Annotated in this window: 55 protein-coding genes (2 of these 55 cut by a window edge); 27 read left to right on the forward strand and 28 right to left on the reverse strand. The window is 64.4% G+C overall.

The window, feature by feature from the left end:
- Nucleotides 1-381, forward strand: the 3' end of a protein-coding gene (locus CLU94_RS24215; protein ID WP_180278755.1) for a PDDEXK-like family protein. The gene continues 828 nt to the left of window position 1, outside the view; only the last 381 of its 1209 coding nucleotides appear in the window; its start codon lies beyond the left edge, outside the window; it ends in the stop codon at nucleotides 379-381.
- An 80-nt stretch (nucleotides 382-461) separates the two neighbouring features.
- On the opposite strand, the gene CLU94_RS24220 is transcribed toward CLU94_RS24215, so the two are convergent.
- The 19 genes from CLU94_RS24220 to CLU94_RS24305 all read right to left on the reverse strand — a co-directional run bounded on the left by CLU94_RS24220 (nucleotide 462) and on the right by CLU94_RS24305 (nucleotide 22036).
- Nucleotides 462-650: a hypothetical protein gene (locus CLU94_RS24220; RefSeq protein WP_099667504.1), complete on the reverse strand. Its 189-nt coding sequence runs from the start codon at nucleotides 648-650 to the stop codon at nucleotides 462-464.
- A gap of 146 nt (nucleotides 651-796) precedes the next feature.
- On the reverse strand, nucleotides 797-1105 hold the full coding sequence (locus CLU94_RS28165; RefSeq protein ID WP_143451525.1) for a hypothetical protein: 309 nt from the start codon (nucleotides 1103-1105) through the stop codon (nucleotides 797-799).
- 34 nt (nucleotides 1106-1139) lie between these two features.
- The gene (locus tag CLU94_RS24225) at nucleotides 1140-2063 is read right to left on the reverse strand and encodes a diguanylate cyclase domain-containing protein (RefSeq protein WP_099667505.1); all 924 of its coding nucleotides are present in this window, start codon (nucleotides 2061-2063) and stop codon (nucleotides 1140-1142) included.
- Complete coding sequence (locus tag CLU94_RS24230; RefSeq protein WP_257218976.1) at nucleotides 2060-6529, reverse strand: PAS domain-containing protein; 4470 nt, start codon at nucleotides 6527-6529, stop codon at nucleotides 2060-2062. The genes CLU94_RS24225 and CLU94_RS24230 overlap by 4 nt, the downstream gene beginning before the upstream one ends.
- A 234-nt stretch (nucleotides 6530-6763) precedes the next feature.
- Nucleotides 6764-7126, reverse strand: a complete 363-nt coding sequence (locus tag CLU94_RS24235; RefSeq protein WP_099667507.1) for a YgiW/YdeI family stress tolerance OB fold protein — start codon at nucleotides 7124-7126, stop codon at nucleotides 6764-6766.
- A gap of 27 nt (nucleotides 7127-7153) precedes the next feature.
- A complete protein-coding gene (locus CLU94_RS24240; RefSeq protein ID WP_099667508.1) occupies nucleotides 7154-7726 on the reverse strand; it encodes a prepilin-type N-terminal cleavage/methylation domain-containing protein in 573 nt (190 codons plus the stop codon).
- Between the two features lie 77 nt (nucleotides 7727-7803).
- Entirely contained in the window at nucleotides 7804-8526 is a 723-nt protein-coding gene (locus CLU94_RS24245; protein ID WP_099667509.1) for a hypothetical protein, read from the reverse strand.
- Complete coding sequence (locus CLU94_RS24250; protein ID WP_180278756.1) at nucleotides 8526-9299, reverse strand: ABC transporter permease subunit; 774 nt, start codon at nucleotides 9297-9299, stop codon at nucleotides 8526-8528. Before CLU94_RS24250 ends, CLU94_RS24245 begins: the two co-directional genes overlap by 1 nt.
- Complete coding sequence (locus CLU94_RS24255; protein ID WP_099667511.1) at nucleotides 9299-10015, reverse strand: type II secretion system protein; 717 nt, start codon at nucleotides 10013-10015, stop codon at nucleotides 9299-9301. The genes CLU94_RS24250 and CLU94_RS24255 overlap by 1 nt, the downstream gene beginning before the upstream one ends.
- Complete coding sequence (locus CLU94_RS24260; RefSeq protein WP_099667512.1) at nucleotides 10012-10770, reverse strand: hypothetical protein; 759 nt, start codon at nucleotides 10768-10770, stop codon at nucleotides 10012-10014. Before CLU94_RS24260 ends, CLU94_RS24255 begins: the two co-directional genes overlap by 4 nt.
- Nucleotides 10767-11174 carry a hypothetical protein gene (locus tag CLU94_RS24265; protein WP_099667513.1) on the reverse strand — a complete coding sequence of 136 codons (408 nt, stop codon included), beginning with the start codon at nucleotides 11172-11174 and terminating at the stop codon, nucleotides 10767-10769. The genes CLU94_RS24260 and CLU94_RS24265 overlap by 4 nt, the downstream gene beginning before the upstream one ends.
- Nucleotides 11171-11842, reverse strand: coding sequence for a hypothetical protein (locus CLU94_RS24270; protein WP_257218978.1), 672 nt, complete (start codon nucleotides 11840-11842; stop codon nucleotides 11171-11173). The genes CLU94_RS24265 and CLU94_RS24270 overlap by 4 nt, the downstream gene beginning before the upstream one ends.
- Entirely contained in the window at nucleotides 11839-13395 is a 1557-nt protein-coding gene (locus CLU94_RS24275) for a hypothetical protein (RefSeq protein ID WP_099667514.1), read from the reverse strand. Before CLU94_RS24275 ends, CLU94_RS24270 begins: the two co-directional genes overlap by 4 nt.
- Before the next feature lie 7 nt (nucleotides 13396-13402).
- The gene (locus CLU94_RS24280) at nucleotides 13403-14608 is read right to left on the reverse strand and encodes a type II secretion system F family protein (RefSeq protein ID WP_099667515.1); all 1206 of its coding nucleotides are present in this window, start codon (nucleotides 14606-14608) and stop codon (nucleotides 13403-13405) included.
- Entirely contained in the window at nucleotides 14608-16311 is a 1704-nt protein-coding gene (locus tag CLU94_RS24285) for a GspE/PulE family protein (RefSeq protein ID WP_099667516.1), read from the reverse strand. The genes CLU94_RS24280 and CLU94_RS24285 overlap by 1 nt, the downstream gene beginning before the upstream one ends.
- Nucleotides 16312-16318: 7 nt before the next feature.
- Entirely contained in the window at nucleotides 16319-17734 is a 1416-nt protein-coding gene (locus CLU94_RS24290) for a tetratricopeptide repeat protein (RefSeq protein WP_099667517.1), read from the reverse strand.
- The gene (mshL, locus tag CLU94_RS24295; RefSeq protein ID WP_180278757.1) at nucleotides 17731-19689 is read right to left on the reverse strand and encodes a pilus (MSHA type) biogenesis protein MshL; all 1959 of its coding nucleotides are present in this window, start codon (nucleotides 19687-19689) and stop codon (nucleotides 17731-17733) included. The genes CLU94_RS24290 and mshL (CLU94_RS24295) overlap by 4 nt, the downstream gene beginning before the upstream one ends.
- A 107-nt stretch (nucleotides 19690-19796) precedes the next feature.
- On the reverse strand, nucleotides 19797-21311 hold the full coding sequence (locus CLU94_RS24300) for an ExeA family protein (protein ID WP_257218980.1): 1515 nt from the start codon (nucleotides 21309-21311) through the stop codon (nucleotides 19797-19799).
- Entirely contained in the window at nucleotides 21308-22036 is a 729-nt protein-coding gene (locus CLU94_RS24305) for an ABC transporter ATP-binding protein (RefSeq protein ID WP_099667519.1), read from the reverse strand. The genes CLU94_RS24300 and CLU94_RS24305 overlap by 4 nt, the downstream gene beginning before the upstream one ends.
- Before the next feature lie 208 nt (nucleotides 22037-22244).
- Here CLU94_RS24305 and CLU94_RS24310 point away from each other — a divergent pair, with 208 nt between their 5' ends.
- From CLU94_RS24310 to CLU94_RS24385, 16 genes are all read left to right on the forward strand, one after another.
- Nucleotides 22245-23948 carry a GspE/PulE family protein gene (locus CLU94_RS24310; protein WP_034781098.1) on the forward strand — a complete coding sequence of 568 codons (1704 nt, stop codon included), beginning with the start codon at nucleotides 22245-22247 and terminating at the stop codon, nucleotides 23946-23948.
- 1 nt (nucleotide 23949) lies between these two features.
- Nucleotides 23950-25185: a type II secretion system F family protein gene (locus CLU94_RS24315; protein ID WP_099667520.1), complete on the forward strand. Its 1236-nt coding sequence runs from the start codon at nucleotides 23950-23952 to the stop codon at nucleotides 25183-25185.
- Entirely contained in the window at nucleotides 25185-25691 is a 507-nt protein-coding gene (locus CLU94_RS24320; protein WP_099667521.1) for a type II secretion system protein, read from the forward strand. Before CLU94_RS24315 ends, CLU94_RS24320 begins: the two co-directional genes overlap by 1 nt.
- Nucleotides 25661-26236 (forward strand): pilin, encoded by a 576-nt coding sequence (locus CLU94_RS28870; protein ID WP_305052350.1) that lies wholly within the window; start codon nucleotides 25661-25663, stop codon nucleotides 26234-26236. Before CLU94_RS24320 ends, CLU94_RS28870 begins: the two co-directional genes overlap by 31 nt.
- 105 nt (nucleotides 26237-26341) lie before the next feature.
- A complete protein-coding gene (locus CLU94_RS24330; RefSeq protein ID WP_099668475.1) occupies nucleotides 26342-26935 on the forward strand; it encodes a pilus assembly FimT family protein in 594 nt (197 codons plus the stop codon).
- Entirely contained in the window at nucleotides 26925-27482 is a 558-nt protein-coding gene (locus CLU94_RS24335; RefSeq protein ID WP_099667523.1) for a type IV pilus modification PilV family protein, read from the forward strand. The genes CLU94_RS24330 and CLU94_RS24335 overlap by 11 nt, the downstream gene beginning before the upstream one ends.
- 7 nt (nucleotides 27483-27489) lie before the next feature.
- Nucleotides 27490-28383 (forward strand): prepilin-type N-terminal cleavage/methylation domain-containing protein, encoded by an 894-nt coding sequence (locus tag CLU94_RS24340; protein WP_180278758.1) that lies wholly within the window; start codon nucleotides 27490-27492, stop codon nucleotides 28381-28383.
- Nucleotides 28380-28838 (forward strand): agglutinin biogenesis protein MshP, encoded by a 459-nt coding sequence (locus CLU94_RS24345; protein ID WP_099667525.1) that lies wholly within the window; start codon nucleotides 28380-28382, stop codon nucleotides 28836-28838. Before CLU94_RS24340 ends, CLU94_RS24345 begins: the two co-directional genes overlap by 4 nt.
- A 131-nt stretch (nucleotides 28839-28969) precedes the next feature.
- Complete coding sequence (locus CLU94_RS24350) at nucleotides 28970-29929, forward strand: agglutinin biogenesis protein MshI (RefSeq protein WP_077405827.1); 960 nt, start codon at nucleotides 28970-28972, stop codon at nucleotides 29927-29929.
- Entirely contained in the window at nucleotides 29926-30606 is a 681-nt protein-coding gene (locus CLU94_RS24355; RefSeq protein WP_099667526.1) for an MSHA biogenesis protein MshA, read from the forward strand. The genes CLU94_RS24350 and CLU94_RS24355 overlap by 4 nt, the downstream gene beginning before the upstream one ends.
- Nucleotides 30606-31283: a type II secretion system protein GspM gene (gene gspM, locus CLU94_RS24360; protein WP_099667527.1), complete on the forward strand. Its 678-nt coding sequence runs from the start codon at nucleotides 30606-30608 to the stop codon at nucleotides 31281-31283. The genes CLU94_RS24355 and gspM overlap by 1 nt, the downstream gene beginning before the upstream one ends.
- Nucleotides 31268-31669: an MSHA biogenesis protein MshK gene (locus tag CLU94_RS24365; protein ID WP_257218982.1), complete on the forward strand. Its 402-nt coding sequence runs from the start codon at nucleotides 31268-31270 to the stop codon at nucleotides 31667-31669. Before gspM ends, CLU94_RS24365 begins: the two co-directional genes overlap by 16 nt.
- 38 nt (nucleotides 31670-31707) lie before the next feature.
- The gene (mshL, locus tag CLU94_RS24370; RefSeq protein ID WP_099668476.1) at nucleotides 31708-33495 is read left to right on the forward strand and encodes a pilus (MSHA type) biogenesis protein MshL; all 1788 of its coding nucleotides are present in this window, start codon (nucleotides 31708-31710) and stop codon (nucleotides 33493-33495) included.
- Nucleotides 33496-34401, forward strand: a complete 906-nt coding sequence (locus tag CLU94_RS24375) for an ExeA family protein (RefSeq protein ID WP_099667528.1) — start codon at nucleotides 33496-33498, stop codon at nucleotides 34399-34401. It abuts the gene before it with no gap.
- 17 nt (nucleotides 34402-34418) lie between these two features.
- Nucleotides 34419-35480, forward strand: coding sequence for a tetratricopeptide repeat protein (locus tag CLU94_RS24380; protein ID WP_257218983.1), 1062 nt, complete (start codon nucleotides 34419-34421; stop codon nucleotides 35478-35480).
- A gap of 25 nt (nucleotides 35481-35505) precedes the next feature.
- Nucleotides 35506-36402 carry an alpha/beta hydrolase gene (locus tag CLU94_RS24385; protein WP_099667529.1) on the forward strand — a complete coding sequence of 299 codons (897 nt, stop codon included), beginning with the start codon at nucleotides 35506-35508 and terminating at the stop codon, nucleotides 36400-36402.
- A gap of 7 nt (nucleotides 36403-36409) precedes the next feature.
- On the opposite strand, the gene CLU94_RS24390 is transcribed toward CLU94_RS24385, so the two are convergent.
- Nucleotides 36410-37444 (reverse strand): serine hydrolase domain-containing protein, encoded by a 1035-nt coding sequence (locus tag CLU94_RS24390; protein WP_099667530.1) that lies wholly within the window; start codon nucleotides 37442-37444, stop codon nucleotides 36410-36412.
- A 29-nt stretch (nucleotides 37445-37473) separates the two neighbouring features.
- Nucleotides 37474-38325, reverse strand: coding sequence for a helix-turn-helix transcriptional regulator (locus CLU94_RS24395; RefSeq protein ID WP_099667531.1), 852 nt, complete (start codon nucleotides 38323-38325; stop codon nucleotides 37474-37476).
- A gap of 238 nt (nucleotides 38326-38563) precedes the next feature.
- Here CLU94_RS24395 and CLU94_RS24400 point away from each other — a divergent pair, with 238 nt between their 5' ends.
- On the forward strand, nucleotides 38564-39235 hold the full coding sequence (locus tag CLU94_RS24400; RefSeq protein WP_099667532.1) for a DUF2625 family protein: 672 nt from the start codon (nucleotides 38564-38566) through the stop codon (nucleotides 39233-39235).
- A 229-nt stretch (nucleotides 39236-39464) separates the two neighbouring features.
- Nucleotides 39465-39923 (forward strand): nuclear transport factor 2 family protein, encoded by a 459-nt coding sequence (locus CLU94_RS24405; protein ID WP_099667533.1) that lies wholly within the window; start codon nucleotides 39465-39467, stop codon nucleotides 39921-39923.
- A gap of 38 nt (nucleotides 39924-39961) precedes the next feature.
- On the opposite strand, the gene CLU94_RS24410 is transcribed toward CLU94_RS24405, so the two are convergent.
- The 3 genes from CLU94_RS24410 to CLU94_RS24420 all read right to left on the reverse strand — a co-directional run bounded on the left by CLU94_RS24410 (nucleotide 39962) and on the right by CLU94_RS24420 (nucleotide 42807).
- Entirely contained in the window at nucleotides 39962-41065 is a 1104-nt protein-coding gene (locus tag CLU94_RS24410; RefSeq protein ID WP_099667534.1) for an HD-GYP domain-containing protein, read from the reverse strand.
- 46 nt (nucleotides 41066-41111) lie between these two features.
- Nucleotides 41112-42290, reverse strand: coding sequence for a pyridoxal phosphate-dependent aminotransferase (locus CLU94_RS24415; RefSeq protein WP_099667535.1), 1179 nt, complete (start codon nucleotides 42288-42290; stop codon nucleotides 41112-41114).
- Nucleotides 42291-42372: 82 nt separating this feature from the next.
- On the reverse strand, nucleotides 42373-42807 hold the full coding sequence (locus tag CLU94_RS24420; protein ID WP_070281998.1) for a putative toxin-antitoxin system toxin component, PIN family: 435 nt from the start codon (nucleotides 42805-42807) through the stop codon (nucleotides 42373-42375).
- A gap of 30 nt (nucleotides 42808-42837) precedes the next feature.
- On the opposite strand from CLU94_RS24420, the gene yaaA reads away from it, so the two are divergent.
- Nucleotides 42838-43608 (forward strand): peroxide stress protein YaaA, encoded by a 771-nt coding sequence (gene yaaA, locus CLU94_RS24425; RefSeq protein WP_099667536.1) that lies wholly within the window; start codon nucleotides 42838-42840, stop codon nucleotides 43606-43608.
- A 35-nt stretch (nucleotides 43609-43643) separates the two neighbouring features.
- On the opposite strand, the gene CLU94_RS24430 is transcribed toward yaaA, so the two are convergent.
- Entirely contained in the window at nucleotides 43644-44447 is an 804-nt protein-coding gene (locus CLU94_RS24430) for an outer membrane protein assembly factor BamD (RefSeq protein ID WP_077405789.1), read from the reverse strand.
- Between the two features lie 89 nt (nucleotides 44448-44536).
- On the opposite strand from CLU94_RS24430, the gene CLU94_RS24435 reads away from it, so the two are divergent.
- Together CLU94_RS24435 and pgeF are read left to right on the forward strand one after the other, a co-directional pair.
- Nucleotides 44537-45562: an RluA family pseudouridine synthase gene (locus CLU94_RS24435; protein ID WP_099667537.1), complete on the forward strand. Its 1026-nt coding sequence runs from the start codon at nucleotides 44537-44539 to the stop codon at nucleotides 45560-45562.
- Nucleotides 45562-46347 carry a peptidoglycan editing factor PgeF gene (gene pgeF, locus CLU94_RS24440; protein ID WP_099667538.1) on the forward strand — a complete coding sequence of 262 codons (786 nt, stop codon included), beginning with the start codon at nucleotides 45562-45564 and terminating at the stop codon, nucleotides 46345-46347. Before CLU94_RS24435 ends, pgeF begins: the two co-directional genes overlap by 1 nt.
- 16 nt (nucleotides 46348-46363) lie before the next feature.
- On the opposite strand, the gene CLU94_RS24445 is transcribed toward pgeF, so the two are convergent.
- Nucleotides 46364-46597 (reverse strand): hypothetical protein, encoded by a 234-nt coding sequence (locus tag CLU94_RS24445; RefSeq protein ID WP_306558479.1) that lies wholly within the window; start codon nucleotides 46595-46597, stop codon nucleotides 46364-46366.
- Nucleotides 46598-46679: 82 nt separating this feature from the next.
- Between CLU94_RS24445 and phaC the strand changes: the two genes are divergently transcribed.
- Nucleotides 46680-48425: a class I poly(R)-hydroxyalkanoic acid synthase gene (gene phaC, locus CLU94_RS24450; RefSeq protein ID WP_180278759.1), complete on the forward strand. Its 1746-nt coding sequence runs from the start codon at nucleotides 46680-46682 to the stop codon at nucleotides 48423-48425.
- Between the two features lie 225 nt (nucleotides 48426-48650).
- Nucleotides 48651-49214: a polyhydroxyalkanoate synthesis repressor PhaR gene (phaR, locus tag CLU94_RS24455; protein WP_010399000.1), complete on the forward strand. Its 564-nt coding sequence runs from the start codon at nucleotides 48651-48653 to the stop codon at nucleotides 49212-49214.
- Nucleotides 49215-49305: 91 nt separating this feature from the next.
- On the opposite strand, the gene CLU94_RS24460 is transcribed toward phaR, so the two are convergent.
- Nucleotides 49306-50901 (reverse strand): hypothetical protein, encoded by a 1596-nt coding sequence (locus CLU94_RS24460; RefSeq protein WP_099667540.1) that lies wholly within the window; start codon nucleotides 50899-50901, stop codon nucleotides 49306-49308.
- Between the two features lie 308 nt (nucleotides 50902-51209).
- Here CLU94_RS24460 and rimO point away from each other — a divergent pair, with 308 nt between their 5' ends.
- Nucleotides 51210-52565: a 30S ribosomal protein S12 methylthiotransferase RimO gene (gene rimO / locus CLU94_RS24465; RefSeq protein ID WP_170846336.1), complete on the forward strand. Its 1356-nt coding sequence runs from the start codon at nucleotides 51210-51212 to the stop codon at nucleotides 52563-52565.
- Nucleotides 52566-52774: 209 nt separating this feature from the next.
- Nucleotides 52775-53941: a cystathionine beta-lyase gene (locus CLU94_RS24470; RefSeq protein WP_099667541.1), complete on the forward strand. Its 1167-nt coding sequence runs from the start codon at nucleotides 52775-52777 to the stop codon at nucleotides 53939-53941.
- Between the two features lie 39 nt (nucleotides 53942-53980).
- On the opposite strand, the gene CLU94_RS24475 is transcribed toward CLU94_RS24470, so the two are convergent.
- Nucleotides 53981-54343 (reverse strand): DUF4870 family protein, encoded by a 363-nt coding sequence (locus CLU94_RS24475; RefSeq protein WP_099667542.1) that lies wholly within the window; start codon nucleotides 54341-54343, stop codon nucleotides 53981-53983.
- 86 nt (nucleotides 54344-54429) lie between these two features.
- Between CLU94_RS24475 and CLU94_RS24480 the strand changes: the two genes are divergently transcribed.
- On the forward strand, nucleotides 54430-55908 hold the 5' portion of the coding sequence (locus tag CLU94_RS24480) for a serine hydrolase domain-containing protein (RefSeq protein WP_180278760.1). The gene runs 411 nt beyond the window's last position; 1479 of the gene's 1890 nt are visible here — the first part of the coding sequence; its start codon is at nucleotides 54430-54432; the stop codon falls past the right edge of the window.

Raw genomic sequence — 55908 nt, forward strand, 5'->3', positions numbered from 1 at the left:
AAATCAACGATTGAGAATTTCTATCGATCAGGTGCGCGCAATAATAAATATTATGGCTTGTATTTTTCGCCGCCTGATTTCCCGTTGGTTTCGATAGGGATTGAAATTGAAGCGAGCCTCTATTCAGTCGTGATTTGCGATGCTGCGCAGCATCCAGTAGGGTATAGACAGGCAAAAAAAATTCTCGCTGATGCAGATATTCATGGCGGACATACTGTCAATGCTCCATTCTGGCGCTGGTGTCCTGGACAGTATAATCTCCAGGACCCGGACGAAATGACGTTGGCAATGTTATGTGATGAAAAAAAACGGCGCGAGTTCGCTCGCACTTGTGCGGAAGATGTGATCGAGCTTTGGCGCTTGTTCGTGAATATTAAGTAAAGCTCAGACCTCGCGCAACGCCACTGTGACCGGCGACAGCGCTTCATTTGGGATGCCGACGTCGTAGCCCCACCCCGTAATCACAGATCCACCGTTCCTTCGTGGAACACGATATTGAATTGCAGTTGTGGATGTTCATGGCGAGGCTGCGCCAGTATCGGTTCGATCAGCCACCAGCAGGCCAAGTGCGTCATGTTCAGTAGCAAGGTGCAGCAGACGGTGCTGGAAAAACCGTTGAAGGCCTCAAAGGCTGTATTGATGGCGCCCAAGCCGGTTGCCGTTGGGTAATCAGGATGGAGCCTGCGTCCGTTTCCCGCTGGCGGACCGTTACCGAGCAACGCATCGATACGTTTGCCGGCACCTCGGACGACCACGAGTGGATCGACGCTGAGCGCTACGTACGCAAGTCGTCATTTCAATGCGATGCTATCCCTGACCGACTAGCTGAACCGACCTGCGGCGCATCGTGTAGCGGCCGGCAGGCAGTCGTGCGCTTCTGCGCGTGCGCCAGGTGTACGCTGGTGGCGCGCCGGCGTTTTCCGGCGAAGGAGGCGATGATGTCCAACAAGGCAAACAGTGGAAATAGCGGCGCCGGCAAGGGCGCCACGGGCAGCGGCAAGGCCGCCGCCGGGGGCGGCAGCGCTACGGGCAGGGGGCCTGGCCCGGGAAATGCGGGTGGCTGGCCCAGCACGACGGGACGGCCATCGGGGACCAATCGTTCCAATGCCGCGCCGGCAAGGAGCCGCTAGCCTGCCCGCTCACTCCTCTTCCGACGCGCAATACCTGTCCCGCCCCGTATGCTTGGCGCGGTACAGCAGGGCGTCGGCGGCGCGGATCAGGGTGCTGGGGTCCATGCCTTCCGTGGGCATGACGCTGGCCATGCCCAGGCTGACGGTGACGTGCGGGCCGACGCTCGATTTGGCGTGCGGAATGTCCAGCGCGCGCACTTCGTCGAGGATGCGCTGGGCCACCACTTCGGCGCCGTCGCGCGTTTCCTGCGGTAGCAGGATGATGAATTCCTCGCCGCCATAGCGCGCCAGCAGGTCGGGCGGGCGCACGGCGCAGCGGCGCAGGGCGGCGCTCACCTGCTGCAGGCACAGGTCGCCCGCCTGATGGCCATACGTATCGTTGTAATCCTTGAAATGGTCGATATCGGCCATGATGATGGCCATCGGCACGCCGTCGCGCGCGCAGCGCCGCCATTCGCTGTCCATCGTGTCGTTGAAGCTGCGCCGGTTGGCCACGCCCGTGAGCGAATCCGTCAGCGACAGTTCGCGCATGGCGTCGGCCTGCCGCTTGATGGTCAGCTGGCTGCGCACGCGGGCGCGCACGACGGCCGCGTTGAACGGTTTCGTGATGAAATCGACGGCGCCCGCTTCCAGCGCCCGCGTCTCGTCCTCGGGCTGGTTCAGGGCCGTGACGAAGATGACGGGGATGGCGCTCAGCAGGGCCGATTCGCGCAGCGCGCTGCACACGGCGTAGCCATCCATGCCGGGCATGACGGCGTCGAGCAGGATCAGGTCCGGCAGTTGATTATGCGCAATTTCCAGCGCCTTCACACCGCTGAGGGCGAACAGCACGTCGTGCTCCTCGCGCAGCAGCTGGTGCAGGATCTGGATGTTTTCCATGGCGTCATCGACGATGAGGATGCGCCCGTTCATGGCAAGGTTGGTCCAGCTCACTTGTTTTCCTCTCGTTTCAGCTGATCGAGCACGAGTTTTTCCGCCTCGGCAAAATTCAGCGTTTCAATCGCATGTGCCATCGCCAGGGCCGCTTCCCGGTCTGACTGTTGCAGGGCGGGGTGCAGCGCGTGAAATTGCGCCAGCGCTTTCAGGTTGTTGTTGCGGATCAAGACCAGCAATTCGGCCAGGCCGGCGTGCAGGTCGACGGGCGCGCTGCCGGGCGCGGCTGCCGCCGGCTGGCTGCGCCGCAGGGGCGAAGGCAGGGTGCGCGCCGCTTCGATGACTTCGGCCATCGCCTGTTCCAGGCGGCCCAGCATGGCGGACGTGGCGTGCGATTGCCCCGTTTTCAGCGTTTTCTCCGTCTCGGCGGCCAGGCTGGCGATCTGCGTGGCGCCCAGGTTGGCCGCCACGCCGCACACGCGGTGCAACAGCTGCGCCGCCTGCTGCACCTGGCCGGCGGCCAGCAGGCGCCGCGTTTCCTCGACGGCGTCGCCTTGCGAATTCTCAAAGCGCTTGAGCAGGGCCAGGAAGGCGCCATAGTCGCCGCCGAATCGGTGCAGGGCCGCCGCCAGGTCGATGCCGGGCACCGTGGCCGGCAAGTCCAGCGTCCGCGCGACGGCATCGGCTGCCTGCACGGCGCCGTCGCCACCCAAGGGCGCCGGCACCAGACGGGTCAGCGTCTGTATCATCTCGTCGACGTCGATGGGCTTGGCCACATGCGCATTCATGCCGCTGGCGATGGCGCGCAGGCGGTCTTCGTCCATGGCATTGGCCGTCATGGCGATGATGGGCAAGTCCGGCAAGCCCAGGGCGCGGATGGCCAGGGTGGCGTCGTAGCCGTTCATGACGGGCATCTGCAAATCCATCAGCAGCACGTCCCAGGCGTCCGGCGTGCTGGTGAGCAAGTCGACGGCCAGCCGGCCGTTGGCGGCCACGGTCACGCGCGCGCCCGAATGCAGCAGGATGTATTGCGCCACTTCCTGGTTGATTTCATTGTCTTCCACCAGCAGCACGCGCATGCCTGTGAGCAAACCCGACAAGGGCGTGGACACGGGCAGCGCCGAAGGCGTGCTGCGGCCTTCGCGCACGGCCGTCACGGCCGCCAGCAGGCGCGCCGGGGTGGCCGGCTTTGAAACGATGCCTGCCAGCATCAGGCTGTCGGCCAGGCGTTCGAGGTTTTCGCTATCCTGGTCGGCCACCAGCATGATCACGGGCGGCAGCACCAGGCGTTCGTCGGCGCGCGCCTCGGTGAGCATGGAAATGCCATCCATGCCGGGCATGGCTGCGTCGAGCAGCACCAGGTCCGCCGGCGGCCCGCCGCTGCTGTGGGCGCGCAGCAGGGCCAGGCCGGCCGCGCCGCTGTCGGCGCTGCGGCTGTGCCAGCCCTGCGCCGCGCACCAGTCTTCCAGCATGGCGCGCACGCTGGCATTGTCGTCGATGATCAGCAGCGACTGGACCCTGGGCGCGCTCTTGCCGGGCGGCTCGGGCGGCGGCGCCACCTTGTCGAAGCGGCAGCGGAAGCGGAAGTCGGAGCCCTTGCCCAGCGTGCTTTTCACGCTGAGGGTGCCGCCCATCAATTCCACCATGCGCCGGCAGATGGCCAGCCCCAGTCCCGTGCCCCCATATTTGCGGCTGGTGCCGCTGTCGCCCTGGGAAAACGCGTCGAAGATGCGTTCCTGCTCGGCCGCGCCGATGCCGATGCCCGTGTCGCGCACGGAAAACTCGAGGGTGGCGCTGTCCGCATCCTCGGCCACCTTGTCGATCGACAGCACCACTTCGCCATGCGAGGTGAACTTGACGGCGTTGCCCATCAGGTTGATGAGGATTTGCTCCACGCGCAGGGCGTCGCCGATCAGCTCGTCCGGCACGCCGGGGGCGAGCACGAATACGGGTTCCACGCCGCGCGCCCAGGCGCTGCTGGCCAGCAACACGCCCACGCTGCCCAACATGCGTTCGAGCTGGAAGCGGCGCTGTTCCAGCACCATCTGTCCCGCCTCGATCTTGGAAAAATCGAGCACGTCATTGACGATATTGAGCAGCGACTGCGTCGCCATCTGGATCTTGCCGACATAGCTGCGCTCGCGCCGTTCCAGTGGCGACTCTTCCAGCAGGCGCGCCAGGCCGATGATGGCGTTCATCGGCGTGCGGATTTCATGGCTCATGTTGGCGACGAATTCGCTTTTCGCGACGCTGGCGGCCTCGGCCTTGTCGCGCGCGCGCACCATCTGCTCGTTGAGTTCATGCAGGCGCAATTCCGTGCGCTTGAGTTCGGAAACGTCCGAGGCCAGCACGAAGAAGCCGCGCACGCCGCCGCCGTCGTCGAAATCGGGGATGTAGTTGGTCCACGTGTGGCACACCTGGCCGCCGGGATCGAGCAGGTCGCGCTCGAAGCTTTGCGGCCGGCCCGCCAGCACGCCCTCGACGTGGGGCGCATACACGTCGAACAGTTCCTGCCCCAGCAATTCGCTCATGTGGATGCCGGCCAGCTCGGCGCTGCTGCGGCCAAACCATTCGTTATAGAATTTATTTGCAAATCGGCAACGTAAATCGGCGCCCCAGTACGACACCATGCCGGGCAGGTTGTCGGTGACGGTGCGGATGAAGCGTTCGTTCTGTTCCAGGCGCCACGTGGTGGCGTGCAGCACCTCGGTGGCGCGCTTGCGTTCCGTGATGTCGATCGATACCCCCAGCACATGGCTGGCGCGCCCCGCATCGTCGCGCAAGACCACCTTGCGCGTGGTGAAGTGGCGCGTGGTGCCGTCGGCCGTATTGATCGCTTCCTGTTCGATTTCCACCATCTGCCCCGTGGCCAGCAGCTTGCGGTCGGCGCTGACGAAGGCGGACGCCTGCTGCGGCGGGAAGAAATCGTGGTCCGTCTTGCCCAGCAATTGCTCGCGCGAGCGTCCCAGGGTCAGTTCCGCGTGGCGGTTGACCATTTCAAAGCTCAGCTTGTCCGCGCGCTTGACGAAGACCATGGCCGGGATGTTTTCGATGATGGTGCCAAACAAGTGTTTCGAGCGGCGAAATTCCGCTTCGCTGCGCTTGCGCTCGCTAATGTCCAGCCACAGGCCCGATACGCCCAGCAACTGCTGTTCCGGGCCGAAGATCGGGTGGTACGAGACGATCCAGTGGCTCAGCTGCTCGCGCTGCTGGCCGCTATGGCCCTTCAATTCGATGTCGACGATGGGCTGTCCCGTCCCGAGCACCTGGCGCACGCAGCGTTCCACCTCCGCCCGCACGGCGTCGTCGAACAGCATGGCGCCCACGGGACGGCCCAGGTGCTGCGCCACGCTGGCCCCGTTGATGGCGGCCAGGTAGTGGTTGATCATGACAATGCGCAAGTCCAGGTCCACGAACAGCATGCCGATCGGCGCCGTCGCGTACACGGTTTCCAGCAGGCGCGTGGATTTCCCCAGGGCCAGCGTGCGTTCGGCCACCAGGCTTTCGAGTTGCGTGCGGTGACGCCGCAGGTCGCGTTCCAGTGCGCCCAGGGCGCTGGCCATGTCGGCCGATTCGCGGTCCGCATGCCGGTTCGAGAGCAGGGGTTTGCCTTGCGCCAGCGCATGGATCTGCTGCGTCAGTTCCTGCAGGGTGCTGGCCAGGCGGCCGCCCACGCGCCAGGCCAGGGCGAAGCCGGCGCCCAGCAGCAGCGCCAGGATGAGGGAACCCGTGACTACCGAGCGCAGCAGGGCTTGCGCCACCGTGCTGGTGCGCATGGTGACGGCCACCGTCCAGGCGGCGTCCGGGGCGCGGCGAAAGCCCGTATACACGTCGATGCCTTCCAGGGTGGCATGGCGCAGCACGCCTTCGCGCGCCTGGCGTATCTGTTCCAGCAGGGGCGCCGCGCTGCGCTGGCCCACATAGCGCTGCGGCGCCAGCGTGCGCGCCACGTTGATGCCGTCGGCATTGATGATGGCCGCGCCCAGGTAGGCTGGCAGGTGCAGCTCGCGCAGCAGCACGGCCAGGTAGTCGGGCGGGTACAGGGCCGTCAGCACGTAGGCGCTTCCTTGCGTGCGCGGCAAGGGCAGGTTCAGGGCCAGCTGCGGCAGGCTGTCGGGCGCCTTGGTCAGGCTGGTCAGCCGCGGCTTGCCGGAGTCGCGCGTGCGCTCCATGCTGGCGGCCCATTTTTGCGGCAGGGGAGGCGGCGCCTGGCTGGCGGGCAGCGTCGTATTGATCAGCTGGCGGCCCTTGGCGTCGGAGACGATGAAGGCGCTGACGGCCAGGCCAGGCTGCAGCAGGCCGGCGGCCAGGGCCCGCAGGGCGCCGATGTCGTCCGCTTGCAGGGCGGGCGAGCCGGCCAGGATGCGCGCGGCCATCTGGGCGCCGTTCAAGTCGCGTTCGACGGCGGCTGCCACCGCGCGCGCCGCCTGCGCCGTTTCGCTGACGACATGGTCGCGTTCGCGCGTGTAACTTTGCGCCACGAGCAGGAGAAACACGAGCGCCGTCGGAATGACCCAGGCGAGCACCAGCCATGAAATTCTTGAGCGTATCGAAGGCAAATCTTGCACCCGGAAAGCTCCCAGAATGGATGAGTCGACAGGCAGGCTCACGCTGGCGCTGGCTGACCTTGAATAAAAAGATGCTAGACGAAATTGATTCTTCTGACAAGCCTAGTTTCTGGAGTGGAAAAAAGGTTGCGCAAGGCATACAGAGGAGGGGGAACGCCCATCCCGCCATGGCGGCGGGATGGCAAGGCGGGTTTATGGCACCACGGTCAGCACGTCGACATCGATTTCCGGGCTTTCCATGAAATCCTTCTCCACTTCGCCGCGGATTTCCACTTGGGTCTTGGCGTCGATCTTGCGGTTCATGAAGACCTTGTCGTCGATGTCCACGCGGATTTCCGCCGTGCCGTCGGAGAACGTGTATTTCTCCTTGCCCACTTTGCGCAGCAAATGGCCGCGCAGCACGACGGCCTGGTCGTCGACGGGGTTTTTCAGGATGGCGGCCACGCTGCTGGGCGCGGCCGGGCCGGCCGTCGGGCCCACGTATTGGGCGTGCGCGCTGCCGGCCAGCAAGGCGCAGGCGGCCAGGGAGACGATGAGTTTGCGGTGCAGTGGCATGGTATTCCTTTGATAGTGACTGACGGCTCAGAAGAAGACGGCGGTGCGGGGGATGATAGCACCGGCATTGCCATAGGGCATGTTCGCCCGGACGCTGCCCGTGCTGGCCACGCCATCGTCGAGTTTGCTGTCGATCTGTTCCGCGTAGCTTTCGGGCAAGTTGTCGAAACGGATGCCGTTGCCGGCGCGGCCGCCCACTTCGTCGTTGTACAGGTAGACGGCGCCGCCCTGGGCGCTGGTCATGAATTGCGAGGTGCCGTTGAACGAGCCGGTGATGAAGCCGCCCAGCGCCAGGTGCTGCGGCGCCAGGGTGAATTCGCGCGGCTGGCCGTCGCCGATCTGGCCGTCGCCATTGCCGTTGCCGGCCGAATTGGGCACGTGCAGGGTGCCCTGCAGGTCGTCGCCGGGCAGGGCGCGGAACTTGTCCTGGTAGGCGTTGACGGCGGCCGTCAGCGCATTCGATTGCTGGATGATGTTTTTCACCTTGGCGCTGTCGATCAAGCCTTGTCCCTTGAGCACGCCACCGAGCAGCAAGCCGATGATGACCAGGACGATGGCGATTTCTACGAGCGTAAAGCCGTGCTGGCGGCGTGGGGGCATGGGATTTCCTTGGAAAAAAAGTGCGACAGCTTGGGTTGGCAGTTTACTGCATTTGGTGCCGGGCGCGCAGGGCAGGGTCATGGCGTGGCCTTTGCTTTCTTCTTGGCAAGTTCGTCGAGCCGGCGCGCGAGGAAGGCCAGTTCGTGCGGATCGCTGATCTGGCCGCTGGCGAGCAGGCCGCCGATCACCAGGCGGGCGCTGTCGAGCTGGTCCATGTCTTCCAGGATGAACGCTTCCATCTCGCGCACCCAGGATGGCACTTGCGGACCCGTCGCCAGCCGCCGCAGTTCACGCGCATACGACAGGGCCAGCGGCAGGTCGCGCAGCTGGTGCTTCGCCACCAGCGCCGCCTGCGCCATGGCGGGCCAGCGGCGCTGCGGGTCGGCCGCGAAGCTGGCGGCGACAAAGGCCAGCATGCGCCGCACGCGCTGCGGGTCTGCCACGCCCGCGTACACTTCGCTGGCGGCCACCAGCGCATACTGGCTGCGCGGATCGAGCGTTTGCGCCGTCTCCAGCCAGCCGGCCAGGCGGTCATAGTCGAGCTGGCGCCACGGCAGGCTGACGCCGGCCTGGTCTTCGAACGACTGCAGGTACAGCAGCATGGCTTTCGACATGGCCAGCGGCTCGCCCAAGCTGGCCAGGCGCGCCACGCCCGCCGGCGGCGCGGCGGGCAGGGGCCGCGCCCGCGCCGGCGCTTGCTGCTGCGCCAGGCGCCAGCCCAGCTGCAGCAACAGGCATGCCGCCAGCAGCCAGCACAGGGGGCGCGGCACGCTGCTCCAGGGGCGCTGGGCGGCGGCCATCAGATGTTCCTGCGGTAAAAGTCGCACAGCGCGCAGCTGGCCAGCAAGGCCACGTAGATGCCGGTTTGCGCCGCCACATTGGCCAGGGCTGGCCAGTCGCCGGTGGCGTACAGCAGCCATTCCGTGCGCGCAAAGGCGTCCAGGCGGGGCAGCAGCAGGGCCAGCACGTCGATGGCGCCGGCCGTGGCCCGCTGCGCCAGCGAGTCGCCCGCCTGCGGGCCGTGCGCCAGCAGTTGCAGGCTGCCCAGCATGCGCGCCAGCACATAGAAACCGCTGGTCGCGGCCAGCGCCGGCAGGGCCTGCTGCAGGCTGGCCGCGCACAGCAGGCTGAAGGCGGCGACGATCCACAATTCCCCCAGCAGCGACAGCGCCCACAGCGCGCTTTGCGCGGGCGCGGCGAACAAGGCCATCAGCAGGCCGAACAGCACGGCGGGCACGGCCGCCAGGGCCCCGTAGCCCAGCAGCTTGCCCAGCAGGTAGGCGGCGCGCGGCATGGGCAGCGCCAGCAGCAGTTCCAGGCCCCGGTCGGCCGCTTCGCGCGCCATGCTGGTGATGATGAAGGTGGCCAGCAGGAAGACGCCGGCCAGGCGCAAGGCGGCCGCCAGCAGCGCCGCCTGCACGGCGCCGCTTTCCGTCAGCGCCAGTTGCTGCAGGAAGCCGGCCAGGGCGGCGGCGCCGCAGGCGGCCAGCAGGAACAGCCACGGCAGGCGGCTGCGCAGCGCTTCGAGCAAGGTGTAGCGGGCGATGGTGGCGGCGGGCGAGAGCATGGGCATCAGCGGGGCAGCCTTTGCGCGGCCACCATGCGGTTGAACAGGATGTTCGGCGACAGCCAGGCGACGATATCGTCGAACTCGCCGCCGGGCTGCTGCGGGCCGCTGGCGGCGCGGCTGATGACGGTGGTGGCGTTCGAGGCATTGTTGCGCTCGTCGACATTGTTGCCGAAAGGCACGGCCTGGCGCTGGCCCTGCACGCCCGTGGCGCCGAAACCGTTCTTGCCGTGCGACATGATCATGGCGGGGATGTCGTTCAAGGCCGTCGCCTGCAGCAGCACGCCGCCATTGCGCGTGACGATGCTGATGTCGCGCGGCGTCGACAGGCTGAAAAGTTGGCCGCTGTCGCTGAAGGCCGGCGTCACGCTGTAGCGGAACAGATTGTTCCAGCTGTCGCCCTGGCGCAGCCCCAGGGTGGCCCAGGGCAGGAAACCGGCGCGCTTTTCGCCCGTGCAGCGGGTGCCGCGCCGGTCTTCCAGGCCGCTCATGGCGGAGATGGCGGGACAGGGCAGGTAGCCGTAGCGCAGCGCGTAGCCCGTCAGCGCTTCCTTCGCTTCATTCAGCGCCTGTTGCGTCTCGGCCACCTTGCGCTGTTCCAGCTGCACCGTCAAGGGCGTGACCAGGCCGCCTATCATCAAGCCCACGATGACGAGCACGATGGCGATCTCGATCAGGGAAAAGCCGCCCTGGCGGCGCGAAGGATGCGGGCGGGGGTTCATGGCAGGTTGCGCGCGGCGCGCATGCGTTGGTACAGGGTGGGCAAGGTAATCCAGGTGAGCATGTCGTCGAAGGCGCCGCCGGGCAGCGCGGCATTGTCGGTGGCGGGGCGGGCGATGAAACTGCGGCTGGCGCGGTCGTTGGCGGCTTCGTCGAGATTGCCGCGTGCCGTATTGATCTGCGTCACGCCGCTGGCGGCCGTGCCGTAGTGATTCTTGCCTTGCGAGAACAGCACGACGGGCAGGCATTCGACGCTGACGTCGCACAGTGCCTGGCCCGCGACGAAGGCGAATTCGCCGCGGGCGTCGCGCTCGAGCACGACCCGGTTGGCGACGGCGGAAAACGAGACGATGGGCGCGCGCGCCATTTCCGGCGTGACGCTGTAGCGCAGCAGCTTGCCCCAGGCGTCGCTGCCCGCCACGCCCAGCGCCACCCACGGCAGGAAGCCGCTGCAGGCGGCATCGTCGGCGCAGTCGGCGGCCCGTTCGCGCCCGTCGAGGGCGGAGGCGGCCGGACGGGGCAGGCGGCCATTGACCGCCGCAAAGCCCAGCAGGGCTTCGCGCGCTTGCGCCAGGGTGTCCAGCGTGCGCTGCTGGCGTTCGGCCTCGCCCGTCTTGCGGCCAAAGGCGCTGATCAGCAGGCTGGCCGCGCCCAGGCCCAGCACGGCCACCAGCAGCAACAGGGCGGCGCCGCGCTGGCGACGAGCTTGCCGATGAGCTTGCCGATGAGGTTGACAATGAGCTTGCCGTGGCGTCATGGCGGCGCCTCCTGCGCCTCGGTGACCGTGCCGCTGGCCGGGTCGTAGCGCTGGCCAGGTTTCAGCAGCACCGCCTGGCCATTCGACAGGCGCAGGGTCAGGGTGCCGGGCTTGTCGCGGGCAAGGCGGTTGTGCGGCTCGTTCTGCGCTTCCTGGTTCAGCCAGACGGTGGAGCGGCCGCTGCTGCGCTGCACCACGCCATTCAATTCCACGGGCGGCGCGGGCGGCGCCGGTGGCGGGGGCGCGGGGGCAGCCAGGGCGGGATCGGGTGGCGGCGGCCCGTGGCGCTGCGCGTCGAGCTGGGCGCGCTGCTGGGGCGACAGGAATAAACGTCCCAGCGGCTGTGCCTGCGCCGTGAGCGCGGCGCCGGCCAGCAGCGCGCACAGGATGCGGGCGGATCTCATGGCCGCCCCGGCACGGGCACGCTGTTGACGGTTAGCCACAGCAGTTCGCATTCGGCGCCCAGGGTCGGCACCGCCTCGCCGCCGGCCGTGCCATGGCGCTTGAGCGTGCAATCCTGCACGGCAAAATAGCCGGCCTGGCGCAAATCGTCAAACAGATTCAGCAAGTCCATTTCGTGCAGCAAATCCATCTGCAGGCGCATGCGGCTGCCGCGCAGGTGATATTGCCCCATCACCATGGGCAACGGCACGGGCAGCGCTTGCTGCGGGCTGATGTCATAGCTGATCGGCAGCAATTTGCGCTGTTCCTGGCTGCGGCGGATGGCGTCGATCCAGGCCAGGCGGTTTTCCTCGCCGATCAGGCCGCGCTGGCGCAGGGCCAAAAATTGCGGTTCGTAGGCGCGGATTTCCTGCTTTTCCGCTTCCGCGTGGTTGAACAGGGTGGCCGCCGCCGTGCGCGTGTGCTGGGCCAGGTACAGCTGTTGCGCTTCGCGCATGCGATAGGCGGCGGTTAGGCTCAGCAGCAGCAGGCTGGCCAGCAAGGTCAGCGCAAAGCACAGCAGGGCGGCGCGTACCAGGTGCAGTTCGCCCAGCCAGGCGGGCAGGGTGCGCGTGGGCGTGCCTGCCCGCTGCATGCCGGGCAGGGGCGGCTGCTTCACGGGGCCGCTCATGGCTGCCACTCCAGCAAGAGGGTAAAGCGGGCCTGGCTGTCCTGCGCCGGCGCGGCGCTCTTGCCGGACAGGGCCACGCTGGGACGCAGGTCGAGCGGCGTTTCCTCGATCGTCACCTGCATGCGCGGCTGGCGCGCCAGCGTTTGCGCGAAGGCCGTGATGGCGGCCAGCGCGGCGCGGTAGTCATTGTTCGGCATGGCTACGTCCGCTTCCAGGCGCAGCGCCTGCGGCGGCGCGACAGGGATGCCGGCCAGGGCGCTGCGGGGCGGCGCAGTCTGCTGCTGCGGCGGCTGGCCCGCGGCCGCGCGCGCGGGCGCCTGGCCCGCGTGCCAGTGCAGCTGGCCCAGCGCGACCTGCGGCGCCTGGTCCAGCGCGGCGCTCAGCATGCCCAGCAGGCGGCCCGGCTCCGGCGCCTGGCTGGCGATCATCTGGCCCAGGGTGACGGCCACTTTCATGTTCTGCGTCTTGGCCGGCGCCGGCGGCTGGGTCGACATGACGCTGCGGTAACGCTCCTGGTAGGACGCCGTTTCCTGCGCCAGCCGCTGCGTGCTGGCCCCGTCGGCGATGCCGCCAAGCAAATTGATCACGCACCACAGGGCGGCCGATGCGCCGATCAGGGCGCTGGCGCCGTACAGCGTCTTGCGCGCGCGTTGGAAGTGGTAATAGCGGGCCAGCGCGCCGGGCGGATAGTGGCTGGACGGCGGATGCTTGCCCAGCAAGGTCAGCAGTAATTCGTCGGCCAGCGCCGGCGTCTGGCGCAAGCCCACCCGTTCGCCGGCCAGCTGCAGGTCGATGAAGTGGTAAGCCACTTCGACGCCGTTGTCGCACAGCAGTTCGAGCTTGGCGATCTGTGCGGCCGGCGCCAGGATGACGGTATTCAGGACGTCGCCGCGCGCCAGCATGCGCGTGCTGGTGAGAAATTGCCGTGTCTTTTCCGTTTCCAGCGCGATATTCACGGCCACGCCGTCGAGCGCGATGGTCGCCGTCTGGCGCGAAAAGCGCAGCTGGCCCTTTTCATAGTAACTTTGCCGCAAGCCGCCCGATTGCTGCGTCACCAGCAGCAAGTGTTCATGCGCGATCGACAGCTTTTTGACCAGCGCGATACTGAGCAGGCTGGTCGAGTAGATGCCGGCCACGGGCACGCGCAAGTGTTCGAGCGCCTCCGTCCACGGTTGCAGCAAGGTGGGATTGGTGAGGGCGAAAAACAATACCTGGTCGTCGTGGCGGCCCGTGCTTTCGCGCCCCAGCAGGGTGCTGCCCCGGTAGGGCGTGTCGCGGTGTAACTGCTGCTTGCGCCGCTCCAGCAGGGCGCGGCCCGCCTTGCCGCGCACGTGGGGCACGAGCTGATGCTGAAAATCTTCCTCGATCAAGTCCGTCAGCAGGTAGGCGGGCACGTCGAGTCTGCGCTCCTGCGGGTCTTCCAGCCACGCGGCGAAGCCGTCCAGCCCGGCCGCGCTGGCGGGGAAGGCCTGGCCGGGGCCCAGCACGCCGTGGTTCCAGTCGTAGGCGCACAGGGCGTCGCTGGTGAGGTAGAGTAATTGTTTGCGGAACACGGCGGCCTCAGGTTTTGATCGTGCTGATGGTGTCGTAGATCGGCCCCAGCACCGACAGCATGATCCAGCCCAGCAGCAGGCCCAGGATGACCGTCATGGCCGGCTCGATCATGGCTTGCACTTTCTCAATCAATTCCTTCACTTCGCGGTTGTAAAAGTAACTGACATTGCGCAAGGCCGTGTCCAGCGAACCCGTGGACTCGCCCACTTTCAGCATGCGGATCACCAGCGGCGGGAAGATGCCCGTGTGCTGGAAAGCGGCGGTGACGCCGTAACCTTCGCTGATCAGCTGGGCGGCGCGGCGCAGGCCGGCCGCCACCACCTGGTTGCCGGCGATGCCCTCGGACAGGCGGATGCATTCGAGGATGGTGATGCCGGAGGCATACATCAGGGCAAAAAACGTGGCGAAGCGGGCCAGGATGATCTTGTGCAGCACAGGACCGACCAGCCACAGCCGCAGTTTCAAGCCATCCCAGGCGTAGCGGGCCGCCTCGCTGCGGCGGATGAGCGCGCGCAAGCCGAAAAACAGCAGCACGGGCAAGGCCAGCAGCAGATACCAGTAATCGATGAAGACATTCGACACGGCAATGAGCACGCGCGTGTGCAGCGGCAGTTCGCCGCCCATGTTGCGGATGAACGCCGTCAGCTGGGGCACCAGATAGATCATCAGGAAAAACGTCACGGCCGCCACGACGATGGCGACGACGACGGGGTACATGACGATCTTGCGCGTCTGCGAGGCCAGCTCATCCTGCCATTTCAGGCTTTCCGACAGGTTCTTGAAGACGTCGGCGATCCGGCCGCTCTGTTCTCCCGCCAGTATCAGGCTGGTGAACGTGGCGTCGAAGATGTCGCCATGCTGGGCCAGCGCGCCCGAGAGGGGCAGGCCGCCCTCGATGCTTTCGATCAGGTCCGTGACGACTTCGCGCAGGCGCGGGTGGTCCGTGCTTTCGCGCAAGTCGTTCAAGCCTTCCAGGATGGGCACGCCCGCGCCCGTCAATTGCTCCATGTGGAAGCAGAAATTGATGAGGTCGCGGCGGTGGATGATGCGCTTGCCCAGCAGCACCAGGTACTGGCCCGTGATCTTGCAGTCGATCAAGTCGAGCTGCATGCGGTGCAGGCGCGCTTCCAGGTCCGGCACGTTGGCCGCCTCCATGCTGCCGGGAATCAGGGCGCCGGCCGCATCCATTGCGCGATAGACATATTGCGCCATCAGGCCAGCCTTTCCGTCAGGTCGACCACGCGGCCCACTTCTTCCAAGGTGGTGACGCCTTCCAGCACGCGGCGCATGCCGTCGTCGACGATGCCCTTGAAGCCGGCCGCGCGCGCCGCGGCCTTGAGCTCGCGCAAACTGGCGCGGCGCGCCGTCAATTCATCGAGTTCGGCCGTCATCTTGAGGATTTCCATGATGGCCAGGCGGCCCTTGTAGCCCTGGTGCGCGCAGCGTTCGCAGCCGGCGGCGCGGCAGATGCTGACGGCGGGCGCTTCGGGTGCAAGGCCCAGCAGGCGCCGTTCGATGGTATCGGCGATGACGGTTTCCTTGCAATGCGGACACAAACGCCGCACCAGGCGCTGCGCCACGATGCCGATGATGTTGCCGGCCATGATGTCGGGCAAGATGCCGATGTCGAGCAGGCGCGCCACGGAACCGATGGCCGAGCTCGTATGCAGGGTGGAATACACCTGGTGGCCCGTCATGGCGGCGGCAAACGCCATTTCCGCCGTTTCGCGGTCGCGGATCTCGCCCACGAGGATGATGTCGGGGTCTTGCCGCATCATCGAGCGGATGCCGTCGGCAAAGCCCAGCTTGACGGATTCGTTGACGGAGGTCTGGCGTATCATGTTCATCGGATACTCGACCGGGTCCTCCAGGGTCATGATGTTGACGCTTTCCGTATTGATATGGTTGAGTATCGAATACAGGGTGGTGGTCTTGCCGCTGCCCGTCGGGCCCGTCACGAGGATCACGCCGTCGGGGCGCGCGATCATGAGTTTCAACAAGTTCAGTTCCGCCTCGGCCAGGCCCAAGGCGTCCAGCGGCACGATGCCCTTTTGCCGGTCCAGCACGCGCAGCACGACGTTTTCGCCATGCGTGGTGGGCTGCGCCGACGCGCGGAAGTCGATTTGCCGCCCGGAAAACTTGATGCTGATGCGCCCATCCTGCGGCGCGCGCGCCTCGGCGATATTCATGTTCGACATCACCTTCAGGCGCACGGCCATGGCCGGCCAGTACGATTTGTGCAGGCTGCGGATTTGCCGCAGGATGCCGTCGATGCGGTAGCGGATGCGCAGGAACGACTGTTCCGGCTCGAAATGGATGTCCGAGGCGCCGTTCTGCACGGCGTCGGCCAGCAGCGCATCGATCAGGCGCACCATGGGCTGGCTGTATTCGTCCGACGGCGAGGCCATGCTTTGATAGCTGACTTCGCCCGTTTCGATTTCGTGCAGGATGCCGTCGATCGACAGTTCGAAGCCATAGTACTGGTCGATGGCGCGCGAAATGTCCGATTCGTTGACGAGCACGGTGGAAATCGTGATGCCCTTGACCAGCATGGCGCTGATTTGATCGAGCGCAACGATGTTGCTCGTGTCGGCCATGGCCAGGATCAGGTTATCCGCCTGCCGCTCGTAGACGATGGGAAAGACGCGGTAGCGCTTGGCCACGTCCTTCGGTATCAGCTTTAATGCGATGGCGTCGACCACCAGGCTGGACAGGTCCGCGCTGACCTGTTTCAGGTTTTCGCTGAGCGCCTCGCGCACGGTGGCTTCCGTGACAAAACCCAGGGTGATCAGCAGCTTGCCCAGCGGTTCGCTGCTGCGCCGCTGCTCGATCAGGGCGATGCGCAGCTGGTCTTCGCTGATCACGCCTTTCTGGATCAGCAGCTTGCCGAGGGGAAGTTTTGCCTGTTCTGCCATGTGATGCTTATTCCTGACGGGGGGGGATGATGGCCGGCTCGGCCGGGGCCGCAGGGGCCGCCAGTTCGCGCAAGCGCGTTTGCACGACGGCCTGGTCGAAGGCGGCGGGCGTCGTCTGCGCCAGGGTCAAGGCGCGCTGGTAATACGTGGCGGCCAGCCGGGGCTGGTTCAGCCGGTCCAGGCCCACGGCCAGGTTGAAGGCATAGTCGGGGTTGCCCGGCGCGGCGCCGTAGGCGCGGAAGAATTGCTGCTGCGCTTCGTTCCAGCGGCGCTGCTTGGCGTACACATTGCCCAGTGCAAACAGCACGGGGGCGCTGTCGGGGTTGCGCGCCAGGATGGCTTTCAATTTTGCCTCGCTCTGCGCCACGTCGCCCTGGCGCAGCCCGATCAGGCCGGCCAGCGCCTCGCCATCGTCGGGATTGATTTCCAGCAAACGCACGTACAGGGCCGCCGCCTGCGCGCCCTGGTTTTCGCGCAGGGCCACTGCCGCCAGGCCCAGCAGCGCATCGCGGTTGGTGGCATCCTGCCGCAGCACCGTTTCATATTGCTGACGAGCAAGACCCAACTGGCCCCCGTTGAAGGCTTGATAGGCTTGCTGCACGTCGGGGTTGATTTGCGGCGCGGCCACGCTGCGCTGCACCTGGATCTGGCTGTTGTCGGGCGCGGCCACCGGTGGCAGGCTGGGCGCTGCGGGCGGCGCCATGTGCGCCAGCTGCGCCGCTACGGCGGCCTGGGCCGCCGCCTGTATCATCGCCTGCTGGTCCTGTGCTGACTCTGGCTGGCGCGCGTCGCGCGGGGTGTCGGGCGGCAGCGCCGCGGGCGTCATGGCGTCCGGCGGCGCGGCACCCGTCGCCGGCACCACCACGACGGGGCCGGCAACGCCGGCCGTGCCAGGGGCATCCGTCAGCGGCATGGGCACGCCGGGCAAGTTGGCGCCCGCGCCGGGGCTGGTGCTGGCGCGCCAATACCAGTACGCCATGGAGCCGACCACCAGCAGCAGGATCGCCAGCAGCACGGCCAGGCGCACGGTGACCGGGTCGACGCTGATGGGTCCGGTGGGGCCTTTCGGCGGCGGATTGCTGCGGCTGGCGCGTGGCCGGGCGGGCGGCGCTTCCGGACGGGCGCGCGGCGGCTCGGGCGGCGGGCCTGACTGCGCGCCTTGCTGCGACCCAGGCTGTGGCTCCGGCTGGGCGCCGCTGGACGCTGGCTGCGGCGCGGGCGCGTCCGCCAGCGGTTCCAGGCGCAAGGTGCTTGCCGGCTGCACGGGCGCTGGCGCCGGTGCGGGACGGGGCGGCAGGGCGTCGGCCGGCGCCAGTTCCAGCACCTGGTCGTAGGCTTCGGACGGCTTTTCCAGTTCTTCGTCGGAAAGGCTGTTCTGTTTGGCGCGCTCGGCTTTCTTGAGCGCCTGCATCAGCAAGCTCATGGGAAGTCTCCCTGCAAGCGCGCCTGCGGCCGGACGGGCGCCGCTGGCGGGCCATCCGTGTAGGGCTGGGTGTTGAGCGGCGCCTGGCCGGGCAGCAGGTAGCGGTAATCGCGGTAATCGCCCTCGACACTGGCATCCTTGACGACGACGGGGCGCATGAAGATCACCAGCTCCGTCTTGCTGCTTGCCTCATTGCGGTAGGTAAACAGATTGCCCACCAAGGGCAGGCTGGACAGGCCCGGCACGCCATCCTTGGCATTGTCGATGGAGTCTTGCATCAGGCCGCCCATCACGGCGATCTGGCCATTGCCCACTTTCATGATCGATTCCAGCTCGCGCGCCTGGATCACGGGCACGCGGCTTTGCACGTTGGCCGTGGCCAGGGCCGGATTCGGGTCTTGCACGTAGCCGACGATGCGCGTGATGGTGGGGCGCACGTTGAGGGTCACTTCATCGCTGTCGGAAATCTGCGGCGTGACGCTCATGACGAAGCCGACGGGCACCGTTTCCAGCTTCGATTCATAGGTGGCCGGCGTGGTGATTGTGCCCGTCGAGCTGATCACGGCGGGCGTCACCTTGATGGTAAAGAAGACATTGTTGTCGACCACCTTCAGCATGGCCGTCTGGTTGTTCAGCACGCTGATCTTCGGACTGGACAGCACTTTCACCTTGCCGAACGATTCGAGCAGCTGGATGGTGGTGGAAAAGCTGTCCTTCAGATAATTGAGCAGGAAGATGCCGGGCGTGGCGTTCGGCGTGACGCCGCTGGACAGGCCCGCCGTGCCCACTTGTCCCTGGCGCAATTGCAGGCTGCCCGTCAGGCGCGACCAGTTGATGCCTTGCTGGTATTCATTGCTCAGGCGCACTTCGATGATGGTTGCCTCGATCAGCACTTGCCGCTTGGCGCTGTGCAATACCGCGTCGAGGAATTCGGCGATCTTTTCATGCTGGCGCCCCGTGGCGCGCACGGCGATCAGGCCGCCCTCTACGTTGACCACCACGGACGAGGGGCTGCCCTTGTTGGCCAGTTTGAGCAGCGGCATGCCGTTCGCGTCCAGCGGCTGGCCGGGAGCCGCATTCTGGCCGGGCGCCTGCTGGCCCGGCGCATTCTGGCTCCCGTTCGGGTTGCCATACTGCATCGGCGGCTGGACGCCGTACTGGCCCGCCGCACCGGCGGCAGGGTAGGCGCCGGCCTGGTTCTGCTGCTGGCCTTGCTGTCCCTGCTGGCCTGGCATGCTCGTCAATTGCTGGTTCAGCTGCGCCAGCGGGTCCACCTGCACGTCGTTGAGCGTGGTCTCGCGCAGCAGGTCGCGGATATTCTTTTCCAGGCTGTACCAGAAATTATTTTCCGAACGATTCACGACGAGGGTGGTCGAATTGTTATTGCCGTTGCCGCCGCTGCCTTGCGTGCTGCCCACGGGGTTGCTGGCGTTGTTCGACCCGCCGCCCGCCGTGGAGATTTGCGTGGCGATATTCACGCTGCTGTTGGTGCTGCGCGCCATGTTGACGTAATCGACCTTGTAAGTGCGCCAGACGGGCGCGTCGGGCAGCACCGTCAGGTTCTTGCCATCGATTTCGTAGCGCATATCGACTTGCTTGCCGATACGCGCCAGCAATTGCGGCAGGGTCTGGTTCAGCGCATTCAGGGTGACGCTGCCTTCGATCTGCGGGTGGATGTCGATATTCATGCCCGCGTCGCGCGCCAGCGCAAACAGCAGCGATTGCACGGGCACCTTGTGCACGGTGACGCTGTAGGTTTCCACCTTGGGCGCGGGCAGGGGCGCGGCCAGCGCGCTGCTTTGCTGCACCGGTTCGGGAATGACGCCGGCGGCGACGGGCGCGGCATTGAGGTGGGCCGGCGACAGCGGCGTTTGATGCGTGGCGCAGCCGGCCAGCATGGTGCTGCAGGCGAGGGCGACCCAAGAGGTCAGCACAGGAATAGGGTGTTGAGTCATGAAAAGTTCGCCCTTGAAGTCGTGTTGTGCTTTTGTAATTTTACCCAGCATGATCGCTTAAAAGCAATCGGCTGTGCAGGCTTGGGAGGCAATATGCTGAAATAAAGTCAGGGGGCGCCACGCCCCGGTTTTTCCGGTGTCAGGGCTTTTATTTCTGTGCGGATACTGTCTATGTCGCTCAGCAATATTTTCTGCGGCGACGCCGGGGCTAGCCTGGCCCACACGGCTTCGGCGCTGGCCTGGTCGGCAAAGCTGCCATAGACGATGAGCAGGCGCGCGGCGGAGGTCGCGGGCGGCGTATTTGCGGGCGCAGACGCGGTTGCGGGCGTGGCGCCAGGCAGGCGAAACACGTGGAGGTCGTGCAGGCCGGTGGCTTGCTGCGCCTGCCGCAGGAAGGTTTCCGCCGCAACTGTCTCGGTGGCGGGCAGGCTGGCGATGTGCAGCACCAGTTGCTTCGGCCCTTGTCGCGCCAGCCAGTCGCGCGATTCGGCCAGCTTGCTGTCGAGCAGCGTCGACGGGGCGGGCTGCGGTGCGCGCATAAGCGCTGCCTTGAGCGTGCCTGGGGCCGCGTCGGCGGGCGCGGCGGAGCGTGCCTGGGATGCCTGGCTTGCCGGCGTCGCCATGCTGGCTGTCGCCGCAGTCCGATCCTCGCTGCCTGCCTGCCATTGCCACAGCAGAGCAAAGGCCAGCAACAGCATCAGCGCGCTCAAGGCGCCTGCCAGCAGCTTGCCCGCATGCCAGGGCGGGCGGTAAAAGGGGCTGTCGGCGATGGCCAGGCGCACGTGGCGCGCGCTGATTTCCTGCGCATCGTCCGCAAACGCGGCCAGCAAGGCCTTGTCGGCCAGGATATTGATCCTGCGCACGATGCCCTGCGCCGCGCGCGCCAGCCGGCGCCGCGCGGCCGGCGTAAAAACGAGCGGCGCCGGGCGGCCGGCGGCGGCCAGGCGGCATGCCAGATAGTCGTCCAGCAAGGCTGGCGGCAGGCGCGGCACGCTGAAACTGTGGGTGATGCGTTCCTTCAACTGGCGGAACTGGGGCAAGTCCAGGGTATGCTGCAATTCCGGCTGGCCAAACAGGACGATCTGCAGCAGCTTGTGGCTGGCCGTTTCCAGGTTCGTCAACAGGCGCAGCGCTTCCAGGGTGGCGCCCGGCATGGCTTGCGCTTCTTCGGCCAGCAACACCACCTGGCGTCCCGCCGCATGCCTGGCGATCAGCTCGCCGTGCAGGGCGCGCAGGACGGCATCGGCGCGGCAGCCATCCAGTTCCAGGCCCAGTTCGGCGGCGATGGCGTGCAGGACGTCGTCCGGTTCCAGGCGGGGATTGAGCAGGTACAGCACGTCGACTTGGGGCGGCAGGCGTTCGGCCAGCATGCGGCACAGCATGGTCTTGCCGCTGCCCACTTCGCCCGTCAGCTTGATGATGCCTTCGCCTTGCATGACGGCATACAGCAGCGCAGCGAGCAGCTCGCCCCGCGTATTGCCCATATAAAAGAAGGCCGGGTCCGGCGTGATGCCGAACGGCGCCGTGCGCAAGCCGAAATGGCGCAGATACATGCCGTGCGGCGAGGGCGCATACGGCCGTCCGGGCGGCGTGGAGGGCGGGACGTGCGTGTCGGCGTTCATGCCGCGATGCAATTGAGGAAAGCCTGCTCCAGGCTGGCGTCTTGCGCGCCGCCGTGACGCGCGCGGCATTCGGCGGGCGTGCCCGTAAACACGATGCGGCCCCCATGCAGGATGGCCATGCGGTCGCACAATTCTTCCACGTCGGCCAGCGCATGCGAAGTGAGCAGGGCGCCGCGGCCTTGCGCACGCGCTTGCCGCAAGACTTGCTTGAATTGCGCGCGCGCCTTCGGGTCGAGTCCGCTCATCGGTTCATCGAGCACCAGTTGCGGCTTGCCCGATAGCAAGCATGCGGCCAGCCCCAGTTTCTGCATCATGCCTTTCGAATACTCGCGCGCGGGGCGCAGCAGGGCGTCCGGCGCCAGGTCCAGCGCGTCCAGGGTTTGTTGCAGCGCTTGCGCATCGGGGTGCACCTTGTGCAGGCGCGCCAGGTAGCGCAGGAAGTCGCCGCCCGTCAGGTAATACGGCGCCTGGAAGCGTTCCGGCAGAAACGACAGGGGCTGGCGCGCCGCGCCATGCCGGTGCGGCTGGCCGAAGATGGCGATTTCGCCCCGCTCCGGCGTACAGAAGTCCAGCAGGCATTTCAGCAGGGAAGTCTTACCTGCGCCATTCACGCCAACCAGGCCGAACAGTTCTCCCGCGCGCACCTGCAGGTCGACGCCGCGCAGCACGGCGCTGCCCGCCAGCTGCAGATGCACGTTGTGGAACTCGATGGCGCAGGCGTTCATAGTGGCAATGGTCGGCAGGCAAGACGGGGTACGACCGCCATTATTGCCATGGGTGCCGGCGGGCGGCAAGTGTTTACTTGCCGAGTGTTGAAATGCGCAAAAATCAAATGATGGAATGTATTTTCTTTAAGAAACAACAGGTTCTGGAATAAAATACCCCCGCGCGCCGCTGGCGTGCATCGTCTGATGAATCTGTCGAGGAGCAAGCATGGCAAGGCCAGAGAAAGTCCGGCTCGGTGAAATTTTGGTGCAGCAGAAATTGCTGACGGAAGAACAGTTGGGCCAGGCCTTGACGGAACAGAAGCGTTCGGGACGCAAGCTGGGCCGCGTTTTTGTCGAGCACGGCTTCGTCACGGAAGAGCAGATTTCGGGCGCCCTGGCGCGCCAGCTCGACATTCCCTACATCAATCTGAAGTTTTTCAACATCAATCCCGAACTGGTGCGGCTGCTGCCGGAAACCCAGGCGCGGCGCTTCCGCGCGCTGGTGCTGGAAGACCGCCGCGAGGGCTTGCTGGTCGGCATGTCCGATCCCACGGACCTGTTTGCGTACGATGAAATCTCGCGCCTGGTCAAGCGCCATATCGAACTGGCCGTCGTCAACGAGACGGAAGTGCTGGCCGCCATCGACCGCATCTACCGCCGCACGGAAGACATTTCCACCCTGACGCGCGAGCTGGAGCAAGACCTGGGCGACGTTTCCGTCGACTTCGGCGCGCTGGCCGCCAATCCGGGCCTGGAAGAGGCGCCCATCGTCAAGCTGCTGCAATCCGTGTTCGAGGATGCCACGCAGGTGCGCGCCTCGGACATCCACATCGAGCCGCAGGAAGGCCGGCTGCAGATCCGCTTCCGCATCGACGGCGTGCTGCACCTGCAGACGGAAGCGGACAGCAAGATCGCCAGTTCGCTGGCGCTGCGCCTGAAACTGATGTCGGACCTCGATATTTCCGAGAAACGCTTGCCGCAGGATGGCCGCTTCGCCATCCGCGTGAAAAACCAGCGTATCGACGTGCGTATTTCCACCATGCCGACGCAGTATGGCGAATCGGTGGTGATGCGCTTGCTGAACCAGGGCGGCACGACCTTGCGCCTGGACGCCATCGGCATGCCGCCCGCGCTGGTGGCGCAATTCCGCGCCATCGTCAGCCGCCCGAACGGCCTCGTGCTGGTGACGGGGCCGACCGGCAGCGGCAAGACGACGACCCTGTACTGCGCCTTGTCCGAACTCAATTCCGTGGAAAAAAAGCTCATCACGGTGGAAGACCCCGTCGAGTACCGCTTGCCGGGCATTAACCAGGTGCAAGTCAACGACAAGATCGAGCTGAATTTCGCCAGGGTGCTGCGCTCGGCCCTGCGGCAAGATCCCGACATCGTGCTGGTGGGCGAGATGCGCGACCAGGAAACGGCGCAAATCGGCTTGCGCGCCGCCATGACGGGTCACTTGGTGCTGTCGACCCTGCATACGAACGACGCCATCAGCACGCCGCTGCGCCTGATGGACATGGGCGTGCCCCGCTACATGGTGGGCAGCTCGCTGCAAGCCGTGCTGGCGCAGCGCCTGGTGCGCGTGATCTGCGAAAGCTGCAGCACGCCGTATGCGCCCACGCCGAACGAATATGAATGGCTGCGCCTGGAACTGGGCGAGCTGGTCGAACGCAACCAGTATTTCCACGGCAAGGGCTGTTCGCATTGCAACGGCATGGGTTACCGGGGCCGCACGGGCGTGTATGAATTGCTGGAAATCACGCGCGCCGTGGCCGATGCCGCCAACCATGCCGATCCTTCCCACTTCATGAAGGTGGCGACGGCGCAGATGGCGGGCGAAACCCTGCGCCGCCACGCCGTGCAGCTGGTGGTCCAGGGCCGCACGACGGTGATGGAAGCGATGCGCATCAGCAACCAGAGCGAGGATTGAGGTGCCGTTTTTCTCCTACAAGGCGCGCAGCGCCAGCGGCGAACTGTTGACCGGCGTCATGGAAGGCGCCGATAGCGGCGCCGTGGCCGACCAATTGATGGCGGGCGGCAGCACGCCCGTCGATATCAGCGCCACGAAACAGACGGTGACGAAGGCGGGCGCCAACCAACTGGGCTGGTGGGACAAGCTGACCGAGAAAAAGGTCACACCCATGGACGTGCAATTGTTCAGCCGCCAGCTGTACACGCTGCTCAAGGCGGGCGTGCCCATCATGCGCGGCCTGGCCGGCTTGCAGGAGTCGGCCATCAGTCCCGCGTTCGGGCGCATCATCAAGGATGTGCGCGAATCGCTCGACGCGGGCCGCGAACTGTCGGCCGCCATGGCGCGCCATCCCGCCATCTTCACGCCGTTCTACCTGTCGATGGTGCGCGTGGGTGAAATGACGGGGCGCCTCGATGAAGTGTTTTTGCGCCTGTTCAACCACCTGGAATTCGACCGCGACATGCGCGCGCGCGTGAAAACGGCGACGCGCTACCCGACCTTCGTCGTCTTCGCCATGCTGGCCGCCATGATCGTGGTCAACATCTTCGTCATTCCCCAGTTCGAGAAGGTGTTTGCCAGTTTCCATGCGGAACTGCCCTTGATGACGCGCATCCTGATCGGCACCTCGCGCTTTACGGTGGCGTACTGGCCCATCCTGCTGATGCTGGGCGTGGGCGGCTTTTTCGGCTGGCGCGCCTGGCTGCGCACGAAAGAGGGCTTATATAAGTGGGACCGCGCCAAGCTGCGCCTGCCGATCGCCGGCAAGATCATCCTGAAGGGCACGATGGCCCGCTTCGCGCGCAGCTTCGCCCTGTCCAGCACGAGCGGCGTGCCCATCGTGCAGGCCCTGACGGTGGTGTCGCAAACGGTCGACAACACGTATCTGAGCGCGCGCGTGGAGCAGATGCGCGACGGCGTCGAGCGGGGCGAGAGCATCTTGCGCACTTCGGTCGCGGCCAACGTGTTTACGCCCGTGGTGCTGCAGATGATCGCCGTGGGCGAGGAATCCGGTTCGCTCGACGACCTGATGGACGAGATCGCGGACATGTACGAGCGCGAAGTCGATTACGAGCTGAAAACCCTGTCGGCGCAGATCGAGCCGATTTTGATCGTCTTCCTCGGCGCCATGGTGCTGGTGCTGGCGCTGGGCATCTTCCTGCCGATCTGGGACCTGGGCCGGGCGGCCCTGCACTGATGGCAACACCGCTCCGCCAGCGCGGTTTCACCCTGTTCGAGCTGGCGGTGGTGGCGGGCGTGTTCGCCATCCTGACGGCCGTGTTCCTGAACCGGGTCAGCTATTACCAGCAGCAGGCGCAGCAGGTGGCCGTGGCGCAGATGCTGGGCGTGCTGCGCACCAGCTTGCGGGTGCAGGTGCTGCATTTATATCTGGCGGACCGGCGCGACCGGTTGCCGGCGCTGGCGCGGCAAAACCCGTTCGACTGGCTGATGGATAAGCCGGCCAACTATCTGGGCGAGTTCGCGCAGCCGGACCTTGAAAAATTACCTGCGGGGAATTGGCTGTACGATAAAAAAGAACAAAAAATCATCTATTTGTTTAGTAATGGCAATATTTTTCCCAGTAAAAGGGTTGATTTAGTGAAATTTAAGGTAACCTTGCCACGTGCGGATGCCGATCTTGACAAGCTCGCCCAGGAACCCGATATCGTGGTGTGGAAATCGCCGGACCCGGCGGCAAACTGACGCGCTTCCTGGTCCGGTGCAGCGACAGTTTCATGGCGTTGGTTTTGAAGTTTTTTTATTTGATTTTGGAGAAAGCAAGAATGAACAAGTCTTTACGTAGTATGAAAAGCGGCGCCCAGGCAGGTTTTACCCTGATCGAATTGATCGTCGTCATCGTGATCCTCGGCATCCTGGCCGCCACGGCGATTCCTAAATTCATCGACATGTCGACCGATGCGCGCGTGGCCAAGATGCACGCGGCCGCTGGCGCCGTCAAGGCGGGCGCTGCCCTGTACCATGCGCAGTGGCTGGTCAATGCTGACGCGACCAAGACCGTAACAATGGAAGGCCAGCCGATTACGGGGGCCAATGGTTACCCTACGGCCGATGCCGCCGGGATTGGACTTGCCGCAGGCATCGCCACACCTGACTATGTGATCTCCGCTACCGGTTTCTCCGTGTCCCCTGATGCATCGCGCTCGGGCTGCTCGGTGACGTATACCGCTGCCACCGCTACCGCCGGCCCAGGCATCAAGGATCTGGCAGACCCGAGTACGTGTAAGTAATCTTTGAGCACACTGCAAGGAAAGTCAGGCAACATCCGGCCTTCCTTGCGCACCACCAGCCCAACCTCAGGCGCCAGCCCGTTGGGCTTTTTTACGGGCCATCCATTGCAGCAGCCACCAACAGTCTTTCCGCATCGCCAAGCAGGGCCGCCAGGCCGCCTGCGGCGTACGGCTGCACGCGGCTTCACCTTGATCGAGCTGGTGGCCGTGCTGGTGCTGGCGGGTTTGCTGGCGACCTTTGCCGTCAACCGGTTTTTCCAGCGCGACACTTTTGACGCGCGCGGTTTTGCCGACCAGGTGACGAATATCGTGCGCTACGGGCAAAAACTTGCGGTGGCGCAAAACCGTGCCGTGTTTGTGCGCATCGATGCCAACAGCGTGGCCCTGTGCTTCGATGCCGTTTGCAGCGCTGACCAGAAAGTGGTGCCGCCCGCGGGCAAGAACAGCGGCAGCAAGGAGACGCTGCAGTATTGCCTGGGAAGCAATTGGCTGTGCGAAGGCCGTCCGTCCGGCGTGGCCTTGTCCACCGATGTGAAAGGCGAGCCCAGCTTTTATTTCGACGCGCTGGGCCAGCCATATGCGCAGAACGATGTGTTCCCGGCGCTATCGGGTTTCCCTGCGCGGCTGAACATCAGCATCCTGGGTGACGGCACGGAGCGCGTCGTCACGGTCGAGGGGGAGACGGGCTATGTCCATTAGCCAGCGGCGCCGGCGTGAGCGCGGCGTGACCCTGATCGAACTGGTGCTGTTCATCGTCATCGTCGGCCTGGCCTCGGCCGCCATCCTGGGCGTGATGAGCCTGACGACAAAGCGCAGCGCCGATCCGCAGCTGCGCAAGCAGGCGCTGGCGATTGCCGAAGGCATGCTGGAAGAAATCCAGCTGGCGCGGTTTACCTATTGCGATCCGCAAGACCCGGCCGCGGAAACGGCGACCAGCCCGGCCGGCTGCGCCATCCCGGAAGGGCCGGGGGAAGAGGCGAACGGCGCGGGGCGGCCGTTCGACAACGTCAACGATTACGTGAGCGCGTATGGCACAGCCACGGAGTACAAGACGGATGCCCAGGGTAATGCCTGGGCTGCCAGCCCCACCCAGAATTACACTGCCTTGGTGACGATCACCGAGCAAGCCCTGAACAACCTGCCTGCGGCGGAAAGCCTGCATATCCAGGTGGTCGTGCCGTATGCCGACCAGCAGATCGTGCTCGACGGCTATCGCGTGCGCTATGCGCCGAATAGTATCCCATGAGTACTCCATGAGAAATTTCTATAACGCCAGGCGCCGCCCGCGCGGCTTTACCCTCGTCGAGATGGTCATCGTGATCGTCATCACGGGCATCATCGGCGCCATGGTCGCCGTCTTCATCCGCGTGCCCGTGCAAGGCTATATCGACACCACCGCGCGCGCCGCGCTGGCCGACACGGCCGACACGGCAGCGCGCCGCCTGACGCGCGACGTGCGCCTGGCCCTGCCCAACAGCGTGCGCGTGTCGAACGACGGCCTGTTCCTGGAATTGCTGCTGACCAAGACGGGCGGGCGCTACCTGAGCGACAGCGATCCGTCGGGACCAGGCAGTGTGCTGAGCTTTGAGACCACCCCCGCCTCACCAGCGTTTAGCGTCGTCGGCGCCATGCCCGCAGATGCGCTGGGCGCGCGCCAGGCGATCAGCGTGGGCGACCAGATCGTCGTCTACAACCTGGGCGGGGCGGGCGCGCCGAACAATGCGTATGCCTGCAGCGCGGCGAATGGCTGCAACCGCGCGCCAGTCACGGGCGTAGCCGGCAGTGTCGTCACCTTGGGCAGCTATCCCTTCACGACGGCGCCCGCGCCGCTGCCGTCGCCGTCGAACCGTTTCCAAGTGGTATCGACGCCCGTCACCTATGCGTGCGATCTGAAGAGCGGCACCTTGACCCGTTACGCGGGCTATGTCATCCAGGTTACCCAGCCGGTTGTGGAAAACACGGTCCCGCTGGAGGCGAAGAAGGGAGCACTGCTGGCGCGCCAGGTGACGGCTTGCCGTTTCAGCTATGGCATTTTGGCCAACGTGCAGCGTGGTCTGGTGAATATCGACCTGAGTCTGGGGGCAGCGAACAGCAATACGGGCGTGCTGCGCCTGGTGCAACAGGTACAGGCGAGGAATACGCCATGAGGCGCTTGCTGCGCCATCGCGCGGGCCGCATGCGCGGTTTCAGCCTCGTCACGGCCATTTTCCTGCTGGTGGTGCTGGCCGCGCTGGCGGCCGTGATGGTGAATATCTCCACTTTCCAGCAGACGGAATCGGCCATGGACGTGCAGGGCGTGCGCGCCGAACAGGCCGCGCGCGCCGGTCTCGAATGGGGGCTGCAGCGGCAGATCAGCGCCGGCCTGACCGCCGGTGCGGCGTGCATCGGTCCGGCCAGTTTCAGCTTGCCGGCGGGCACGACGCTGTCGTCGTTCAGCGTCAGCGTGCAATGCAGCACGGCCACGGGGCCCGGTACCTTGACCAGCTGGACCATCACGGCCACGGCGTGCAACCAGCCGGGCACTGTCGAGCCGTTCTGTCCGAACGCGGGCAACAACGCGGACTATGTTCAGCGCCGCCTGCAAGCCGTGTTGTCGCAGTAAGGTCAACTGCGTGCAAAAAAGATCGCTAATTTATTGTTTTTACACAATAAAGTTGGCTTCATGAATTAAAATTGGCTGGATGCATTAACTGCGCGACAAGATCGGGCAGGCACTTACACTGGATAGGTCGCATGGGTTTATTCGCAAGAGCAAGGAAGTATGAGGGTTGGCTGGCCACGGCGTTTGGCCGGGAAGGCGTCAGCGCTGTCGTTGTCGAACGTCCCGCCGACGGCATGCCGCGCGTGCTGGGCGCCAGTTACCAGGCGGCCGCGCGGCCGGCGCCGGCCGAGGTGCTGGAAAAACTGGGCAAGGACGTGCAGGCGGCAGCGCGCCACTGCACCACCGTGCTGGCCGGCGGCGAGTACCAGTTGCTGTCGCTGGAAGCGCCTGCCGTGCCGCGCGAGGAGCTGAAGACGGCCGTGGGCTGGCGCCTGAAGGACATGCTGGACTTTCCCTTGGCCGAAGCCACCATCGACGTGTTCGACATCCCCGGCGACCCGAACGGCACCCAGCGCGGCAGCAGCGTGTTTGCCGTCGCCGCGCGCAACAGCGCCGTGTCGCGGCGCCAGGCGCTGTACGCCGAATGCAAGATCGGCCTGTCCGTGATCGATATCCCCGAGATGGCGCAGCGCAATATCGCCACCTTGCTGGAAACGCCGGGACGCGGCATCGCCGTGCTGTATTTCGATGGCGACGGCGGCTTGCTGACCATGAGTTTCAATGGCGAGCTGTACCAGGCGCGCCGCATCGACGTGACCCTGACGCAATTGCAGTCGCCCGACGCCAGCCAGTACTACGACCGCGTCACCCTGGAACTGCAGCGCTCGTTCGACCACTTCGACCGCCAGTTTCATTTCATTTCGCTGGCCCGCTTGATGCTGATGACGGGCGCGGCCGACGGCTTGCACGCCTATCTGGCCGACAATCTCTACATGCCGGTCGAGCAGCTGGACCTGGCCACGGTGCTGGACTTGTCGCAGGCCGCCGAATTGCGCGACCCCGCCATGCAGGCGCGCTACTTCCTGGCCATCGGCGCCGGCTTGCGCGAGGTTGGCCTGCACCCGGGCAAGCACGAAGGGAAGGGCGCATGAGCCAGCAGATCAATCTGTTCAATCCCCAGTTTGAACTGCAAAAACACCATATGTCGGCGCGCACGGCCAGCCTGGGCCTGGGCGGCCTGGCGCTGGCCATGCTGGCCGTGGGCGTGCTGGCCCAGCAAGCCTTGAACGGCCTGGAACGGCGCGAAGCGGGCGTCAAGGCGGCGCTGGCGCAGGGCGAGGCGAAGCGCGACCAGACTTTGCGCGATTTTCCTCCACGCAAGAAAGATCCGGCCCTGGCGCAGGAACTGGCGGCCGTCGAGGCGCAACGCCAGTTGCTGCAGGATGCGTCGAACGTGCTGGAAAGCGGCAAGCTGGGCAATACCCTCGGCTATGCCGGTTATTTCCGCGCGCTGGCGCAGGCCAGGGTCGAGGGCGTATGGCTGACGGGCGTGGATATCGCCGGCGCCGGCAATGACTTCGGTTTGCAGGGCCGCGCCTTGCACGCGTCGCTGCTGCCCGCGTACATCACGCGCCTGGGCCAGCAGGAAGTACTGCGAGGCAAGACTTTCGCCAGCCTCGACATTAACCAGTCCGGGCAGCCGGCCGTGGCCGAGGGCAAGGCGCCTGGCCTGCCGTATGTCGCGTTCAGCCTGCAGTCGGCCGACCGCGCCGCCGGCCCGGCCGGGCCGGCCACGCCGCCGAAACCTGCTACGGAAGGAACACGCTGATGCTGCCCTTGCTGAAGAAATGGGCCGCCGCCTTCGACGCCCTCAGCCTGCGCGAGCGGCTGATGGTGTTCGGCGCCGGTGCGGCCGCCGTCCTGTTCGTGTTTTATTTCATGAGCTTCAATCCCCTGCTGGCGAAACGCGCCGCGCTGGAGGCGAGCATTGCGCAAAAACAAAGCCTCCTGAGCGCCACCGACAAGGAAGTCGAGCTGACCATGCTGGCCCATGCCACCGATCCCGACCAGGAAGCGCGCACGCGCCTGGCGGCCTTGCAGGCGGAAACGGCGTCCCTGGCGCAGGCGCTGCGCGAGAAGCAGCATGGCCTGGTGGCGCCCGAGCGCATGGTCACCTTGCTCGAACACTTGCTGCGCCGGCACGCCGGACTGCGCGTGGTGTCGCTGAAAACCCTGCCCGCCAGCGCCGTGGGCGCACGCCAGGCCGACAGCGCGAACGGCGATGCGGCGGCCAGGGCGCCGGCTCCCCTGCTGCACCAGCATGGCGTGGAAGTGGTGCTGCAAGGCAGTTATGCGGACATGGTGCAATACATGCAGGCGCTGCAAGCGATGCCGACGCGCGTCTTCTGGGGCGCCGCCCACCTCGACGCCGCCAGTTACCCGGGCGCCACCCTGACCCTGACCTTACATACCCTCAGCATGGACGATACATGGATCGCACTCTGACCCTGGGTTCCGCGCTGCTGGCGCCCTTCCTGATCCTGAGCCTGGCATCGCCGGGCGCGCAGGCACAGGCGCTCGACGATCCGACGCGCCCGCCCGCGGCCCTGTGGGCGCCCGCCGACGCCGCGCCCGTCGTCGCGGCCCGGCCGCAGCTGCAATCGGTGCTCGTTTCCACCCAGCCGGGCGGACGCCGCCTGGCCGTCATCGATGGCCAGACGGTCAAGGTGGGCGGCAAGGTGGGCGACGCCGTGGTGGTGGAAATCCGCGACACGGCCGTATTGTTGCGGCGTGGCAAATCACTGGAAACCTTCAAGCTGTATCCCAGCAGCAAGACCAATAACAAGGCCGATCGCAAGACCGATAGCAAGACCGACCGCAAGCAGGAGTAGAAGAAGTGGCCAAGCAACTCAATCAACACAAGGCGAGCATGTTCAAGATCAGTACGATGGCGGCTGTCATCAGCGTCAGCCTGGGCCTGGGCGGCTGCAACGTCGCGCCCGTCAAGCGCGACACCTATAATGCGATCACCGATGCCGTCAAGGGTGCGGCAGCCACCACGGCGCCAGCGGCCCAGCCGGACGCCGTGGAAGCGGCGCTGCTGCCGCCCGTGGCGGCCCTGGCCCAGCAGTTGCCGAAGGCCCGCGCCGCGCTCGACGAGCGCTTCAACGTGGCGTTCAACAATGTGCCGGCGCGCCAGTTCTTCACTTCCATCGTGGCTGGCACGCGCTACAACATGCTGGTCCATCCCGACATCGGCGGCACGATTTCCGCCAATCTGAAGGACGTGACCCTGTTCCAGGCGCTCGACGCCGTGCGCGAACTGTATGGCTACGATTACAAGGTCGAGGGCACGCAGATCTACATCAAGCCCCTGACCATGCAGACGCGCTTGTTCCACGTCAATTACCTGACGGGCGCGCGCCGCGGCAGTTCCAACCTGCGCGTGTCGTCGACGTCGGTCGGTTCCGTGGGCTCGACCAACTCGGGCGGCTCCGGCAACAGCGGAAATGGCGGCAATAACAATCAGGGCAACAACAACGAGCAGAACCAGCAAACGAATGGCGGCCAGGGCGGCCGTACGCTGGACAGCAGCAACCTGACCACTTCGTCGACGGCCGATTTCTGGCCGGAACTGAAGGCGGCGCTGGAAGCCATCGTCGGCAGCAGCGACGGCGGCCGGCAAGTGGTGCTGAGTCCGCAATCGGGCGTGATCGTCATCCGCGCCATGCCGGAAGAGTTGCGCAATGTCGACATGTATTTGAAGGCCACGCAATTGTCCGTCGACCGCCAGGTGATCCTGGAAGCGAAAATCCTCGAAGTCGAACTCAACGACAACACGCAGACGGGCATCAACTGGGCCTCGTTCGCCTCGATCAAGAGCGGCCACACGAACCGCATCTCGACGGGCTTCATCCAGCCGGGCGGCACCCTGGCGCCGCTGCCCTTCAATGGGGGCCAGCCGCCCAACATGACGAATGGCAGCGGCTTGACGGCCAGCAGCGGCTTCGGCCTCAGCTCGGCGGCCAACTCGGCCGGTTCCATGTTCGGCCTGGCCTTCCAGACGGCCAATTTCGCGGCCATGATTTCCTTCCTGGAATCGCAAGGCTCCGTGCACGTGCTGTCGAGCCCGCGCATCGCCACCATGAACAACCAGAAGGCCGTGCTGAAGATCGGCACGGACGAGTTTTACGTTACGGGCGTGTCGACCACGACGAATACGACGGCCAGCGGCGCGACGACCAGCCCCAACGTGACCTTGCAGCCCTTCTTTTCCGGCGTGGTGCTGGACGTGACGCCGCAGATCGATGCCGATGGCAACATCATCCTGCACGTGCACCCGTCCGTCAGCCAGGTGTCGACCATCAGCAAGGAAATCGACCTGGGCAGCGCAGGGTCCCTGAAACTGCCGCTGGCCGCCTCCAGCACGTCGGAGATGGACAGCATGGTGCGCAGCCAGGATGGCCGTATCGTCGCCATCGGCGGCCTGATGCGCCAGGCCACGACGTCGGACCGCTCGCAAGTGCCGGGCGCGGGCGATATCCCCGTGCTGGGCGCGCTGTTCCGTAACACGGGGCAGGTGATCCAGAAGCGCGAACTGGTGGTGCTGATCAAGCCGACCATCGTCGACGGCGCCAATAGCTGGAACGAGGACTTGCTCGATTCGGGCAAGCGCATCGAGGCGCTCGACCCGCGCCGTCCGTCGGAGCGGCGCTAAATGTACCAGGCCCATTTCGGCTTGCGCGAGGCGCCGTTCGGCCTCACGCCCGATACCAGTTTCTTCTTCAACGGCCCGCAGTCGCAAAAGGCGCTCAACACCTTGCTGGTGGCGGCGCGCAATGGCGAGGGCTTCATCAAGATCACTGGCGAAGTGGGCACCGGCAAGACTTTTCTTTGCCGCAAGTTCATGCAATCCTTGGGGCCGGACTTCGTCACGGCCTACATCCCGAATCCGAACTTGTCGCCCCGTTCGCTGATCCTGGCGCTGGCCGAGGACCTCGATGTCTTGCTGGAAAAGGATATTGAGCAGCATCAGTTGCTGCGCGCACTCAACTTGCGCCTGCTCAACCTGGCGGCGCAAGGCAAGCGCGTGCTGCTGTGCCTGGACGAAGCGCAGGCGATTCCCGTCGACAGCCTGGAAGCGCTGCGCCTGCTAACGAATCTGGAAACGGAAAAGCGCAAGCTGCTGCAGATCGTACTGTTCGGCCAGCCGGAACTGGACGTCAAGCTGGCCCTGCCGGAAATCCGCCAGCTGGCGCAGCGCATCACCTTTCACTATCACCTGGGGCCCTTGTCGCGCGACGACGTGGATTTCTATGTGGCGCACCGCCTGCGCGTGGCCGGTTTCGACGGCGCGCGCCTGTTCAGCCGTGGCGGCGTGGCCAAGCTGTACAAGGCGTCCGGCGGCATCCCGCGCCTGATCAATATCATGGCGCACAAGGCGCTGATGGTGGCGTATGGCGAAGGGCGGCAGCAGGTCGGCGGCCGCCACGTGGCGCTGGCCGCCAGCGACACCCTGGCCGGCAAGCCGCACCGCTTTTGGCGCAGGCCGTGGCCGTGGCTGGCCGGCGCCGGCGTGCTGGCCGCCGCCTGCGGCGCGAGCTGGACTTTATTGAACCGATGACGAAGATGAGCCTGTAGATGAGCCTGATTAACAAGATGTTGCAAGACCTCGATGCCCGCGGCACCCCCGATGGACGCGGCGACGCGGCCGGTATCCGCTCCGTGCCCGAACGCGAGCGGGGCGTCTCGCGCGCGCTGGTCTTCGGCGGTGCCGCAGGCTTGACGGCCGCCGCCATCGCCCTGGGCTGGGTCTACCTGAAGCGCCCGGCCGTGCCGCCCGTGCTGGTCAGCGTGGCCAGTACGCCGGTCCTGGTTCCAGTGCCGACACCGGCGCCTGCCGTCGTTGTACCCGCGCCCGCGCCCGTACCCGCTGTGGCGGCGGAACCCGAACCCGTATTCCAGGCCGAGGAAGCCACGCCCGCGCCAGCCAAGCTGCGTGCCGCCGACATGCGCCGCATCACGCAACAAGCCGCCAAGCCTGCCGCTGCGCCCGTGGTGAAGACGGCTGCGTCCGCTGTGAGTGAACGCATCATTGACGGAAAACAAGTCACGCCGCAGCAGCGCGTGGAGAATGAATACCGGCGCGCGCTGGCCCAGTTGCAGGATGGCCGCGTCTCCGACGCCATGCTGGCCTTACAGCAGACCCTGCAGCTGGACCCGCGCCACCAGGGCGCGCGCGAAACGCTGGTGCGCCTGCTGCTCGAAGCGCAGCGTCCTGACGAGGCGGCCCGCCAGTTACAGCTGAGTCTGACGCTGGACCCGAAACAGCCGGCGCAGGCGATGATGCTGGCCCGTTTGCAGCTGGACAAGGCCAATGGCGGTGCGGCGGCCCTCGATACCCTCATGCGCAGCTTGCCGTACGCCGCCGACAACGGCGAATACCACGCCTTCCTGGCCGGCGTGCTGCAGCGCGAGCAACGCTACCGCGAAGCGGCCGAACACTACCAGCTGGCCCTGCAGGCGGCGCCCGACAACAGCGTCTGGTGGATGGGCCTCGGCATCGCCTTGCAAGCCGACAACCACCCGGCCCAGGCGCGCCAGGCGTTCGAGCGCGCCAAGGGCTTGCAAACCCTGTCGCCCCAGCTGCAGGCGTTTGTCGAGCGCAAGCTGGTGCAGCTGACGGCGGCTGCGGCGAAGTAACTACTACCTCAATGAAAGAAACAGCTTGAAGCCTCTGCATCTGCTCATCGTCCTTTGCTGCCTGGCCAACAGCGCGTTGGCCGCCCCCGCGCCCGCCAGCTACGTTCTTGAGAATACGGAAGTGCGCGACCTCCGCGCGCAAGCCTTGAAGCGCGATTACCAGCTGTATGTCGCCTTGCCCGATTCCTATCGGCAGGGCAATAAGCGCTATCCGGTGCTGTTCGTCGTCGACGCCAATTATGCATTTCCCGTCGTGCGCAATATCGCGCAGCGCCTGAACAAGCATGCGGGGATGGAAGAGGTCATCGTGGTCGGCTTGTCGTACGCCAACGGCGATGGCGGGGTGTACAGCCGGCGCCGCGACTACACGCCCACCACGCCGCGCAAGCACGATTACCGCTCGGACATGCCGGGACGGCAGCCCGCGTTCGGCGAAGCGAAGGCGTATGGCCAGTTCATCTCGGGCGAAGTGTTTCCCTTTATTGCGCAGCACTATCGCGCGAACATGCAGCGCAAGGTGTTCATCGGCCATTCCTACGGCAGCTTGCTGGGCCTGCAATTCCTGCTGACGGAACCGCGCACCTTCGAGCACTACATCCTCGGCAGCCCATCGCTGTGGTACGACGCCGGCGTCATGTTCGACCGCGAGCAGGCGTACGCGGCCAGCCACAAGGACTTGCCGGCATCCGTGTTCTTCGGCATCGGCGGCCTGGAAAAGCTGGCGGCGGGCAAGAAGCGTTCACGTTCGGAAGAGGACGCCGACATGGTGGCCGACTTGCGCGAATTCGATGGGAAGTTGACATCGCGCAAGTTCCCCGGCCTGAAGACGCGCTTGCGCGTCTTCGCGGATGAAGATCACGCAAGCGTGTTTCCTTTCGTGCTCACGCATGGCTTGCGGGCGTACTTGACGTCCGCAAAATGACGGGCGCTTACGGGCGCATCAATGTCGGCAGGATCAGCTTGGTCAGCAATTTTTCGCTGATGCCATGGGCGTCGCGCACCTGGAAGTTGGTCGTGGTGATGACGACCACGGCATCGAGTTCCGGCAGGACGAGCACTTTATTGCCGCCGGAACCCGCCATGCCATAGCTTTGCACCGTACGGCCATTGGCCGTGAACGGTTGCAGCCACCACAGATAACCGTAGTCCATGCCTTCGCGCGCGTTGGCGTGGGGCGCGATCGAGCGCTTGACCCATTCGGCCGGCATCACCTGCTTGCCATGCCAGCGCCCGCCGTCGAGGTAGAGCTGGCCAAGCTTCATCAGATCCACGCTGCGCAGCTGCAAGCCGCCGCCCGTCATGGCGCTGCCCTTGGGCTGGAATTGCCATTTCACCTTGTCGATGCCAAGCGGCTTGAACAGATTGGCAGCGGCGAAGTCCGGCACGCCCTGGCCACTCACCTTTTCAAGCAACGGTCCCAGCAGGGTTACGCCGGCGGTGCAATAGCTCCAGGCGCGGCCATACGGCGATTGCTCGGGGCGGGGCTGCCATTCGGGAAAGCCGCGGATCGGCAGGTCCGCCACGAAGCGGCTCCAGTCTTCCACCAGATACATGCGCTCTTCATTGCCGCGCGAATGCTGGTTGTCGTCGTCGCATTCAAGCAGCGAGCTCATGGTCAGGAAATCCTCGACCGTGATCTTGTCCTTGCGCGGGTCGGCATGGGCCAGCGGGCGCAGTTCCGGAAAGTAGGGCAGGACGGGGGTGTCAGTGCGCAAGAGCTTGCGCTCGATGGCCAGGCCGACCAGCATGCCGGCCACCGTCTTGCCCACCGAGCGCGTATTGCGCAGGCTTTCGGCGCCATCCTTGTCGAAGTAGTGTTCGTAAAGCAGCTTGCCATGCTGCGCCACCACGACGCTGGTGACCTGCTTGAAGTCGCCCGCTTCGATGGCGGTGGTGATGCCGTCCAGCTCGCCTGCGTGGACGCTGCTGCCGAAGGCGAGAAGAAGGGGGAGGTATCGCAACATGGTGTACTCCTGAGTTGGAAAAGTTCAGTCTAGTCTTGTAAATTGGGCATTGTCTTGGACGTTTGAAACATTTGGCGGCGATAGTTGCTGGGCGTCATGCCGTAGCGGGCCTGGAAGGCGCGCGTCATGTGGCTCTGGTCGGCAAAGCCCACGCTCAGCGCCACGTCGGCCATGCTCAGTTCCGGGCGGCGCAGCAAGCCGCTGGCCTGGTCGACGCGGCGCCAGCGCAGCAGGTCGCCCGGCGAACAGCCCCAGGCCTGGCGGAACACGCGGGCCAGGTGCACGGGATGCACATCCAGGGCGGCGGCCACGTCGGCGATGCGCAGATGCGTGTCATTGGCCAGGTCCATCACGGCTTCATACGCCTGGTGGGCCCAGCCGGGCAGGGCGGGGCGCGCCTGCCGGGGCGCCTTGTGCAGGCTGGCCAGCATCTCCCACGCGCCCGCTTCGAGCAGGGCGCCATCGCCGCCGCGGCCCACTTCGCGCGCGAGCCGGAACGCGGCCGCCGCGCTGGCCGTATCGCGCAACACGGTGGCGCACTCCTGGGCCGCATGCAATTCCTCGGCGCCCGACAGCAGGGCAGGGTCGAGCGATACCGTCATGAAACTGCCCTTGCCATCGACGAAGCGGTCGCGGTGCGTCGTGCCGGCAGGGTTGAAGACGAGGGTGGGCGAAGGCGCGCGCGGCGGGGCGTGCAGGGCGCTGGAAATATACGTGCCGGACAGAACGAAGACGAAGTGGGCATCGTCATGCCGGTGCGTTTCGACTTCATCCTCGCCACGCGTGGCCTTCAGCCGGCGGATGTCGAAGATGCTGCCGCGCGCGCCGTGATGCACGTCGCCATAGAATTGGCCGGACTTGAACTGGAGTGGAGTGGTCATATCGGCATGGTATGTGCGGCCGCCCTGACGGGCGAGCGCGGGACGACGAATGGCGCCAGACGCAGGATGAACGGTCGATTCGGGGGAATGCACGGAATGTGGGACGGCGGCTCAGGTCGGTTTTGCGTGGCCGCTGGCAGGCGTGCAGGGGGGCCGGGGCGGCTATGTGTAAAATCAGTGCCAGCGTCCTCATGAACTCTCCGACCGCCGGAAGCGGTCATCGATAAGGTCAGGTGCAATGCGTACATTGAATGAATTATTGGATAGTGAAGACCCGGCGTTTCCGCTGATCCGGCAATGGGCCAGCGAGGCTGACATCCCGGTGGAATTGCTGCCGCCCTCGGCTAGCAGGGAAGATGTGCTGCTGAGCCTGCAGGTCACCACGCGTTCCCCCCTTGGCGCGATCGCCTATGAAACGGGCGGCATCCTGGTGGATGACGGCTGGCTGCGGATATTGGGCTCGGGACATGGCAAGCTGGAGCGGAACATTGCTACGTGGAACGAAGGAAAGGCCGAGGGCTTTCTGTTGGTGGCCGACGACGTGCTCGGCGGCTTTTTTGCCATCAACGGGGGCGCACTCGGGGCCGACCAGGGCAAGATGTATTACCTGGCGCCCGAGACGCTGGCGTGGGAAGCGCTGGAGATCGGCTACACGGCGTTCGTCGAATGGGCCTTTACTCGCCAGTTGCGGCAGTTTTACGGCCGGCAGCCCGGCGATGCGCAGGAGTTTGACGAATTGCCCGAATTGCCCTTGCCCGGCGACCTCTGCCTGAATTTTTATCCATTCCTGTGGACGCAAGAAGGTTCCCTCAAGACCAGTTCGCGGCGCGCCATTCCCGTGGAAGAGCAGTGGGCGCTCAACCTTGATCTGCAACAAAAGTTGCTGGACGCTCCTGCGGGCGCGAACTGAGGCATGGCTTGCGGGCGTCTTTGACGGCATCGCCCTGCGCATCCCGGACCGGCGAAATGGCGTTTCAACCCCCGATTCAAGCGATTTGTCGCAATGGCATGCGCGAGAAAAGGGATAGGGGATAGCATACGGTGGGCTTTCTCGCGATGCGCCGCCCGCCAGCGAGTGTCCGATACTGCCGCGGCAGGCAACGGACGCTTCTCAACGACCTCGATCAGGATGAATACGCATGAAATTGACCCTTCCACATGTCCTCTCCACTTGTCTGCTGGGCGCCTTGGGTGCGATCGGCAGCGCGCACGCGGCTCCCGCCGATGCCGAACTGGTCGCCTTGGTGCAGCGCCATGCGCAGGCGCAGAGCAACTTTGATCAAGTGGCCTTGAACGCCATCACGGCGGAGAATTATGTGGAAATATCGCCGGTCGGCGAGGTGGATGGGCGTGCAAAAATGCTCGCCTTCTATGCGCCGGAGCAGAAGCGGCCGAGTCCCCAGCTGCAGGTCGATGAACCGGTGGTGCGCCTGTTTGGCGATACGGCGCTCATCTCGGCGCGTCTGTCCTATCGTCTCAACCAGGATGGGGTAGCCCGCAATTTCGCCCTGCGCGCCGGCTATGTCGCTCGGCTTGTCGACAAGCAATGGCTGCTGGTCAGCGCACAGTACACGGGCATCCGCCCGCCGAAACCGTGAAGTGAGCCGTGCCTGGCGCCTGGTGGTGCCCGGCCAGCCTACAGCCGCGCCTCGTCGCCCCACACGTGCCGCATGCTGAAATGCATGCCGGCATCGTCTTCGTGCAGCGACGAAACGATGGCGAACTGGCTGTCGCCCGTGTCGCGCGGCGTCATCTGCGATAGCTCGGCGGCGGCCAGCGGCGCGCCCAGCGGGTCGCTGAGCGGATGCACGTGGCCGGCGCCCCGTTGCGTCACCACTCCCAGTTCGCCGCTGCGCAGGCGTACCAGGGTGCCGGGCGGATACTTGCCCAGCAGATTGACGAATTGCTCGCCCAGCAAGGGGTCGATGGGCACGCCCTGGTCGAGGAAGATGTGCTGCAGCGCCTGGTCGGGGACGATGGAACGGCGGTAGTTGCGCGCCGAGACGCGGGCGCAATAGCGGTCGGCCAGGCCGATCAGCTTGGCGTTTTGCAGGATTTCATCGGCCGTGCGTCCCTGCGGGTAGCCGCTGCCGTCGTCATTTTCATGGTGCAACAGCACGCAGCTCAGCCATTCCTCGTCATCGACGCCGGCGCAGCGCAGCAATTCCGTGCTTTCCTGCGGATGCTGGCGCACGATGCGCATTTCATCGTCGTTCAGGGGGCCGCGCCGGTCCTGGAAACTGTCGTGGTGGCGCAGCATGCCCACGTTCATCGTCAGCGCGGCCGCGCCGATCAGCAGCAGTTCATCGTGCGACTTGTGCATGCCGCGGCCCACCAGCATGGCCAGCAAAGCCGTTTCGATGCAGTGGCGCACGGCATAGCTGCCGGCGATCTGGTTGAGCAGGATGCTGGCCAGGGCGATATCGGCATCGTGTTCGAGCGCGCGCAGCAGTTCGCGGGCGATGTCGCGCACGTCGCGCTCGGCATTGCTTTCGCTGCGCAAGTCCAGCAGCAGCCGTTCCAGGCGTTGCGCTGCCTCATTGAGCAAGCGCAAGACGGATGGCTGGTCCGGCGCGCCCACGTACAGGCCCAGCTGCAGCAAACGGCCCAGCTGCGTGCCATCCGTGATGATCTGCCCCTTGCGCAGTTGCGGGCCGGCACTATGGTCAGCCAAAAACAGATCCCAGGGCAGGGGTTCGCCGGGAACCAGGTCGGCCGGGCCGATGCGACGCTGTACCATCTGTCATCCTTTGCCCCGCCGCAGCGAAGCCATGTTCAGTGCTCGGTTATATGCTGCGCAGGCGCTCCAGCGCCAGGCGCAAGGTCTCGTCTTTCTTGGCAAAGCAGAAGCGCACGATGCCCGACTCCTTGCCCTGCACGTAAAACGCGGAAACGGGAATGGCCGCCACCTTGATTTCCGTCGTCAGCCATTCGGCGAACTGCGCTTCGGTCTCTTGCGAAATGGCATCGTAGCGCACGCACTGGAAATACGTGCCGTCAGCCGGCAGCAGGGTAAAGCGGCTGCCCGCCAGGCCGTCGCGGAACAGGTCGCGCTTGCGCTGGTAAAACGCGGGCAAGTCCAGGTAGGGCTGCGGATTCGCCATGTAGCCGGCGATGCCGTGCTGCATCGGCGTGTTGACGGTAAACACGTTGTACTGGTGCACCTTGCGAAATTCCGCCGTCAGGGCCTTTGGCGCGGCCACGTAGCCGACTTTCCAGCCCGTCACGTGATACGTCTTGCCGAAGCTGGAGACGATGAAGCTGCGCGCCGCCAGTTCCGCGTTGCGCGAAAGCGACGCGTGCGGCACGCCGTCGTACACCATGTGCTCGTACACCTCGTCGGACAATATCAATATTTGCGTGCCGCGCACGATGTCGGCCAGCGCGGCAACATCGGCCGGGCGCAAGATCGTGCCCGTCGGATTGTGGGGCGTGTTGATGATGATCAAGCGCGTCTTGCTGCTGACGGCGGCGGCCAGCTGGTCCCACGGCACGCTGTAGCCTTGCTCATCCACTTGCATGGACACCAGCACGGGCACGCCGCCGGCCAGCGCGATGGCGGGCAGATAGCTGTCGTAGGCCGGTTCGATGACGATGACTTCGTCGCCCGGGTGCACGCAGCACAGGATGGCCGTGGTGAGCGCCTGCGTGGCGCCGGCCGTGACGGTGATTTCCGTGCCGGCATCATAGCCGTGGCCGTACAAGCTGGCGATTTTCGCGGCGATGGCCTCGCGCAGGGGCGCGGCGCCCGTCATCATCGGATACTGGTTGTGGCCGGCGCGCATGGCGTCGCTGACGAGATCGACCAGGGCCGGGTCGCAATCGAAGTCGGGAAAGCCCTGGCCCAGGTTGACGGCGCCATGCTGGGCCGCCAGGCTGGACATGCGGGTAAACACGGTGGTGCCCACGAGAGGCAAGCGGGTGGTCAGGGTGGGAGTCGTGCAGGGCAGGGACGGGCTGTTCATGAGCGGTAGGGGCGCGGTGCGGAAAGTGGAATCGTTTCCCATTCTAGCGCAGCGCGTGGCGTTCCGTGCAGCCCTCGATGGCTCAGCCTGGCAAGGCCCAGCCTTCCGGCACCATGATCTTGAACATGCCGGCCTTGGCCGTCTTGCGGGCCAGTTTCAGCAGGGCCTTGTCCTTGGTGATGAGGATGTCGGCGTTGGCGTCGCGCGCCAGTTCGAGGAATTTCTGGTCATCCTTGTCCGTGCAGACGGGCAGGCGCACGCCGGAGACGGGCGGCGCCACGACCGTGATGTGGGCGTCGAAGCGGGCGGCGGCGACGGCGCGGCTGGCTTCGTCGAGCGGCAAATGTTTGTAATGCAACACGACCAGATATTCCGCACGGCAATCTTCGCGCGTGATGGCATGCACGGCGCCGCTTTCCATGGCCGCCAGCAGGGGCGCCCAGCGCGGGTCGTTGAAGACGAACAGGTCGAGGCAAACGTTGGTGTCGAGGACGAGTTTTTGTGGAGCAGGTATCATGTCGGCAATTCTATTCTGTAGTGATAATTTATGTTGATCGTGCTTTCGCCCGCCAAGAGTCTCGACCTGGAGACGCCGCCAACAACCTCGTTGCACAGCACCCCCGATTTTCTCGACCATTCCGCCCAGCTCATAGCCCGCATGCGCCAGTTTTCGCCCGCCGAAGTGGGCAGCCTGATGGGCATTTCCGACGCCTTGTCGGCCCTCAACGTGGCCCGCTACGCTTCCTGGACGCCCAAGCTGGCGGAAGCGCGCCAGGCCATCATGGCCTTCAATGGCGACGTGTATGCCGGCTTCGAGGCGCGCAGCCTGCAGCCGGCCCAGCTCGACTATGCCCAGTCGCGCGTGCGCATCCTGTCGGGCCTGTACGGCTTGCTGCGCCCGCTGGACCTGATCCACCCGCACCGCCTGGAAATGGGCACGCGGCTGTCGACCACGCGCGGCAAGGATCTGTACGCATTCTGGGGCGACACCATTACCAACGGCTTGAACCGCACGGCAAAAGAGCAGGGCGCCAAGGTGCTGGTCAATCTTGCTTCCGAAGAATATTTCAAATCCGTCAAGCCGCGCCAGCTGGACGTGCCCGTCATCGCGCCCGTGTTCGAGGACTGGAAGAACGGCAAATATAAAATCATCTCGTTCTACGCCAAGCGCGCGCGCGGCATGCTGGCCCGCTATGCGGCCGTCAACGCCATCCGCGACCCGCAGCAGCTGAAAGAATTCGACGTCGACGGCTACGGTTTCGTGCCGGAAGCCTCGAACGACAAGAACTGGGTGTTCCGGCGCAAAGTGGGTGTATAAGTAAAAAAACCGGGCTAGCCCGGTTTTTTCTTATCTTACTGCCAGAATTTCCACCACTTGCGTTCCTTGTTCACCCCTTCCGGGCTGAGGAATGCCGTGTTCGGATAGTTCTTGGTCAGCACGCGCAAGGCGTCGTCGCGCAAGTCGGTCAAGCCCAGCTTGTCATACGAGCGGTACATGATGAACAGCGCTTCTTCGATGGCCGGCGAAGCGGCAAAATCGCTGACCGTCGTTTGCGCGCGGTTGGCGGCGGCCAGGTAGGCGCCGCGGCGGTAGTAATAGCGCGCCACGTGCACTTCGTATTTCGCCATGGCATCGACCAAATAGTTCATGCGGGCCAGCGAATCGGGCGCGTATTTGCTATTTGGAAACTTGTCGACCAGTTGCTTGAAGGCGGCAAACGCTTCGCGCGTGGCTTTCGGATCGCGCTCGGTCGGATCTTGCTCGTACAGGAAGTTCAGGAAGCTGATCTGGTCGTTAAAGCTGATCAGGCCCCGCAAGTAGTACATATAGTCCACATTGGCGTGGTTCGGATGCAACTTGATGAAGCGTTCGACGGCAGCCAGTGCCTGAGCCTGGTCTCCCGACTTATAATACGCGTAAGCGATCTCCATCTGCGCTTGCAGAGCATAGTTGCCGAAAGGATAGTTAGCCTCCAGCTTCTGGAACAGGCCGATTGCAGCTTCATAGTGCTGCCCGGCCATTTCTTCACGCGCCTCCGAGTATAATTTCGTAACGGACCAGTTTTTGGTCTCATCCACTTTTTCAGGCAACAAGCTGCAAGCGGACATGCCGAGCAGAACGACTGAAGCGACTACCAACGATAATTTTTTTTGCATGACGTTTTGCAAGAAGGTTTTAACCAAGATTTTACAATAGGCTGATTATAGCCGATGGGAATGCTGTGATATTAACTCCGAAGCCTAATTTGGCTGACCCCGCGTTTGACTCCCTTTCTGACCATGTTGCCGAAGAGGCGTTTGACGGCGATTTTGCCGCCGACGACGTCTTCGAGGAAATGGCCCCGATTACATTGGAACTGACGCCGGACGCCTGCGGCCACCGCCTCGATAAAGTCATCGCCCAGCTGGTGCCGCAATACTCGCGCAGCCGCTTGCAATTGTGGCTGGAAGCCGGTTTCGTGACCGTCGATGGAAAAGTTGCCAAACGCAACATGACCGCCTATGGCGACGAGAAGATCGTCATTCTGCCGCAAAGCGCGCCGGAAGACGAGGCTTTTAAGCCGGAAGCGATGGAATTGAACATCGTGCACGAAGATGAGCATATCATCGTCATCAACAAACCGGCCGGACTGGTCGTGCATCCGGGCCCCGGCAACTGGTCGGGTACCCTGCTCAACGGCCTGCTGCACCACTGCCCGCAACTGGCTGGCGTGCCGCGCGCCGGCATCGTGCACCGCCTGGACAAGGATACGAGCGGTTTGATGGTGGTCGGCAAGACCCTCGCTTCGCAAACGGACCTGGTGCGCCAGTTGCAGGCGCGCACCGTCAAGCGCGAATATTTCGCGCTCGTGTGGGGCACGCCGAAGGCGGCGGGCACCATCGATGCGTCCATCGCGCGCCACCCGCGCGACCGCGTCAAGATGGCCGTCTCGGAAAACTTCACGGCCAAGCCCGCCATCACGCACTATGAATTGATCGGCAGCGGCGAACTCGACCGCCGTCCCGTGAGCCTGATGCAATGCCGCCTGGAAACAGGCCGCACGCACCAGATCCGCGTGCACATGCAGCATCTGGGCTTTGCACTGGTCGGTGATTATGTGTACGGCAAGCAGCACCTGGTGTCCGTCTTCTCGCGCCAGGCACTGCAGGCGCGCCGCCTGGGCCTCGTGCATCCGGGCACCCTGGAAGCGTGCGAGTGGATCGTGCCGCTGGCCGATGATTTCGCCCAACTGATCGCCACCGCCGGCATTCCCGAGCCGGAACAGGTCTGATGACGGCTGCCTTGCCTTATATCACTCCCCATTGGCCCGGCCTGCCCGCGAACGTGGGCGCGCTGGCGACCGTGCGCGCGGGCGGCGTCAGCCAGGGCCCGTATGGTGACGGGCAGGGCGGCGGTGGCTTGAACCTGGGCACGCACGTGGGCGACGAGGCCGCGCACGTGGCGGCCAACCGCGCGCGGCTGGCGGGCGCCTTGCCTGCCGAGCCGGCCTGGCTGTCGCAGGTGCACGGCGTGGCCGTGGCCGATGCTGCCAGCCTGGACGGTTGCGTGCCCGATGCCGACGCCAGCATCGCCACGCAGGCGGGCGCCGTGTGTGTCGTGATGACGGCCGATTGCTTGCCGGTATTGTTTTGTTCGACGGATGGCCTCGTCGTCGGCGCGGCCCACGCGGGCTGGCGCGGCCTGGCCAACGGCGTCTTGCAGCGCACGGTGGACAGCATGCGCGCGCAGGGGGCGACGGATATCCTCGCCTGGCTGGGGCCGGCCATTGGTCCACAGCAATTCGAAGTGGGACACGATGTATTGCAAGCGTTCCGCGACGGCGCGCGCGATGATGCCGAGCGGCAAGTACTGAGTGCTTCCTTCGTCGCCATCGCTGGCAAGCCGGGCAAGTACCTGGCCGACATCTATGCGCTGGCGCGCACCATGCTGCTGCGCGACGGCGTGGCGCAAGTGGCGGGCGGGGAATATTGCACCGTCAGCGATGCGGCGAAGTTTTACTCGTACCGGCGCGATGGCGTCACGGGAAGACAGGCCAGCTTGATCTGGCGCAAATAATCTGCACGGCAGACACTTATGTGTCTGCCGTTTTTGTTTTATCGTCTGCTGAGGCCAGCGCGCGGGCCTGCAGTTCCGCGATGCGCGCCGCCTTGCGTTTGCGTCTCCTTGAGCCCGTCAGATAGAATAGGATGGACAGCGGGATGACGCAGTACAGCACGAAGGTCATCACCCCGGCGACGATGGACGGTTCCGTCAGCGCCATGAGGCCGACGACATAGATCCAGGCAACAGCGGTCATGAGCATCATTGGTATCGGCAGTCAGTAAGAGTTTGCATGCAGGTGGCCCGGAAGTAATTATTTATCAATTCTTGAATGGATTTATATAGCTATGAACATGCCAGATCCTCAAATGATGACCAAGGAATGGATGGCGCAGATCAGCAATCCTGAACAGTGGAAGACGTGGTTCAACATGGTACCGCAGCCCGCCGGCAATCCGATTGCCGGCATTTTGCAGGATGCGGGCGCCAGCATCAAGCCGGAAGCGATCGAGCAACTGAAAAATGCCTACGTGGCCAAGCTGACGGGCTTGTGGGCAGACTTTATGGCCGGCAAGGCGCCGGAATTGAAAGACCGCCGTTTCTCCGCGCCCGCCTGGCACGCCAGCCCCCTGTCGGCCTTCAATGCGGCGGCCTACCTGCTGAACGCCGAGTTTCTCAGCGCCATGGCCGACGCCGTGGAAGCGACGCCGCACCAGAAGCAAAAGATTGCGTTTGCCGTGCAGCAAATCGTCGACGCCATGTCGCCCGCCAATTTTCTTGCCACCAATCCCGACGCGCAGCAAACCCTGATCGAGACCAAGGGTGAAAGCCTGGCCAAGGGCTTGAGCAACATGCTGGCCGACATGGGCAAGGGGCGCATTTCGCAGTCCGACGAATCGGCCTTCGAAGTGGGCCGCAACGTCGCCACCACGCCGGGCACGGTGGTGTTCGAGAACGCGCTGTTCCAGCTGATCCAGTACACGCCGACGACGGCCACGGTACACCAGCGGCCGCTGCTGATGGTGCCGCCGTGCATCAATAAATTCTATATCCTTGACTTGCAGCCAGAAAACTCGCTCGTGCGCTATGCGGTGGAGCAGGGCAATACCGTGTTCCTGATGTCCTGGCGCAATCCGGACCTGAGCATGCAGCACCTGACGTGGGACGATTACGTCGAGCAAGGCGTGATCGAAGCCATTCGGGTCACGCAGGATATTTCCGGCCAGGACAAGCTCAATATGTTCGGCTTTTGCGTCGGCGGCACCATCGTCTCGACGGCGCTGGCCGTGCTCAAGGCACGGGGCGAGAATCCTGCCGCCAGCCTGACCTTGCTGACCACCTTCCTCGATTTCTGCGACACGGGCGCGCTCGACGTCTTTATCGACGAGCCGCAAGTGGCGCTGCGCGAGCAGACGCTGGCCAAGGGCGGCCTGATGTCGGGCCGCGACCTGGGCAGCACTTTCTCCAGCCTGCGACCGAACGACCTCGTGTGGAACTACGTGCAGTCGAATTACCTGAAGGGCAAGGAGCCGCCCGCGTTCGACTTGTTGTACTGGAATGGCGACGGCACGGGCTTGCCGGGCCCCATGTTCTGCTGGTATCTGCGCAACACCTACCTGGAAAACAGCTTGAAAGTGCCGGGCAAGCTGACGGTGGCCGGCGAAAAGGTCGACTTGGGCAGCATCGACGCGCCCGCTTTCATCTACGGTTCGCGCGAAGACCATATCGTGCCCTGGGGCGCGGCGTACGCCAGCACTGCCGTGCTGAACCCGAAAAAGCCGAAAGCCAACCGCTTCATCCTCGGCGCTTCGGGCCATATCGCCGGCGTGATCAATCCTGCCTCGAAGAAAAAGCGCAGCTACTGGAGCAATGACGCGGGCAAAGGCGCACGCACGGCGAAAGCCAAGCCCTTGACTGCCGAACAGTGGATGGAAGGCGCGACCGAGCACGTGGGCAGCTGGTGGCCCGAATGGGCGGCTTTCCTGGCCGAACACGGCGGCGCGCAGGTGAAGGCGCCGGGCAAGCCGGGCAACAAACGCCACGCGGCAATCGAGCCGGCACCGGGGCGGTATGTTAAAGTCAGGGCGGACTAGTTTACAAAAGCTTCTGGCCCGGCAAGACCGGCGTAATCTCCGGTCTTGTCAGGAATCTACTTTTAGTTGCGTTGCAATAAATGCGGGAATCTACTACCCTGATGTGCAATGGAGCCGTTTTCCACTCTATAATGGAAAACGTAGGCAGGTGCGAAAGCGGACCCACGTTCGCTTTTTTTTCGGATTAACTCAGTATGCGCTGCGGCGCAATAAGTGGAACTTGTGATGAGTAGTGCAAAAAAAAGTATAGACCGCCTGATTAAAAAATATCCCAACCGCCGTCTGTATGACACGCAAACCAGTTCCTACATCACCTTGACGGACGTCAAGCAGCTGGTGTTGGACAATGAGGTGTTTACCGTCGTCGATGCCAAATCCAATGAAGATTTGACGCGCAGCATCTTGCTGCAAATCATTTTGGAAGAGGAAGCGAATGGCGCGCCCATGTTCTCGAGCAGCGTGTTGTCGCAGATCATCCGCTACTATGGCCACGCCATGCAGGGCATGATGGGATCCTACCTGGAAAAGAACGTGCAAGCGTTCACCGATATCCAGCACAAATTCACGGGCACGTCGGCCGGCAGCTTCGAAGGCAAGCCCTTCAGCCCTGAAATGTGGACCCAGTTCATGAATGTCCAGGGCCCGATGATGCAAGGCATGATGAACAACTACATCGACCAGAGCAAGAGCCTGTTCGTGCAGATGCAGGAACAGATGCAGAGCCAGAGCAAGAATCTGTTCGGCACGTTCCCGTTCGTGCCGCCGGTGCCGCCGACGGACAAAAAGTAAGCCGCATCCGATGCGCGCCACACAACGGCACAGGAACTCCTATGCCGTTGTGCTTTGCGGATGTCATGCCGGCGGCTGCCGATGCTGAATGCTATTGCTTCAGTTGTTGCAGCGTGGAGAGCAGGTCCTGGTTTGAATGCTCGAGCTTCCATGTTTTGGCATTGTCCATGGAACTGTAAATGCTGACGCGACCCTTGAAGTCTTCCTGGATATTGAGCGCAAGGCCGGAAGGGAAAATCATTGGCGTCTGACGCAATGTATATGGTGCATACGGCCCCCAGGTTTGACCATCGTCGCTGCTGACCAGCAGTGCGCCCTCGTTATACATGCCCGCTTCCATCAGCAATCTGCCGTCATTGAGCGGCGCCACGGGCGACATCAGGACTTTGAACGGCGAAACGATCGTTTTCCAGTTCTGGCCGCGATCCCGTGAAATATAGGCGTCGGGAAATCTTCCTGCCAAGCCAGCCGCTACCAGGACGCTTTCCGTCCCATTGGGTTGATGGGTAAATTGCGTCAGGTTTTTCTTGTGTGGACTAAAGCGTTCGGTCAACTTGCCCGTGCTGTAATCGAGTTCGCCGATCAAGCCGCTTTCCAGCGCATAGCCGATGCGGCCCGCGTCTTGCCACGTCCAGAGTAAGCCCGGGCCATGTAGCCAGGATCCGGGCAAGGTGGCGTGGTACACGGATCGCCAGTCACCAGCGTCCAGCTGGTGCGCATGGAAAATGTTCAACTCGTCGCCCTTGCGATGCATCACGTACCAGCCAACCTTGGGGTTGCCCCCGATGCGCAGCAGATTGCCGGGCGGCAGGTTGCCTGTATCGACAGGCGACAGCTGCTCACTGTCACGCGCCTTGCGGAGCAGGGAACCGGATTCGCCTACCGCAATCAATTCGGCATTGGGCAGGTCGACAGGAAATACGCAGGACAGCGACTCCACCGATGGCGCATTGAGGATGCTCCATAGCCCTTGCGTCGAGCGCATCAGGACGGCACCCATGCGGCTGGCGGCAGCCACCCGGCCATCGGGCATTTCGGTGGTGCACTCGGCCCCAGCCGGGTGGGCGCGGGCAAATTGCTCGACATCGTCCTGGGCGTGGCGTGGCGTGCTCCAGCCAGGAGCGGCAGCAGCGCCAAACATGGCGTTGTAGCCGGGGGCAAAGCGCTGGATCAATTCCGCATTCGATGTCACCTGGGCGCTACGGCCGTATTGCACGCCGAAATTGCCGCGTGTCACAATCAGCCGGCCCAGATCCGTCGATTTATCCGCTTCGATCTTGAAGCTTCCCACGATGGTCGAGTACACATGCAATAGCTTGTTGGCACGGGTATCGATCAATTCGACAAACTCATACTCTCCAGGCGGCAGGGCGCCAATGAACAGGGACGTATCGCCTGCCATCGCGCTCTCGACCTTTTTCATCACCAGGTTTTCGGAGACCAGCTTGAAATCACTGCGCTGCTCCCCCGACACGACACGGCGTAACTTGATCATATTGAAACCGTAAATATCTTTGGTATTCGATGTGATGCTGACCGCCACCGGGGTTTCTCCCGATTGTGCATGCATTTTCAGTGGATCAACCACCGAGGTGTTGACGGCGCAGCCGCTCAGCAGCAATGCGCTCAAACCGCAAGCCGCGACAGCCAGGCGCCGCGCTTTCAGATTGGAAATGGAAAAAGACATGGGACTCATTTAGTTTTTTAAAAAACAATTATATGTCAGTCATTAGTTTCTTTGTGGCATTATTTTTTAATTTCTTGATACCGGTGATGCGTGGCGGAACCTGCTTCAAGCACTGACCCGATGGCAGTGGCCGGAACAAAGTTGCGATTGAAGCGTTGCAGATACGGCGGCAAAAGGACTCAGCGCTGACAGCAAGGGGCGGCTCGGGGTACAATAGCCGATTCGCCTCACCATTTTACTAGCTGCCAACTATGTCTGAAATTCACCGTATTCCCGTTCCTTCCGCCCAGCCCGAGGCCATGCTGGCCATGCCAGGTGCGGCGCCGAAAGTGGGCTTTGTCTCGCTCGGCTGCCCGAAAGCGCTGGTCGACTCCGAACAAATCCTGACCCAACTGCGCGCCGAAGGCTACGAAACGGCGAAATCCTACGCTGGCGCCGATCTGGTGATCGTCAATACCTGCGGTTTTATCGATGCTGCCGTGCAAGAGTCGCTCGACGCCATCGGCGAAGCGCTGGCTGAAAACGGCAAAGTGATCGTGACGGGCTGCCTGGGCGCCAAGAAAGATGCTGCCGGCGACGACATCATCATGAAGGTGCACCCGAAAGTGCTGTCCGTCACGGGCCCGCACGCGCTGGCCGAAGTGATGGATTCCGTCCACTTCCACCTGCCGAAACCGCATGCGCCATTCCTCGACCTGGTGCCGCCGCAAGGCGTCAAGCTGACGCCGAAGCATTATGCCTACCTGAAAATTTCCGAAGGCTGCAACCACCGCTGCAGCTTCTGCATCATTCCGTCGATGCGCGGCGACCTCGTCTCGCGCCCGATCGGCGAATTGATGATCGAAGCGGAAAACCTGTTCAAGGCTGGCGTCAAGGAATTGCTGGTCATTTCGCAAGACACCTCGGCGTATGGCGTGGACGTGAAATTCCGTTCCGGCTTCTGGAATGGCCGTCCCGTGAAGACCCACATGACGCAACTGACGGAAGCGCTGGGCGAACTGGCCAAGTCCTACGGCGCCTGGGTGCGCTTGCACTACGTGTATCCATACCCGCACGTGGACCAGATCATCCCGATGATGAGCGGCGGCCACATCCTGCCGTATCTCGACATTCCGATGCAGCATGCGCACCCTGACGTGCTCAAACGCATGAAGCGTCCGGCCAGCGGCGAGAAAAACCTGGATCGCATCCAGGCCTGGCGCGCCATCAACCCGGACCTGACCATCCGCTCGACCTTCATCGCCGGTTTCCCTGGCGAAACGGAAGCGGAATTCGAATACTTGCTCGACTTCCTCAAGGAAGCGCAGATCGACCGCCTCGGTTGCTTCGCGTATTCGCCTGTCGAAGGCGCGACCGCCAACGCCATCGCCAATCCCGTGCCGGAAGAGCTGCGCGAAGAGCGCCGCGGCCGCGTCATGCTGCTGCAGGAAGAAATTTCCAAGAAACGCCTGCAAGCCAAGGTCGGCAAGACCGTGCGCGTGCTGATCGATGAAGTCACCCGCTCCGGCGGCGTGGGCCGCTCGTCTGCCGACGCGCCGGAAATCGACGGCGTCGTGTATGTGAAGCCGCCATTCGAGCCGCACCGCAAGCTGGCTGTCGGCCAGTTCGTCGATGTGACCATCACCTCGGCCGACGCGCACGACCTGTGGGGCGCTGCCGAGTAAAAAACGTCCATGCCGGCGTTGCGCTGCCTTGCCGTACAGCAAGGTACTGCCTGCGGCAGCGCGCCTTGGCCTGAACGTTTTTACGCGGTGAAGATGATATTTGACAAGGTGTAACACTCTGTCATACGTACGGCGTACAGGGCGTAAAGCCCTTACAATCAAGGCGGACCAGTAATTGCTGGTCCGCCTTTTTATTTGCCGACGACGCCATGACCACACCCAAATCCCCCCAGACGGCGCTGATCCACAGCGATTACCAGGCGCCGCAAGGCTTTGCCGCGTTTCCCAACGCCATCCATCACGCATCCACCGTGCTGTTCAAGGACGTGGCGGCCATGCGCTCGGGCGACTGGAAAGAGAAGAACGCCTACACCTACGGCTTGCACGGCACGCCCACCACCTTCACCCTGGAAGCGCGCCTGGCCGAGATCGAAGGGGGCAAATACTGCCTGCTGGCGCCGTCCGGCCTGGCGGCCATCGCCATGGCGGACTTTGCCCTGCTCAAAACGGGCGATGACGTTTTATTGCCGGAAAACATCTACAACCCGAACCGCGAACTGGGACGCTGGCTGGCGCAGGATTTCGGCATCACGGCCCGCTATTACGATCCGTTGATCGGCGCCGGCATCGCGGGCTTGATCCAGCACAATACCAAGCTGATCTGGACGGAAGCGCCCGGTTCCGTGACGATGGAAGTGCCGGACTTGCCCGCCATTTGCGCGGCCGCCCATGCGCGCGGCGTGCTCGTCGCCCTGGACAACACCTGGTCGGCGGGCCTGGCCTTGCGCGGCTTTGACCTGGGCGTGGACATCATCATGCAGGCGCTGACGAAATACCAGTCGGGCGGCTCGGACGTGCTGATGGGCGCCCTGATCACGCGCGAGCGGGCGCTGCACGACCGCCTGGCGCAGGCGCACATGCGTCTGGGCATGGGCGTGGGGGCGGACGACGCCTACCTGGTGCTGCGCGGCTTGCCCACGATGAAATTGCGCTTCGACGCCCACGACCAGGGCGCGCGCACGGTGGCCGCCTGGCTCAAGGGGCGCAGCGAGATCGTTACGGTGCTGCATCCGGCCTTTGAAGATTGCCCGGGCCACGCCATCTGGCAGCGCGATTTCACGGGCGCGGGCGGCCTGTTTTCCGTGCTGTTCGATGTCCGCTACACGGAGGCGCAGACGGACCGCTTCGTCGATGCCTTGCAGTTGTTCAAGATTGGCTACAGCTGGGGCGGCGCGAACAGCCTGGTGATGCCGTACCGCATCGCCGCCATGCGCAAGGGCTGGAAATTGCCGGGCCAGCTGGTGCGCCTGAACGTGGGACTGGAAGATCCGCAGGATCTGATCGCCGATATCGAACGGGCGTTCGCGGCGATGTAGCGGCAAGCGGGCAAGCACGATAGCTTGCCCACAAGTAATTTACAGGGGCACGGGCTTGTTGTTGTTCAAGTCGAGGAAGCCGCGCAGCAGGCGGTAGGCTTTCCACAGCCAGGCCACGCCCCACACGAGGAAGGCCAGCGGGATGCCGATCAGCGTGATCCACAGGATGGCGCCCACGACGATCCAGGCCACGTACCACCAGAAGGAACGGATCATCCAGCTGTGATGGCTGTACACGAAGGTCCCGGCCGCCTCGTCCCGCTTCACATAATTGGTGATGAGCGGAATGAAGGAAAACGCGCCCAGCGAAAACACGAAGCTGGCGCCATGTATCAGGTACAACCACCAGGCCAGGTTCTTGGTCTGCTGGAGTTGGGTATCCAAAATAATATCTTGTGACATGAAGGCTCCCGTCGTTGCTCAATTTTTAATTGTAACAAGCAAAGCGGCGCGGGAGCGCAGTCCATGGAAAAAGGCAGAATACATTGTTGAAACGAAATCGCTATCCCACCCTGGCCGCGCGCGCCAGGTCATGGCTGCGCCAGGCTTTGCCGGCCTTGCTGCTGTGCGCCTCGGCGGCCCATGCCGCCGGCGCCCCGCTGGAGGCGGAGTTTGCCGCCGGCTTGAAGGACGAGGGTTTGGCGGGCGCCGTCTGGAGTGAAGTCTTGCCTGACGGAACAGTCAAAGTCGGCGCGTCCGGCCTGCGCGATACCGCCAGGCGCATGCCCATGCAGGCGGATACGCGCATGCAGGTGGGTTCCGTGGGCAAGGTGGCGCTGGCGCTGGGCGTCTTGCGCCTGGTCAGCGAAGACCGGCTCACGCTCGACACGCCCCTGCAGCAGGTGCTGCCGGAACTGGCGCTGAAAAACCCGTGGCAAGCGAGCGACCCCGTGCGCATCCGCCACCTGCTGGCGCATACGTCCGGCCTCGACAATGTGCGCTTCTGGCAGGCGTTCAGCCTGAACCCGGCGCCGCAGACGCCGCTGGCCGACGCTTTTGACGGCGACCGCAACCTGCTGCGCGTGCGCGCCCGGCCCGGCAGCCGCTATGCGTATTCGAACATGGGCTATGGCTTGCTGGGCATGGTGATCGAGAAAATCACGGGCCAGCCGTATGAGCGCTATCTCGACGCGCAGCTGCTGCAGCCGCTGGGCATGGCGGACAGCACGTTCGCCTTCGTTACGCAAATGAGCACGCAAATGAGTACGCAGGCGGGTGCGCAGGCTGATCCGCGCCTGGCCATGGGCTACTTCGAGCATGGCGTGGCGCAGCCGGCCGTGCCCCAGTATTTGCGTCCGGCCGCGCAATTTACCACCACGGCGGCCGACATGGGCAAGCTGGCGCAATTCCTGATGGGCGACGGCAAGCTGCAGGGCGCGCAATTCATCGACCTGGCCCTGATGGGCGCCTTGTCCGAGCCGTCCGGCACGGACGCGGCGCAGGCGGGCCTGGCGACGGGCCACGGCCTGGCGCTGGCCGTGCGCGACCGCCACAACGTGGTGGGCGCCTGCCACCCTGGCACGGCCGTGGGTTTCCGCGCCATGCTGTGCCTGTATCCGGAGCAGGACAGCGCCTTCTTCGTGGCCTTCAATACGGATGCGGAGCAGGCCGACTATGAACGCTTCAACCGCCTGCTGCTGCGCGACCTGGAACTGCCGCTGCGTGCGCCGGCCCCGCGCGGCACGCCCGCGCCCACGGTGGAAAACTGGCAGGGTGTCTACCTGCCGTCGCCCAGTCCCATGGCCAGCATGGCCTGGGTCGATGCCGTCTTCGGCTTTACGCGCCTGAAATGGGATGGCGAATCGCTGTTCCTGATCCCGTTCCAGGGCGAGCCGAAGGAACTGGAACCGGTGGGCGGCTTGCTGTTCCGCGCCAGCGACCGCAGCACGCCGTCGCACGTGCTGATGCAGGAGGATGGCAAGCATGTGCTCAGCGACGGCTTGCGCAGCTATGAGCGCGCGTCGATG

The sequence above is a fragment of the Janthinobacterium sp. 13 genome, assembly GCF_002749695.1.
Classification (GTDB): Bacteria; Pseudomonadota; Gammaproteobacteria; order Burkholderiales; family Burkholderiaceae_D; genus Janthinobacterium; species Janthinobacterium kumbetense.

What these genes read in the sequence shown, in the direction of transcription:
- CLU94_RS24250 (WP_180278756.1), bottom strand. Translation starts at nt 9,299, where the DNA reads ATGCCCATGCTCTCGCCCGCCGCCACCATCGCCCGCTACACCTTGCTC.
- yaaA (WP_099667536.1), top strand. Translation starts at nt 42,838, where the DNA reads ATGTTGATCGTGCTTTCGCCCGCCAAGAGTCTCGACCTGGAGACGCCG.
- CLU94_RS24260 (WP_099667512.1), bottom strand. Translation starts at nt 10,770, where the DNA reads ATGACGCCACGGCAAGCTCATTGTCAACCTCATCGGCAAGCTCATCGG.
- CLU94_RS24245 (WP_099667509.1), bottom strand. Translation starts at nt 8,526, where the DNA reads ATGGCCGCCGCCCAGCGCCCCTGGAGCAGCGTGCCGCGCCCCCTGTGC.
- CLU94_RS24270 (WP_257218978.1), bottom strand. Translation starts at nt 11,842, where the DNA reads ATGAGCGGCCCCGTGAAGCAGCCGCCCCTGCCCGGCATGCAGCGGGCA.
- CLU94_RS24335 (WP_099667523.1), top strand. Translation starts at nt 26,925, where the DNA reads ATGTCCATTAGCCAGCGGCGCCGGCGTGAGCGCGGCGTGACCCTGATC.
- gspM (WP_099667527.1), top strand. Translation starts at nt 30,606, where the DNA reads ATGCTGCCCTTGCTGAAGAAATGGGCCGCCGCCTTCGACGCCCTCAGC.
- CLU94_RS24380 (WP_257218983.1), top strand. Translation starts at nt 34,419, where the DNA reads ATGAGCCTGATTAACAAGATGTTGCAAGACCTCGATGCCCGCGGCACC.
- phaC (WP_180278759.1), top strand. Translation starts at nt 46,680, where the DNA reads ATGAACATGCCAGATCCTCAAATGATGACCAAGGAATGGATGGCGCAG.
- CLU94_RS24405 (WP_099667533.1), top strand. Translation starts at nt 39,465, where the DNA reads ATGAAATTGACCCTTCCACATGTCCTCTCCACTTGTCTGCTGGGCGCC.
- rimO (WP_170846336.1), top strand. Translation starts at nt 51,210, where the DNA reads ATGCCAGGTGCGGCGCCGAAAGTGGGCTTTGTCTCGCTCGGCTGCCCG.
- mshL (WP_099668476.1), top strand. Translation starts at nt 31,708, where the DNA reads ATGTTCAAGATCAGTACGATGGCGGCTGTCATCAGCGTCAGCCTGGGC.
- CLU94_RS24255 (WP_099667511.1), bottom strand. Translation starts at nt 10,015, where the DNA reads ATGAACCCCCGCCCGCATCCTTCGCGCCGCCAGGGCGGCTTTTCCCTG.
- CLU94_RS24445 (WP_306558479.1), bottom strand. Translation starts at nt 46,597, where the DNA reads ATGATGCTCATGACCGCTGTTGCCTGGATCTATGTCGTCGGCCTCATG.
- CLU94_RS24265 (WP_099667513.1), bottom strand. Translation starts at nt 11,174, where the DNA reads ATGAGATCCGCCCGCATCCTGTGCGCGCTGCTGGCCGGCGCCGCGCTC.
- CLU94_RS24430 (WP_077405789.1), bottom strand. Translation starts at nt 44,447, where the DNA reads ATGCAAAAAAAATTATCGTTGGTAGTCGCTTCAGTCGTTCTGCTCGGC.
- CLU94_RS24415 (WP_099667535.1), bottom strand. Translation starts at nt 42,290, where the DNA reads ATGAACAGCCCGTCCCTGCCCTGCACGACTCCCACCCTGACCACCCGC.
- CLU94_RS24285 (WP_099667516.1), bottom strand. Translation starts at nt 16,311, where the DNA reads ATGGCAGAACAGGCAAAACTTCCCCTCGGCAAGCTGCTGATCCAGAAA.
- CLU94_RS24305 (WP_099667519.1), bottom strand. Translation starts at nt 22,036, where the DNA reads ATGAACGCCTGCGCCATCGAGTTCCACAACGTGCATCTGCAGCTGGCG.
- CLU94_RS24390 (WP_099667530.1), bottom strand. Translation starts at nt 37,444, where the DNA reads ATGTTGCGATACCTCCCCCTTCTTCTCGCCTTCGGCAGCAGCGTCCAC.
- CLU94_RS24320 (WP_099667521.1), top strand. Translation starts at nt 25,185, where the DNA reads ATGGCAACACCGCTCCGCCAGCGCGGTTTCACCCTGTTCGAGCTGGCG.
- CLU94_RS24375 (WP_099667528.1), top strand. Translation starts at nt 33,496, where the DNA reads ATGTACCAGGCCCATTTCGGCTTGCGCGAGGCGCCGTTCGGCCTCACG.
- CLU94_RS24310 (WP_034781098.1), top strand. Translation starts at nt 22,245, where the DNA reads ATGGCAAGGCCAGAGAAAGTCCGGCTCGGTGAAATTTTGGTGCAGCAG.
- CLU94_RS24240 (WP_099667508.1), bottom strand. Translation starts at nt 7,726, where the DNA reads ATGCCCCCACGCCGCCAGCACGGCTTTACGCTCGTAGAAATCGCCATC.
- pgeF (WP_099667538.1), top strand. Translation starts at nt 45,562, where the DNA reads ATGACGGCTGCCTTGCCTTATATCACTCCCCATTGGCCCGGCCTGCCC.
- CLU94_RS24280 (WP_099667515.1), bottom strand. Translation starts at nt 14,608, where the DNA reads ATGGCGCAATATGTCTATCGCGCAATGGATGCGGCCGGCGCCCTGATT.
- CLU94_RS24365 (WP_257218982.1), top strand. Translation starts at nt 31,268, where the DNA reads ATGGATCGCACTCTGACCCTGGGTTCCGCGCTGCTGGCGCCCTTCCTG.
- CLU94_RS24395 (WP_099667531.1), bottom strand. Translation starts at nt 38,325, where the DNA reads ATGACCACTCCACTCCAGTTCAAGTCCGGCCAATTCTATGGCGACGTG.
- CLU94_RS24355 (WP_099667526.1), top strand. Translation starts at nt 29,926, where the DNA reads ATGAGCCAGCAGATCAATCTGTTCAATCCCCAGTTTGAACTGCAAAAA.
- CLU94_RS24300 (WP_257218980.1), bottom strand. Translation starts at nt 21,311, where the DNA reads ATGAACGCCGACACGCACGTCCCGCCCTCCACGCCGCCCGGACGGCCG.
- mshL (WP_180278757.1), bottom strand. Translation starts at nt 19,689, where the DNA reads ATGACTCAACACCCTATTCCTGTGCTGACCTCTTGGGTCGCCCTCGCC.
- CLU94_RS24340 (WP_180278758.1), top strand. Translation starts at nt 27,490, where the DNA reads ATGAGAAATTTCTATAACGCCAGGCGCCGCCCGCGCGGCTTTACCCTC.
- CLU94_RS24235 (WP_099667507.1), bottom strand. Translation starts at nt 7,126, where the DNA reads ATGCCACTGCACCGCAAACTCATCGTCTCCCTGGCCGCCTGCGCCTTG.
- CLU94_RS24475 (WP_099667542.1), bottom strand. Translation starts at nt 54,343, where the DNA reads ATGTCACAAGATATTATTTTGGATACCCAACTCCAGCAGACCAAGAAC.
- CLU94_RS24290 (WP_099667517.1), bottom strand. Translation starts at nt 17,734, where the DNA reads ATGAGCTTGCTGATGCAGGCGCTCAAGAAAGCCGAGCGCGCCAAACAG.
- CLU94_RS24350 (WP_077405827.1), top strand. Translation starts at nt 28,970, where the DNA reads ATGGGTTTATTCGCAAGAGCAAGGAAGTATGAGGGTTGGCTGGCCACG.
- CLU94_RS24420 (WP_070281998.1), bottom strand. Translation starts at nt 42,807, where the DNA reads ATGATACCTGCTCCACAAAAACTCGTCCTCGACACCAACGTTTGCCTC.
- phaR (WP_010399000.1), top strand. Translation starts at nt 48,651, where the DNA reads ATGAGTAGTGCAAAAAAAAGTATAGACCGCCTGATTAAAAAATATCCC.
- CLU94_RS24470 (WP_099667541.1), top strand. Translation starts at nt 52,775, where the DNA reads ATGACCACACCCAAATCCCCCCAGACGGCGCTGATCCACAGCGATTAC.
- CLU94_RS24410 (WP_099667534.1), bottom strand. Translation starts at nt 41,065, where the DNA reads ATGGTACAGCGTCGCATCGGCCCGGCCGACCTGGTTCCCGGCGAACCC.
- CLU94_RS24460 (WP_099667540.1), bottom strand. Translation starts at nt 50,901, where the DNA reads ATGTCTTTTTCCATTTCCAATCTGAAAGCGCGGCGCCTGGCTGTCGCG.
- CLU94_RS24345 (WP_099667525.1), top strand. Translation starts at nt 28,380, where the DNA reads ATGAGGCGCTTGCTGCGCCATCGCGCGGGCCGCATGCGCGGTTTCAGC.
- CLU94_RS24400 (WP_099667532.1), top strand. Translation starts at nt 38,564, where the DNA reads ATGCGTACATTGAATGAATTATTGGATAGTGAAGACCCGGCGTTTCCG.